This window comes from Legionella fairfieldensis ATCC 49588 (genome assembly GCF_000621525.1).
Lineage (GTDB): Bacteria > Pseudomonadota > Gammaproteobacteria > Legionellales > Legionellaceae > Tatlockia > Tatlockia fairfieldensis.
Window position 1 is genome coordinate 1 of sequence record NZ_JHYC01000016.1, and the last position, 57,671, is coordinate 57,671.

A 57,671-nucleotide genomic window follows, 5' to 3' on the forward strand; every position below is an offset into this window, starting at 1 on the left:
TCAAGGGTCTTGCCTTTGGCGATAAGGGCTATATCGGTAAAAAAATATTTGAAGAACTGATTAATGGTGGACTAAAACTAATCACTAGAAAACGTAAAAATATGAAGGATAAACTCGACTTATCCAGTTATGAAAAACAGTTGCTTAACCAGCGTGGTATCATTGAAACCGTGATTGGTCATTTAAAACATTGTTATCAAGTTTGGCATACACGCCATCGCTCCATTATAAATGCAATGACTCATTTAGTGGCTGCTTTAGCTGCTTATGCCATTGAGCCATTAAAGCTGTCTGCAATTAAATTGCTTGCAAATTGCGCATAGAAAAACCCATTACTGGGGTTTTATCCAATAAAGATTCGATATGATTGCGCAAATTTTCATCAGTCAACAGCTCAGCCGGATTCATACTATTTTCATCCGCAATAGTATCCAGCAAAGATTTATTTTCATCATAACCAATTGGTGTATCTACCGAGGCAACTTTGTCATTAAGACCCAGTAATTTCTCAACATCTTCGAGCGGCTTATCCACCATTTCAGCAATTTCTTCGGCGGAGGGTTCATGATCCAGTTTTTGAGTTAATTGCCGTGCAGCACGTAAATAGACATTTAATTCTTTCACGACGTGAATAGGTAAACGGATTGTTCGTGTTTGATTCATAATGGCCCGTTCAATGGTTTGCCTAATCCACCACGTGGCATAGGTTGAAAAACGAAATCCTCTATCAGGATCAAATTTTTCCACAGATTTCATCAGACCAAGATTACCCTCTTCAATAAGATCGAGAAGAGGTAAACCACGATTCAGATAACGACGCGATATTTTAACAACCAGTCGTAAATTGGATTCAATCATTTTTTTGCGCGCCGCTGCATCGCCTTTGAGTGCAAGCCGTGCGTAATGAACTTCTTCCTCTACAGAAAGTAACGGTGAAAAACCTATTTCACTTAAATAGATTTGGGTGGCATCCATAATTTTGGCAGCCTGTCTGCCTTTTTGAAAACTCGGAAAGGCTTCTTCATCACTGAAATCAGGTTCAATATCCTCTTCAAGAATCATATCCTCAGAAAGTAAAGAATCATCAGAAGGTGCTTCCCACTTTTCATCGAGTCCTTCATCTTCTTTTATTGAATCGTTATCTGCCTGCATTATGTCACCTATTGTGTTTATATTTTCCTATTAGAAAAAACACCCACATCATTTTTTAAGGTATCATAGTACAAAAACTATCCATTCATTAGAGCTAGCCTTTCTGTAAATAATTCAAAGGACTTACGGGTTTTCCAGCTTTTCTAATTTCGAAATGCACGCCCCAAAAATGTCTGTCTATAATCCCTATTTCGGCAATAACCTGTCCTGCTTTAACTCGCTGCCCTTCTTTCACCCTATTGCGTGAATTATTTCCGTAAGCAGTTAAAAGTTGATTATCATGTTTAATGATAATCAAATTACCATACCCAGAAAGCCCACTTCCTGCATAGGCAACAATCCCATGGGATGCTGCGCGGATCAAGTCTCCTTTTTTACCAGCAATATCTATGCCTTTTTTTCCCTGTTGTGGAATAAATTGCGTCGCTATACGTCCATGTATAGGCCAAAGCCAATTTTGTTTATGCGTTCTTACAAACTTTGCCGTACTACTGGATTGCTTAGGATAATGAGATCCTTTTATGGGTTTTATACTGGACTTGACTCTAACAGGTTTATAGCCCCCCGAATCTGCTTTCACTTTTAACATCTGACCAACCCGTAAAGTATAAGGACTATACAAATGATTGATGGCGGCAAGTTGTCGAAAATCCTGATCATAACGGAAAGCAACCGCGTAAAGCGTTTCCCCCCGACGCACTGTATGGACTGTTTGATAAGGGTTGCGAGGTTGCCATTTCAGCTCGACTACAGGGGCCAAGCCGGCACTGTTGTCACAGCCAGCTAATAATATAAACAACAACACTATGCACAGTTTGTACCTATTCAATTTCTCAGTCCAAGCGCTTTAGAAAATTAAGATTCATTATTCAATGACCTGTTACTATGTCATGCACTCCAATTAATTTCATCAGCCCAGGCAGAGAGTTGTTCAAATACCCTGTAATGAGTCATATCAAGTTGTAAAGGAGTAATTGACACATAATTTTGACCGATGGCATAAAAATCAGTACCTGGACCAGCATCGGCTTCAGGACCGGGAGGCGAAATCCAATAAATTGCTTTCCCACGGGGATCATATTCTTTAATAATAGGTTCCGCGCTATGACGCGTGCCTAATCGTGTTACCTGAATTCCTTTAATCTGACTTAAAGGCAGATCAGGAATATTTACGTTAAGAATAGTCTGCGAAGGGAGAAAATTAGCACGCATCTTAAGTACCAATTCTTTTGCAACTGTTGCTGCAGTATCATAATGCTGAATATTATCGCCAACCATGGAAAACGCAATGGCAGGCAGGCCCAGATACCTGCCTTCCATCGCCGCAGCTACTGTGCCCGAATAAAGAATGTCATCGCCGAGATTACCTCCTTCGTTAATTCCGGAAACAACAATATCAACTGCAGGATTCAAGAAGCCCGTTAAGGCTAAATGCACACAATCGGTTGGCGTACCCTCTATGCTATAGTAGCCATTATCTAATTGTCTGGCCCGCAACGGTCTGGTTAAAGTCAGTGAATTGCTTGCACCACTGCGATTTCGGTCAGGGGCAACAACTACAACATCAGCAATAGCAGACATCTCGTTAGCAAGAGCACGTATGCCAGGCGAGTGTACCCCATCATCATTACTTACTAAAATTCTCATTATTAACTCTCGGGTGATTCCAGCCATCTTACAACTGCCAAATGCTCAGCTAATTGTTGTTCATTTTTCTCGATAGTTGTTTTAAGCTCAGATTGATTATTATCAGCTTGTAGAGCAATGCGTTGTTTTGCAAGATTTTCCTGTAAAGACAATATCTTTTTGCCGAACCCCTGGGGATTCATCTGCAACTGGAAAGCAAGCTCATTGATTTGCAGAGCAATATCGGCAAGTGTTTCACAACTCACACCAGAGGGTTGCCTTGCAGGACAATCCCCAAGTGCCTTTTGCAAAGCCTGGGGATGCCCGCGGTAATATTGCTCATCGTGAGTCGAACAGGCTGTCACCATTGTCAATATCCCGGCAATAAATAAGTATCTCATCCTCACTCTCTTGATGTTATTACAAAGCCATAAATACTATCATTTGTAAACGACTAATGCCACGCAGGTTTTGCTAACAAATAAAAATTAAACACTTATTTTTATTTGCTGATTTTTTTATTGCCATGTCTTCTTTTTGAAGAATTACTACGATCATTGCCGCGCGTTTGCTTTATTGGTCGACGAGCATCCAGCGATCGGGAAAGTGTCTTTTTAATTGCAGCGGTTGCAGGATTACAACCAGCAGGTACACTATGAACAGGCTCAAAATCATCAACTTCAATTCGCTCAATACGACGTTTAATCAACTTTTCTATGTCCTGTAACTGTCTGAATTCATCAGCACAAACCAGAGAAATAGCATGGCCTGAAGCTCCTGCCCGGCCTGTTCGACCTATGCGATGTACATAATCTTCAGCAACCTGTGGCAGATCAAAATTAATGACCAACGGAAGCTCTTCAATATCTATTCCTCTGGCAGCAATATCTGTTGCCACTAAAATCTGTACCTTGCCTGCTTTAAAGTCATTTAATGCTTTAATACGTTGAGATTGACTTTTATTGCCATGAATTGCTAAAGATGGAATATTATCCTGTGCCAATAGTTTAACAAGCTTGTTTGCACCATGTTTGGTGCGTGAAAAAACCAGGGCTTGATGCCAATTTTTTTCCCGGATTAAATGACTAAGTAAAGCAGTTTTACGTGCTTTATCTACTGGATGAACGGTTTGAACAACCTTCGTAGCGGCAGTATTACGAGGAGCCACATCGATTTCTACCGGATTGGTCAACAAATTTCTGGCAAGGTTGCGAACTTCATCAGAAAAAGTTGCTGAGAACAATAAATTCTGCCGTGCATGCGGTAGTAGTGTAATAATTCGCCTGATGTCATGAATAAATCCCATATCCAGCATGCGATCAGCTTCATCCAGGATGAATATTTCAGTTTGTTCGAAGCGAATTGCATGCTGTCTGTACAAATCAAGAAGTCGTCCCGGCGTAGCTACGAGAATTTCCACGCCCGCGCGTAACTTCATCATTTGGGGGTTAATTTTAACGCCTCCAAAGACCACAGCGGAACGAAGCGTCAGGTACTTGCCATATTGTACTACACTTTCATGGACTTGAGCGGCCAGTTCTCGTGTTGGTGTGATAATCAGCGCCAGAACACAATTTGCTTTTGCGCGGGGTCTTTGTGCCAAACGATGTAACACCGGTAAAGTAAAACCGGCTGTTTTTCCTGTCCCGGTTTGGGCAGAAGCCAATAAATCATCGCCTTTTAATACAACAGGAATGGCCTGTGCCTGAATAGGCGAAGGCGTTTCATACCCTTGCTCCTCAATAGCACGCAATAAAGGCTCTGCCAAATGCAGATCTGTAAAAGTCATCATTTTTTCCTCATTCCTCATTCATTGAGAGTTAAGCTCAATTTGGCTTGTACATCTCACCATGAAGAATGACTCCATTATGACGATGCGCTATATAATAGTGGTCTGTTAAAATTGCCACTCGTCCATTTTAACACAATTCTTGTAACATGATGACTGTTGGACAGTCCTTTATTCTATACGCCTGCATTGAATAAATGCCGCCAATTAGCTATTGTTATGACTACCAAATTTGTCAGAAGTAACATTATGCTGGATTTTAAAGTAATTCGTGATGAGCAGACAGGCGAGCTTTATGTAGAAACATCAATTTGCGGGAAACCCTTATTGACCATCCCTCAGTTGAATAAAAGTACCGCTTTTACTCATGAAGAAAGGCGTTCTTTCGGTTTATTGGGTAAGTTACCTTATCGGGTAGAAACATTGGACGAACAGGTAAAACGCGCCTATTTACAATATTCAAGCTATACTACTCGCTTACAGCAAAATATTTATCTCAATAATCTGCATGATAAAAATCAAATTCTGTTTTATAAATTAGTCAGTCGCCATCTGGGAGAGATGTTACCTACCATTTACACACCGATTGTGGGAACAGCAGTAAAACGCTTTAGTCATGAATATCGTCAACCCCGTGGTCTTTATATTGCCCATTCAGATAAGAATCATCTCGAAGAAATTATTAATAATCGCTCTAACCCGGAAATTGATCTGATAGTCGTTACTGATGGCGAGGGGGTTTTAGGTATTGGGGATCAAGGAATTGGCGGTATGGATATTCCTGTTGCCAAACTCATGGTTTACAGTCTTTGTGGTGGTATAAATCCCATACGTACCTTACCTGTATTCCTTGACGTGGGTACAAACAATCAAGCATTACTTAATGATCCTTTATATTTAGGTTGCGCTCACCCGCGCATTACTACAGAACACTATGATGCGTTCATTCTTGGTTTTGTCAACGCGGTCCATAAGCACTTTCCTAATGCTTTTTTACACTGGGAAGATTTTGGCCGGGGCAATGCCAGAAGAATTCTGGATAAGTTTCAAAACGAATTATGTACCTTTAATGATGATATTCAAGGCACAGGGGCAGTCACACTGGCTGCTTTACTGGCGGCCTGTGAAGTGACAGGGATTAATCTTGAGGATCATCGTATTGTTGTTTTTGGTGCAGGATCTGCGGGTACGGGAATAAGCGATCAAATTGTTGATGCCATGGTGAGGCGTGGATTGGATGTGAAAGAGGCTTACAAACGTTTCTGGTTGATTGATAGACAAGGGCTTCTAACCCATGCCGATTTAGAACTCACAGAGGCTCAAAAACCCTACGCTCGCGACATGGAAGAAATTAAAAACTGGATGACTCATAATCGACAACACCCCACCCTGACTGATACAGTGCGCCATGTGAAACCCACGATTCTCATTGGCTGCTCAGCACAGCCGGGCGCCTTTTCTCAAGACATTATTGAAATTATGAGTTCAACTTGTGAGCGCCCTATTATTTTCCCATTGTCCAATCCCGATGAAAAATGCGAAGCACAGCCCGAAAACATCTTATATTGGAGTCAAGGCAAAGCTCTGATTGCTACGGGGACTGCTTTTCCCGCCGTGGAATATCAAAACCGTTTAGTCCAAATCGCACAATGCAATAATGCGCTTGTCTTTCCTGGTATTGGTCTGGGTGTATTAACTGTACAAGCCTCTCGATTATCAACTCGCATGATTTGGGCAGCAGCACTCGCCTTAAGTGAATACTCACCCAGCAAAAAAGACAGTTTTTTACCGCTCCTTCCTTCGCTGGATGATGCACAAACGGTTGCTAAACACATTGCAATTGCTGTAGCACAAACAGCAATCGAAGAAGGATTAGCTCAAAAAAATAAAGAAGCCGATTTGGAAAAGTTAATTCAGGATAATTTTTGGGAACCTCGCTATTTACCTTTTCGCAAAAAAGATTAATAAAACGCCCGGTCTGTAACGTTTCTTCAGCCTGGGCCAGAATAGATTGATTTTCCAGCAGCGAAAACACAGTAGAAAGGTTAACAGACCCTAAGCAAATACGATTTATTCAGTTATAATATTCTCTTATTTTTCAAAAGGAGCAGAAATGCGTAATTTATTTTTATGTTTATTCATTGGATTCCTGAGCTTCGGTTTGGTAGTTAATGACGCTTCGGCCAAACGTTTTGGTGGAGGTAGAAGTTTTGGTGTGCAGCGCTCAAAAAGTAGTCTTTTCTCATCTCGTCCTTCACCCAATGCAACCCATTGGAAACAACAAGCAAATAATAAACGTAAATGGGGTGGAATTTTAGGCGGTTTATTAGCAGGTAGCTTATTAACGAGTTTGTTTATGGGGCACGGCTTGGGCAGTGGTTTACTATCCTGGTTAATTATAGGCTCGCTGGTCTTCTTTCTGATCAACTTTTTCCGAAAACGAATGCAACCAGGATTTCAGACGGCATCAACCAATCATTTCCGCCAAAACCAGGCTAATTTCTACACATCCCAGACCGTTAGTAGTAATAGCCCATCAGCCTACCCTGCCGGATTTATTCCAGATGCCTTTTTAAGAGAGGCCAAAGTGAAGTTTATTCGCCTGCAAGCCGCTTATGATCAAAAAAACCTGCAGGATTTACAGGATTTCACTGCGCCAGAGGTGTTTGCAGAAATTAAAATGCAAATTGATGAGCGAGGTAATGGATTAAATAAAACAGAAGTAATTAACCTGAATGCCCAACTGCTTGATGTTTCCAAACAGGCTGATTCAATGATTGCAAGTGTGCGTTTTACAGGCTCCATTAAAGAAGACGATCATCCAATCACTTCATTAGATGAAATATGGCATTTTCGTCAATTTTATAATAATGATGACTGGGTTGTCGGTGGTATTCAACAAGAAGTATTTGAACCTTTATAGTTTTGTATGAATCCTGTTGGGCTATCAGTTACAACAGGATTAATCCTTCTTGTCATTCCCTGTCTGCTCCATTCCCCTGTGTGCCGGACAAAAAACTTCCATTGTTTAAATAAAAATCACTGGTAAGTATCCGTATCAGTTACTATAATTGTATAAAAAATAAACATTTATTAGGCTCAATTAAGACGGTTAAACGGGATTGGAATGAAGCGTCTGATCATCTATCTGATAATCGCTTTTATGCCCGCCACCTTATTGGCGGAGAAAAAAACGCTTACTATAAGTCATTATGGCAGCGCTCTTTGCAATTATCCCCAATATCAATGTATTAAAGTATCAAGAGGCCAAAATTGGGAAAAACTGTTTCCCGATCCCTATCAACGTGACCTGGTTCAACGTCTGAATCGCACTTATAACCGTTTGCAATCAGGCAAAATAATTGCTATACCACGTCATATAGAAGCAATAAATTTGCTTGATTTATCCCCCTTTCAACTCAAAATTTCTCCATCAACCGAGAAACAAATCATTGTGGATCAGGATAAATTAGCCTGGGCTGCTTATGATGAGCAGGGACAATTAGTGAAATGGGGACCTATCTCATCAGGACAAGACAAATGCTCCGACAGTAATCGCTCCTGCCTGACTTTAACAGGGATATTTCGTGTATTCAGCAAAGAAAATGAGCATTGTGTATCAAATGCTTTTCCCGAGGGTATAGGAGGAGCCAAAATGCCTTTTTGCATGTTTTTTCATAAAGGATTTGCTTTGCATGGTTCTGACGATATTCCAGGTCATAGAGCAAGCCACGGCTGTGTTCGTTTATTTGTTCAAGATGCAAAATGGTTAAATGAAAACTTCGTTCAAACGTCAAACAAAAAAAATAATTTTTTAGGTACGCTGGTCATCGTAAAACCTTTATTGGCAAAAGGGATCGTATCTATTAATAATTCAGAAGATTCAGAAGAGATAAACTAACCAAAATCATTAAAATATTCTTTATTCAAAGAGTATCACATTGCCGACTTTCATCGGCAACGCGCATCCATGCCTATTTTTTTGTCCGGTACAAAGTAAAATATCAAAAAGAAAAAGTATGTTAATTCACTTGAAGCCTTTATAATTAATCAAATTGATTAAAATTAACTCTTTTAATTCTGTTTTTGTCATTAGTTTTATTAAAATAACGTATTCATTTCTTACTTAGACTAAAAATAGTGTACAATGCAAAAGTCGCTTAGATAGGTTTGTATTATACAAAACGTATCCAGGTTACAATGAAACTCAATTATCAGGAATAGACAACTATGTCAGAGAAAATACGCGGTAAAGTAAAATGGTTTAACGAAACTAAAGGTTTTGGTTTTATTGAAAGCAACAACAAAGATTATTTTGTTCACTTCAGTGCTATTCAAGGCAGTGGTTTTAAAACCCTTCCTGAAGGTGCGGCTGTACTATTTAAGGCGGGTCAAGGCCAGAAAGGTCCTCAGGCGGAAGAAGTAGAAGTCGTTTAATTTTATCGTTATCGTGCTATAACAGCACGATAACTTTGTAAGTGTTCACACAATGGTATCAATTTAAGACCAGTCTTCATTATCTACGTCCCAGCTTGTCCGTGAACGCAGGCGTTTTTCTTAAGTTGACGCCATTGTGTGAGCGCTTAGCGCTTTAATCAGGGCGGTAAATCAGAGGGTCCAAAGGATCTAGTGTTATAGTTTTAGGCTGTTGTCTAAGGATTTTGACTGCTTCTCTGGCGTCAGGCTGACCTGCCGCTGCAGCCCTGTTAATCCAGAACCAGGCTTTCTTGCGATCCTCAATAACCCCCTCTCCATAATAATACATATACCCTATCGCATACTGGGCATCGGGTTGTCCTTTTTCAGCTTCAGGTTTTAAATGAATAAAGGCTTGTCGATAGTTTTGTCCATGAAAACAGGCTATTCCTTCGTTTAAATTAGCTTTGTTGACGCAAGCTACTTCAGTAAATAATAAACTACACAATAACAGCAGTCGAAAAACAAAATGCATAAAGTTAATCCTCTAGTAAAGGCTTTGCCGGAGCATCAAACGTTAATTTATTGTCGGGTAAACTTAAACTCTCAAGAACACCATGATGTAATACGATGATGCTCTTTTTTGTAATGCGCTTGATTATTGCCCCACTGGGTAAAGCATCACCTATAAAATAAGAATGCTCTTCACCCCCATCTAAACGGATAATAACCTGCGAATCCTTCTCGTTATCAGCAAACATAATACCCATCACTTGTGCATTAAGCATTGATTGTTTAATGCCGGTTGTTGACAAATTAGTAGGAATGTAACTGCCAAATAACGGTGTCTTAAAAAGAGCAGATTGAGTATTTATTAAGGCCGCTTGCTCGGTAACAGGCTTGGGTTTCACCGTACTTTTTACTTGCTCACCTGTATGGAAACCATGAATTTCCCATAAAAAAGCAAAAAAAGCGAATATAATAACAAGCACTGCAATTAGTTTTTTAGGATCCGGCATATCCAGTACGAAAAATTTGGTTGATTTCATGCCATATATTTTTCAAGCGTAGAAGACTGACTTAAGGATAATACAAAAAAGAACGAAAAGTCTGCTTTGGATCATATTTTTCTTTCAAATTGCACCAGTTGGCATACAAGGGGCCAAAATGATTTGACCAATAATCGTTCTTTAAGTTGCATCCTAAATAACCGGATAAATAACGTTTACCGCCTTGCTTTAAAAATTTTCTGTCCAGATCATCGATGACTTGCAAACAACCCGGTAAAAAGACAGGATTAACACCCGGATTTAAAATCATTAGCTCAAAAACATCGTCTACCTCAGGCAGCATTAAAAAACCGGTTTGTTGTTTATTTGCCACAGGTACAATTTGAAGCATGGTTGCATAATGAAGTGGCAATTCGGTTAACAATTCATCCAGATTATCCGTAAGCATGTGGGCTGTCATAAAGCATTCATACCACGGATGAAATAATTCCCATTGACCGGTAAGTTTCATTATTTCAAAACGAGAATCATGGCGGTGTAAATAAGAATAAATAGATTCTTCCTGTTCGTGAATCAACTTCCAGGGATGTATATGTTTAATGGTTGAAATTGCAGGGGCTTTATTTTCATACTCTACCGAAGCATGAATGACAAACAACCACTGAGCAAAAGGAATACGCTTGTCTCCTGCTAACTTTGATCCTTGAAAAGAAGGGGTACAGAATGCCTCAATATAATCAACCTGTTCTTTAATTTCTCCAATGTCATGAAACCACTGTTCTCTATCATGATAAACAAGAAAAAAAGTTTTTACCCGTTTAAAACAAGGACGCAATTTAATACGAGCTTTAGTTATAACCGCAAACAGCCCCTGTCCTGACAGACAAGCGGTGAATAAAGGCGAGTCCGCCTCCACAACCTTCAACTCACCATTGGCAAGGACTACTTCTAACGCATCAACATGGGCTGAAACACTCCCTGCCTTGAAAGAAGAAGCACCCATTCCTGCTGCAGAAAGCACACCTCCTATGGATAAATTACAGTTATAAGGTAACACGCAGGGAATTTGGGATGTTTTTAAAGAAATATCCAATAAGGCAGACCAACTTGCATTCGCTTCTACCCAAATGGAGCTGCTTTCTTTATCAAGAACGTTATTTATTTTCTCCAAATGCAATGTCAATCCGCTATTAACAGCCAGGGATTGACCTCCTTGACTTAAACCCTTTCCTCTAATTGTAACAGGAAGATTATTTTGATTAGCGTAGTGAAGAACTGACTGTATTTTCTCTACAGAAGAAGGAACACAAACGCCGCGGGGCGTAGACTGCACTATTTTACCAAAATCCTGCGCATATCCTGCAAGCAAATGCTCATCATAGAGCAATGCTTGCCCTGATTCCTTTTCACATTGCCTCATCCGATTCAAATCCCACTGCATCCGAGGAATTTGCTGCATGGGTTGAACTCCTTTTCATTGCCTGCTCTAATCGGCGATTACATGCAAGAACCAAACCACTAAACATCTTGTCAAATGCCTCGTAACATCGATCTATCATTTTTAATGCATCACGGCGAACATTGACAGGGGCTTCTATTGCTAATAATTTACTTTCCATCTCATCTTCAAACAAGGCATGCGCCATTTCCACATCCAGATGTTTACTGGAAAAATAGCGTAAATTTTTGTCTTCGCCTGTTTTTTTGACCTGTTTTGCTACTTTTTCGAAAAACACATGTCCTGACGACTCCAATGTGAGTAATAAAGCAATGTTGACCAGTTCATTATCAATTTTATAAATTTCAGCCATTATTGCATAGGCTGCATCACGTGTAGTCTGTGATTCTTTACTATAAAGCCATGCTATATCATCCCTGCTGCAAGAAGATTTTGCCCCACATAAACTACCTATGTATTTTTTATCATGAAGAAACCATTTTTCATGGCCTGCATCTTCAAGACGATGATGGCGTGCCACTTTTTTTAAATAAGGATCACTGACCCTTTCTTCATTTAAGCGCAAAATGTCCTGAAAGGTCATTGCCCAGAAAGTTAACTCAGGAATAAAATAACTGATTTCTTCCAGACTGTTTAATCGTGTAAGTAAGTCAAAAAAAGGGTGATTCACGAACTCCTGTTGTTTGGAGTCAATATAAGCTTGAATAGTTTTCATAATCGTCGCCTCCAAGGCATGAAATTGATAGGATATAAGGATATTTATTAACCATATCAGTTAAAATAATAGCTTACTTCCCGTTTTGTAGTACAAAACCTTGCCATTAAAGTCCAATATATTTACAAACAAGCTTAAATCATAAAGAAATACAACCAGTCTACCTCTTTAATGCAGGATACCGAGCCGCTATTTTATTCTCATAGATATCTACTAACCGTGCTACATCGTCCCAATTAACCGCTTCCATGCTCCTTACTTTTGAACAAATCTGATTTAATAATTGGCTTTGCAACAGACCATGTTCTTTTGCAATTACATAGGGTGTATTCGTAAACATCACCAATACATGTTTGGAAATGTAACGCTCTGGATAACGATGCATTAATTCCTGTTCTACCTGCTTTCTCAGATTAAAATCAGAATCCTGAATGTTACTTTGAATTTCATGGTAATTGTCCATAGACATTTCAGCTACTGCGTCTGTATTGATTTTACGAGAAACAGAAAAAGCCGGCATAACTTGCTTCCAGTCATCGTTATATTGATCCAGTAATTCATTAAGAATACGACAATCTTCAAAAGAGCTGTTCATTCCCTGTCCAAAGAAAGGCACGATACCATGCGCTGCATCTCCTATAAGCAAACATCGATCAGCAAAATACCAGGGTGAACACGTCACTGTACTTAAATTACCTCGTGGATGATGCATAAATTCATTAATCAGATCAGGCATCGCTTTATAAGCATCAGGAAAAGCTGCACTAAAAAATGAATGAATAGATGCTTCTTTAGTTAATTCTGCAAAGCTGTTTTTACCTTCATTGGGAAGAAATAAAGTACCTGTAATGGAGTTATCACGATTGGGGTTTCCTAATAACATAAAAGAATCCCTAGGCCACAGATGTAAATGTTCCGGTCTAAATGTCTGGGAATGACTCTTGCTAATCGATAGTTCTTTATAACCGTGGGGAAGAAATTGCCGTGAATAACTGACTATTCTGGCATTAGCAAGCGCCTCACGCACATAAGAATTAGCACCGTCAGCGCCGACTAATAATTGATAGGTTTTAGTTATTAAACTTCCCTTTTCGTGCTCGAACTGCAAGGTTTCCTTATACACATCCAAAGCTACCAATTTCATATTAAAATGTAATTGAATGCGAGGATTTTTCTCTGCTTCGTCAAGTAATAATTTATTTAACTCACTACGCAAAATCGCATTGATATATTCGTCCTTATGACGCCCAAATGCCTGATATTTTATTTCGCCATTGTGTTGATGAATCGCTCGCGCACGCATGGGGACCATAATTTTCTCAACTTTGGACATCAGATTTATCCCGGCCAAAGCGGTAATTCCACGACAGGATAAAGCAAGATTAATGGAACGGCCTTTATCCGATTGCTCCATTCTCTCATCGGGTCTAGCTTCAAATAGCTCTACATTGTAGCCTCGTCTAGCCATGTATAGGGATAGCAAAGTTCCAGCCAATCCAGCGCCGATAATGGTCATGTTTTTCATTATTCTCTCTACTCCTACTCTAGGGGGCTTGCTTGGCTTTCTGGCTTCAAATTGCGCTAGTTTGCTCAAATTTCAGCTGCGAAAAACCAAAGGAGAAACGCCCTGCTACATAGACCAACTATTCAATTACTCCTAACAGGAATGAGAAACATACTGCAAAAAATATACCTGATGCATTAAATTATAAAACTCCAAGACCACCTCAGATAAATCAGGGCAAACACCATCACGAACTCTAGAGCAATAAAATAGCTCCCATTGTCAAAGAGGCATAATTTGTCTATAATTAACTCTGTTTGTTCTTAAAATATAAACCTATCATGGAAAATGAAATTAATGTATTAAGAGAGTATTATAATCAATTAGGATTGTTTAAAAAATTATTTTTCCCTGGAAAATTTGCAGAAAAATTAAAAAGCCTGACAGAGACAAATGTTCATGACTCCCAAAAAGTCATGAGTCTATGTGAATCATTGTTTAACGACACAAACAAGTTCTCTCGTTGGTTGTTTTCTGGTCTTGGCGCGTTTTCTCAATCACCCAAGGTTAATGCCTACCAAAAATTGCTTACGATAACCACAATAACCCCTGAACAAAAAGAAAATATTTTTAATAAAATAGTTATTCACCCTGACCCTTTAATATTTGTAGATCATCTTATACAGACCAATTTTGAAGAGATAAAAGAACAACAGGCGTCTCTTTATTCACTACAAGAGTCGAACTCTTCTATTGAAAATAAAAGCTTCAGCAATCAATTGCCAAAGACAGAAGATATTTTTACACAAAAAAATTTATTTCCATCGGACTCCCTTAATATTTTAGAAAGCAACCCCATTACCATCAACCTCGAAAAAGAGCGAGAACAAGAAACAGTTATGGCAAATACAGCTCCTCCCGCGCTTCATAGTTCTCAATGTTTTCAAGATATTCTTCGTTTATGGGGTAATGGGGAATCTGAGGAGGGGAAAAAACAAATAAACAATATAATTAGCAAACTAAATGTCTCTCAATTTTCTCAACTTTGTCATAAAGTACTTGGATGGGGACAGAAGAGTTTATTAAAATTCCTTCTTAAAACTCAACATGCAACACAACTTCCCTTTCTAGAAAAAAAGTTTTTTATCGACATAATTGATGCAAGCTTACTCTATGCTCAAATAGATTCATTTCAGATGCTTGAAAAAAATTATCCTGAATTAATCGACGAAACAGTTTGGGCAAGAAAATTAAGGGAGCATCCAAATCGGTTAAAAATTCAAACTATCATGAAAGGCTTTTATTCTTCTGAAGGGACAACACCTATCCTTAAATCAATACACATTCAATTAATTTTAGCTGCGAAACACCAACATAAACAATCATTAATCGCTGTATTTGAAGACAATAACATAGATTCATTCTGCCAGAAACTCTCAACGCTAATAACTCAAAATAATTTGTCTTTGCAACTTCCATTTACTTATTATAATAATAGCGATAATCATTGTATTTCAGGTATTATTAATATTGTTGAAAATACAATTGAAGTGGGAATTATTGAACCAACCGGGGTTGAGGAGATTATCTCTGAGAATGTTTTAACTACTAATGATTTTATTTTTAAAATAAAATCATTTTTACCTCAAGCAGCTATTTATTGTAGCGTTGAGCGCATTCAGCATGATAAATACTCATGTACTCTTATGGCAGTTGATAATGCGTTGCACCTGCGTAATGCAGACTCTTACATTGCACCAAGCCATCGTAATTTCTTTGATTATTTAAAACAAAATGTCTTGAGTACTCATACTTTTGACAGAACTGGAACTGAAATTGAAATTAAATTGACTACTTTACCTCTAAGGTTTCTACGTATGATGCAAAGCCTTATCAGCAAATCTCCCAAAGATAATAATTTGTCCTTTTTTACACATTCTGGTATGGACACCAGAATTGCAATGCATAAAAATTCCTTAGAATTAAGTTATCCAATTAATAAGCGAGGAGAAACAGTCCAGCAATCACTTAATAAACATATTGTAACAGATTCATTAAACACAACATTTAATAAAAGAATTAACAAACGTATAGAAGCCAAATTAAAAAAATACAGGGAGCTAGCGCTTGATTTTTTATTATCTCACGATATGAATTACGTTCTGGCTGCAACTCAGGAGTTCACTCCAGATAAAGTTTTTGAAAAAATCGAACAACAGGTTAATGCGCAACAAGAAATTTTGGCTCATTCAGAACTATCGGTGTCGCAAAAAATTTTATAAGTGATAAAGGGGGCATTAATCAGGCCATCCTCACAACTTGTTCGCAAGAATTGTAGCATGAGGGGCAAGATTACAAAATTACACACACCCAGTCAATTCCCTATAGTTTATTACTCCCGAGAGAAAAGTTTTTAAAATAATCACTTAATCTTTCTCCAGTGTCAGGTGGTTTAAAATAATAACCTTGTGCATAATCACAGTCATAATTAATCATAAATTCTTTTTGTAGCTCGGTTTCGACCCCTTCTGCCAATATCTCCAAATTTAAGCAATGACCAAGATTAATAATGGCTTTCACAATGGCCGCATCACTTTCTTTATTCACTAATTCATTAATAAATGATTTATCTATCTTTAATTTATTCACGGGAAACTGTTTTAAATAGGATAAACTGGAATAGCCCGTACCAAAATCGTCAATAACCAGTTTAATTCCCATTTCTTTTAATTGATTCATGGTCTTGACTGTATGAGAAATATCATCCACTAACAAACTTTCGGTTAACTCCAATTCCAAAAAGTTTGCCGCTAAACCAGTCTTGCCCAGTATTTCACTCACCATGCCGGAGAGATTTTTTTGATGAAACTGCCGCCCCGAAATATTAACCGCTACATATAAATCATCAAATCCTTCTTTATGCCAGCGCACCGCTTGAAAACAGGCTTCCTCTAACACCCATTTTCCTATATCAATAATCAAACCATTTTCTTCCGCCAGAGTAATAAACTCCACCGGAGATACTTCACCCAGCAAATGACTTTTCCAGCGTACCAAGGCTTCAACACCGACTATTTTTTTCTGCTTTAAACTAATAAGCGGTTGATAAACAAGATAAAATTCATTGTTAGTCAAGGCATCACGGAGGGCATTATCCAATTGCATGTGGTTAATGACACGTCTGTTCATTTCCTCTTCAAAAATCCTGTAATTGTTACGTCCATTATCTTTGGCATGATACATGGACAAATCAGCATTTTTCATTAAAGACTCATAATCAAGTCCATCTTTTGGATAATAGCTAATTCCAATACTCCCGGTGATCTTTAAGCTATGTTGATTAACTCGGAAAGGTTTATCAATAAGTTCCAATATGTTCTGTGCTACCTGTTGTGCCTGTTGTTCTGCACTTATTTCAGGTAAAAGGATCACAAATTCATCTCCACCCAATCTTGCCACGGTGTCAAAATCATTGGTTGCAATCAATAAACGATTGGAAACCGCCTGGAGTAACTTATCGCCAATACTATGTCCCAAGGTGTCATTAATCATTTTAAAGCGATCCAGATCTAAAAACAAAAAAGCCAGAAGCGTGTTTTTTTTCTTCGCCTGTAAAATAGCCTGCTCCACACGGTCTATTAATAATACACGATTGGGAAGCTCTGTGAGTGAATCATGCGTTGCCTGCCGGAGTAATTGCTTTTCCATCTCTCGACGCTGCGTTATATCATTGAGGATACAAACGTAATGTTTTACCTGTCCGAAATAATCAGTAACAGGAGCAACGCTTAGCTCACACCAGAACATTTCGCCATTTCGTCGATAACTCTCAATTTCTACAACCTCCTCTCTTTGTTCCCTGATAGCAAGTTTTATACGTTGCTGATTAACCTGATCGGTTTTCGGACCCTGCAAATACATTAGACTTTGGCCAATTGTTTGTTTTTCGCTGTAACCTGTAATGCGTTCGTACGCTTTATTGATATAAATAATAGGCTGTTGCGACCGGGTAATATCAATAATTGCAACACCATGCGTACTTGCTTCGATTGCCCGCTCACGGATACGCAACTCATCATCAGACATCATTCGCCTTGTTACGTCACGAAAACTATAAACCCGACCAACAATTTCCGACCCCACCCGTTGGGGTTGTGTAAACCGCTCAAAAATACGTCCATCTTTAAAATGAAGTAGTGGTAATTCCCCTTGCCACTCCGGATTTTCATACAGATACTCTACATCAGCAATCACTGCTTCAGGATTAGTAATTTGCTCTAAAATATATTCAAAACTAATACGTTCAGTACCTGATTCCAGCATATAAGAAGGAATCCGCCACATTTCAACAAATTTCTGATTCCAATCTACAACTTGACCCTGGCCGTTGACCATCATAATGCCATCCGCAGTAGATTCTAATGTAGCGCGTAGCAGAGATAGCGACTTTTCCACTTCGACGTTCTTTTTGCTTATTTTATCTTTTATTTTTATATTATTAGAAAGTGGGGCCGCATTTAAACGGCGAAACTCTGGTTGATTGTGATACCATTTTTCCAACAAAGAAGATAACTCCGGTGTAAAAGATAAAATACCCAATTCGTCACAAACATTCGTTAAGGAAGGTTCTTTACCCTGCTGTTTCACTGTTTCTGCGGCAAAAGCAACTTTTTTATAATCGATTTCTTGCCTGTTCATGCATTCCTCATCTAAAATACCCTATTTTTGTTCTTATTCTATTAAAATTTTCCTGATTTATAATTATCAGCACGACAAGTTCTGTGAATTTTACTTTGTACCGGACAAAAAATTCAACGCGTACCAAATTGCCGCCAAGTTGGCACTTTTAATTAGCCGTAAATTTATCAATAAAATAAACAAGTTAAAAAAAATCATATTGTATATAAAGCAATCATTATGTCTTGCAGCTAAAATCTGATGAATCAGTTTTATTAGTTTTGGTCTAAAATTAAATAGGGCATTTAGTTAAAAATGATATTTAATTATGGAAAAATATAAAAAACAATTTATAAAATTTATTTCAGAATCTGATTTTCCCTGTATTGGAGCTAAAGCAGCAATAAAGAAAAAGTGCCTCAAAATAATTATTGGAGAGGACATGCGCTTCGCAAAGGACGATTTGCTCATTCTAAAAGAAGTCTATCAATTTATAGCTCGATGGAAAAAAAAGAAAACTGTTTATCAGACCTTAAGCATCATTTTTAAAGGTCCTCTTAATTTACAGGAAATTGAATTTGAATCATTATTATGGCAGAGGTTGCAAAACTTACATAATTTAGATAGTAAACGATTTTCCTGGGATGCTCATGTAAGTTCTGATACCACTCGCCCTGAGTTTAGTTTTAGTTTGGGAGGCGCTGCTTTCTTTATTGTAGGCTTGCATAATAATAGCTCCAGAAAAGCCAGAGCATTTTCTTATCCTGCCTTAATTTTTAATTTGCATGAGCAATTTGAAATTCTTCGTAAAAAAGGTTTATACACTCGTTTAAGAGATAAAATTCGCGAGCGAGACAAGTCGTATTCCGGTTCCGTTAATCCTATGCTGAGCGATTTTGGCTCCAACTCCGAAGCCCTTCAATACAGTGGCAGGCGGGTAAGCGGTAATTTTAATATTCCTTTTAAAATCAACAAAGATACCTGATTAAACCATCCATTCAAAGCCGACTTCCCTTGTTAAACCTTATGACTATTCAGCACGTTGGCGAACTTCATCTCACAAATAATGATCTAACACTTTACAAAAATCATCAAATTGACAGAAAATACTCAGCAAAATATCCATTAGATAGAAGGAAATAGTGTGGATCAGAAACATTTTGATACTCGATCGATTCATGCAGGACAACAGTGTGATCCAGCAACAGGGGCTGTCATGACGCCTATTTACGCAACATCGACCTACCGCCAGAAAGAACCGGGCGTCCATCAGGGTTACGAATATTCTCGCACACATAACCCCACTCGCACAGCTTATGAAAATTGTATTGCAAGCCTTGAATCCGGCCAACGTGGTTTTGCGTTCGCTTCAGGGATGGCGGCGATTAATAGCGTGATTGATATCCTTGACGCAGGCGATCATGTCATTGCCACGGACGATTTGTATGGGGGGACGTTTCGCTTGTTTGACAAAGTTAAAACCAGAACTTCAAATTTATCTTTTTCCTTTGTCGATATGGCCAATCCTCTTGATATCGAGGCAGCCATTCGCCCCACAACTCGAATGATCTGGGTGGAAACACCATCAAATCCCATGTTAAAACTGGCCCATTTACAAAAAATTGCTGATTTGGGTAAACAGTATAATTTACTTACTGTTGCAGATAATACCTTTGCGACCCCCTGGATTCAACGCCCGATTGAATCAGGTTTTGATATTGTTTTGCATTCAGCGACTAAATATTTAAATGGGCATTCGGACGTAGTAAGTGGCGTCGTCGTGGTAGGAAATAATCCTGAATTAACTGAAAAAATAGCTTTTTTACATAACTCATGTGGAGGAATTGCCGGTCCTTTTGACAGTTTTCTTTTACTGCGCAGTTTGAAAACCTTATCCTTACGCATGCAACGCCACTGTGAAAATGCAACCAATCTGGCACATTGGTTAGAAAAACATCCTAAAATCAGCAAAGTTGTCTATCCAGGACTTATCAGCCACCCTCAACATAAACTGGCAAAAAATCAAATGCGTGATTTTGGTGGTATGATTTCCATGGTTCTCAACGGCGACCTGAGTAGCGCCAAACGTTTTTTATCCCGTTGTGAATTATTCACTCTTGCAGAAAGTTTAGGCGGGGTAGAAAGTCTTATTGAACACCCTGCTATAATGACACATGCTTCTATTCCCTCAGAAACCCGTAAAACATTAGGAATAGTAGACGGTTTTATTCGACTTTCCGTTGGCATTGAACACATTGATGATCTGATTGCCGACTTAAATTACGCACTTGACTAAGAAGGAGTACTCATGCATCCAAATAAAAAAACAGGAGGACAATTATACGGTGTTGCTGCTTTGATTGTATTAACTGCCAAAACTATTCTCTGTTTTGTTCCTATTCTTTTCATAGGATTGTTAAAATTAATTCCTAATTTACGTTGGAAAACATTTTGCACCAGGCTGGTTGATATCATAGCAACAATTTGGAATGATAATAATAATCGCTACATTACACGCAACAAACTGGCAAAATGGGAAATAACCGGTCTTGATAATCTGGACCGCAAAAACTGGTATCTGGTCGTTGCCAATCACCAAAGCTGGCTCGATGTCATTGTCTTACAACATCTTTTTAATCGTAAAATACCTGCTTTAAAGTTTTTTATTAAAGATTCACTGAAATGGATTCCCCTTTTAGGATTTTCCTGGTGGGCAATGGGTTGTCCTTTTATGAAGCGCTATTCCAAAGCCTATCTCGCTAAAAAACCGCATAAAAAAGGCAAGGATTTACAGGCAACACGCAAAGCAATTAAATTATTTCAACACATGCCCGCAGCAATAATAAATTTTGTGGAAGGTACCCGCTATAGTCCTCAGAAAAATAGAGAACAGAAATCACCTTATCAACATTTACTAAAACCAAAAGCTGGCGGTATCAGTTTTGTTATCAGCGCAATGGGTCAACAGTTTAATAGTCTGCTTGATGTCACCATTATTTATCCCGATCAGCAATATTCACTATGGGATTTTCTATGCCGACGCATGGAAACCATCAAAATTCATATCCGCCATTTACCTATTCCCCCACAATTTACCAATCCTTCTCTCGCTGAAGATGATCAAATACAGGCAGAGTTCAGAACCTGGCTTAATAATAATTGGCATGAAAAAGATAATTTAATGGCTCATCTGAAAGCTTAAGCAGATAAACCGCTTTGTTGATAATAATGCAAATACCATTCAACAAAGCGAGACACTCCCTCTTGAAAGTGAATTTTAGGCCGATATCCTAAATCATCCTGTATTTGTTGCGTGTCAGCATGAGTTGATAACACATCTCCGGCCTGAACAGGGAAAAACTCTTTAATCGCCTTTTTACCTGTGGCCCGCTCTATCGCGTCAATATAATCCAGTAAATTAACGGGATCACCACAACCTATATTATAAATTTTATAAGGGGCATTACTACTTGCCGGATCAGGATCATAACCGGACCAATCCGGACTAGCCTGGGCCTGATTGTCGATTACTAAAGAAAGACCAACAATAATATCATCAATATAGGTAAAATCGCGTTGCATTTTTCCATGGTTATAAACTTTAATCGGATTACCCGCAAGAATATCGCGTGTAAACGAGAAAAAAGCCATGTCGGGCCTACCCCATGGGCCGTAGACTGTAAAAAATCGCAAACCTGTAGTAGGTAACTGATACAAATGCGAATAGGAGTGAGCGATTAATTCATTAGCCTTTTTAGTCGCTGCATAAATAGTCAAAGGATGATTTGTTCCCTGACTTTCCTGATAAGGTTGTGTGTTGTTGGCACCATAAACAGAGCTCGTTGAAGCATAAATCAGATGCTCAATCTGATGATGGCGACAGGCTTCGATAATGGTGGTAAAACCCACTATATTAGCTTGCGTGTAAGCATGGGGATGAGTTAACGAATAACGAACTCCTGCCTGGGCAGCCAGATTGACCACTCGTTGAGGTTGATGCTTATTGAAAATATCGTTTATCTTACTGGCATCAGTGATATCCGCTTCATAAAACTGAAAATTGGGATATGCATCTAACTGTTTAAGTCGGGCATGTTTTAAGCTGACTTCATAATAGTCATTCAGATTATCAACACCAATAACCAAATCACCCCGCTCCAAACGAAATTTAGCCAAATGAAAGCCAATAAATCCCGCTGCACCTGTAATAAGTAAACGCATCTTCCAAACCCCACCAGAGCGCAAATCATCAATTATATCTGCTCTCCACTATCTCTCAATATTCATCGAAAGAAACAGGATAACTCATTCAATTTAAAAAAACTCTTAAAAAAATAAAGAATTATGTTATAACAGGTTTTTTGCTTAAAGGGACTCAAGCATGACTAAATATCGCCCTCATATTGATGGACTAAGGGCAATTGCCATACTGTTTGTTTTATTTTTTCATGGTGGTTTAAAATTCTTTCCTTCCGGTTTTATTGGTGTTGATATTTTTTTTGTTATTTCAGGATTTTTAATTACAGGGATTATTTATAATTCTTTACAAAACGAGCAGTTTTCTTTTATAGATTTTTATAATCGCAGATTATGGCGGTTACAACCTGTATTTATCTGTCTGATTTTTGTTACTACATGTCTCAGCTTAATTTACTATTTACCTCATGATTTGATCCAATATGGTCGCAGCGCTCGTAAAACCATTCTTTTTTCCTCGAATGTTTTTTTTGGGCGATTAGTAACTGACTACTTTTCTCCTGCCAGCAATCAGTTAGCTTTATTACATACATGGTCTCTCTCTATTGAGTGGCAATGCTATTTGCTCCTGCCGCTTGCTATTTATGGACTTCATCGTCTCTTTGGCCGACCTTATCTTGGCAAAATTACCGGTTTACTTACACTGATTACGTTTGGAATTGCTTTATATTTTTCTTCTCATGATCCAGCAAAAAGTTATTATCAACTTTCATGTCGTATTTTTGAATTTTTAATTGGCTCTTGTGTTGCACTCGGCAATTATCGCTTTTCTCTTAATAAACAATTTATTAATTTAATAAGCCTTTTTGCGTTTATGGCTTTATTTTATATAGCTACTCGTAGTGACATTAATCAGGGTTTCCCTAATTGGTATGCTCTTATTTTGTGTATTGCTACAGCCTTAATCATTGCCATCGGAGAGCATTATCCTCAATCTGTGTTAACTCGCCTGCTTGCTATTAAACCTTTGGTCTTCATCGGTTTACTTTCTTATTCTTTATATATTTGGCATTGGCCTCTTCTGGCTTTTATTCGCTATGAAAATATTAAAGAAACGAATTGGGTTTTATTAATAACATTCTGTTTTATTTTTATTTTATCTTATCTTTCCTGGCGTTGTATTGAAAAACCTGCCCGCAAACTTGGCAAAGTCAATTTAGGGTATACATTCGTTTGTTTATTGATGCTCCCTGCTTTAATCATTAATCTCAGTGTGCATTATGTCAAAAAATATGAAGGTCTGCCGCAACGCTTTCAAGAATTAGTGACTATCAGCAATCAATTAGCTTTGTATAACAATAAAAAAAGATCAGTATGTCTCCAACAGAAAATTATAGAAGTAGATAGCGATTGCCTTCTTGGACAAAAAAATCCAAATAGTAAAACCGGCTTTATGATAGGGGATTCTTTTTCAAATCATTCCTGGGGATTTATGGATACCTTGGCCCGACAGGCAAATCTGTCAATTCTTGCTCATTCAACCACTGCCTGCCTTGCCTTGCCAGGAATAGCCCAATACGACTGGTACGCTAAAAATGATATTTATCGAGAGTGTTATGAACAAACCAAACGTTATTACAAGATGATTAAAACAAATCATTATGATTTCGTCATTTTAGGGCAACATTGGAAAGGTTATTTAGTTGATAAAATTATTAATCATCGCAATGATGAACGTTCTATTGAATTAACTCAAAAACGAATTGAAAAAGCCTTGGATAAGGCTTTGCAAATTATTATCGCTTCAGGAGCAAGGCCGGTGTTATTAAAAGCAACTGCTTTCGCGAATGACAATATTTATGAATGTTTTTATACTCATATAAAGCGCCACCAGAAATACGACTCTGCGCAGTGTAGCTTCAATTTAGAAGCTGATGAAAGTCAGTGGATTAATGATTTATTTTCAAGAATGAAAAATAAATATTCCCAATTAATTATTATTGATCCCAAGAAAGTCCAATGCCCGAAAGGTCATTGCTCAGCAGATATTAATGGAATTCCTGTGTTTCGAGATCCTGGACATCTGACTGATTATGCCTCCTATCAATTGGGCAAGATTTATTTACAGCATTACAAGAATCCACTAATCGCATAGAATGGGATACCTGAGTGTAGTTTACAATTTTTTTACCTATTCTGCTTTGAGAGGTAACTTTTCCTATTGTCTCTTCATAGGAATGGGTATACTAGAGTAACTTTGCTGCCACAAAAAATATTATGAATTCATTACAAACAATTATTGATCATGGTTTTGAACAACGACAACATTTAACACCAGAAATAGCCCCCAAAGATCTGCTTACCGCAGTCGAAGAAGTTATGTCCGGTTTGGATCAGGGCACTTACCGTGTCGCCGAAAAAATGAATGGTGAATGGGTTGTTCATCAATGGATAAAAAAAGCAGTACTCCTTTCTTTTCGATTAAATCCCAATCAAACTATGGATGCCGGGTTTTGTCGGTTTTATGACAAAGTCCCTCTTAAATTTGCCAATTATAGCGCAGAAGAGTTCAGTAAAACCGGGGTTCGTGTCGTTCCGCATGCCATAATTCGCCGCGGCGCTTTTGTTGGCAAGAACACTATTCTCATGCCTTCTTACGTTAATGTAGGGGCCTATGTGGATGAAGGGGTGATGGTTGATACCTGGGCCACCGTGGGTTCTTGTGCTCAAATAGGAAAAAATGTTCACCTCTCGGGAGGCGTTGGTATTGGCGGTGTTTTGGAACCTCTTCAGGCTAGTCCGACTATTATAGAAGACAACTGTTTTATTGGTGCCAGATCGGAAGTTGTTGAGGGCGTGATTGTTGAACGTGATTCTGTATTATCCATGGGGGTTTTTCTGGGGCAAAGTACTAAAATTTATAATCGCTTGACAGGGACCATCAGTTATGGACGTATACCAGCAGGTTCTGTCGTTGTTGCAGGCTCTCTTCCAAGTGACGACGGTACCCATAGTTTGTATTGTGCAGTCATTGTAAAACAGGTGGATGAAAAAACACGCGCTAAAGTGAGCATCAATGAATTATTACGCGATGTAAAATAATGATCGACATTAAAAACATCCTTGCAAAATTAGTGAGCTTTGCATCAGTTACACCGTATGATGCCGGCTGTCAGGAATACATGATTGATTTTTTTAAACAGTGTGGATTTGATTGCCAGCGTTTTAATAATCCTCCGGTTTCCAATTTTTTTGCCCGTTTGGGTGATAAAACACCTCTGCTGGTATTTGCAGGCCACAGTGATGTGGTACCTGCCGGAGATTATAATCGATGGGAAACCGATCCTTTTGTTCTGGAAGAAAAAGCAGGGATGCTCTATGGTCGAGGCTGTGCCGATATGAAAGGCAGTCTTGCAGCCATGATGCTCATGGCCGCAAATTTTGCACGCGATTATCCAAATTTCCAGGGAAGCCTGGGTTTTCTTATCACCAGTGGTGAAGAAGGTGACGACTTTGCACTAGGTACTCCTTATGTGATGGCAGAGCTTCATCGGCAAGGCATTCACCCTGATTTTTGTATCGTTGGTGAACCATCCAGTAGTCAACGACTGGGCGATGTCATAAAAATTGGCCGCCGCGGCTCATTAACTGGCAAATTGACCTTACAAGGAAAACAAGGCCATGTCGCTTATCCTCATTTGGCAGAAAATCCTGTTCATACTATAAGCCCCGCATTAACGGAATTAATAATCACTCAATGGGATCAAGGTAATCAGCATTTTCCTCCTACATCCTTGCAAATCACCCATATTCATGCCGGAGGACAAGCAAATAACATTATTCCGGGGGAGTTAACCATGCATTTTAATTTCCGCTTTTGCACAGAACAAACAGCCGATATTTTAAAAACTGCCGTCATGACCTGTTTTAAACGGCATGACTTGCAGCCTGTCATTGAATGGCAATTAAACGGTGAACCTTTTTTAACCTCTCAAGGGCATTTACTGGAAGCCTGTTTAAAAGCTATAAAAACAATAACCGATCAACACCCTGAATTATCAACCAGTGGCGGAACCTCTGATGGTCGATTTATTGCACCTTATGGTGTAGAAGTGATTGAGTTAGGCCCTATAAACACTACAATTCATCAAGTTAATGAATGTGTTTCTTTAAATGACTTGCAAACATTAAGTAAACTTTATTATTCAATAAGTGAGCAGTTACTTATACAGAAAGTAGCCTGTGTTTCTGATAGGCCACAATAGATCACCTAATAGCGTCAACTTACATGCGAATCAAGAGCAATATGTAATTAAGAGTATATAATGTCAATGTCTTTTCCGACTCTATGGTAGAGGCAAGCATGTCCCTCTCCTCTACCCAGTTAGTAACTATAGTTCGCTCTCGCATACTGCAACCTGTTCTGGTACAACCAGAGCGTTATCTTGTTTTACTTTTTCATCCACTACTTTTGCTACACAAGAATCAGACCAGACGTTTAAAGCGGTTTCAAGCATATCAATCAAACTATAAAAAGGTAAGATAATACCGAGTAACGTGATAGGCACATTCATACTTGCCAATAAACTGGCGCTTAGGAAAAAACAGCCCATCGGGACACCAGCATTACCAATTGCCGCAATGGTAGCAATCACTACCCATAACATCATCGTCGCTAAGGATACCTCAATACCATGATTCTGCATGAGATAAATTACCGTAGTAAAAATAAAAGCAGCGCAACCATTCATATTAAGACTAGTGCAAAGAGGCAAGACAAAGCGGCTAATTTCAGGTTTAACGTGAAGATTCTTTTCTACTGTTTCCATTGTAACGGGTAAAGTACCCACTGAAGATTTTGAAAAGAACGCGACTGACAAAGCCGGAAGCATGCCTTTGAAGGCAATAAATGGTTTGATCCCTTGTGATTTCAACCATAAGGGTAAAATGATCAATCCTTGAATGAGATTGGCGAGGACAATTATTAGCAAATACTCCCCAATTCCTTTAATAGCTATTCCTTCACGCAATTGCACCACGGTGGTAGTAATAAAACCATATAATCCTAAAGGAATAATTGCGATTACCCAATGGGTTATTACCATAAACAAACCGTGTGCCCCGCGAAAAAACTGTACAATAGTCTGCCGTGCTTCCTGTTCAGGAATAAAACGAATTGCAATACCAATAATTATCCCCATTAATAGAACCCCCATAACCTGATGTTCTATAAAAGGGGTAAAAATAGTGGCAGGAATAAGATTGGCAACATACTGAAAATAACCGGATTGATTGGTTTGAGCTACTATATTACTCGGCTTTATCATAGCCACCATACCTGGATGAATTAACAGATACAAGAAACAACTAATGGCAGCAGCAACCAAGGTTGTACCAAATGTATAACACATTGCCCGCCGCCAAATAATACGCATCCCCCCATCTGCCCGGTAATTAGACAAAGTTACGATTATTGATAAAGCGATAATTGGCAGACTAATGCATTTGAACATTCTGATAAACACCTCAGAAATAAATAAGCCCAGTGTTTTTAATACAAAAATATCAGAATAACCACTTAAAACACCAAGAAAAATCATGAGGGTATATAAAAAAGGGGTAGTAAACAACGTTGTTTTACGGCGATTATGTTGGGCGCACATAGAAAATACCTTATAAATAAATCAATGAAAATTCAGCAAATGAAAGAGAAAAGAGTATTAGCAACAACAATGAAAAATCAGGGAAGTGAATAACAGACGCGTAGAACGAATAAAGAAATGATGTGAAGCAGAATTTTTCATAATTTAATCTGGTAAATTCTTATACAAAGAGAATACATTTTAACATATCCTCCGGTTACGTCAAGGAATTATTAATGTTCGGTTCATGATAAAACCAATTGCGCTTGTTTTAAACGGGAAATCCGTTGATAAGATTGCTCAACAAGGCTTTCATCAATTCGCCGAGCATGAATCAATTGCTCTATCGTATCAATAACTTCTGGCGCTGTAATTTCACCTAATTGGTTAGCAAAAATCAACATATTTGCCCCGGCATTGATGGTTAGACTTAACGCGTCTTCCAGGGAGTAATGGTTAGCGATTGCTTGCATTTGTAGATCATCACTAATAATTACACCCTCAAAACCTAATTTGTGTCGTAATAACCCCGTCAGTATGCGATAAGATAACGTCGCTGGTAGACCGTCAGGATCTAACTTACGATTAATCACATGAGCAGTCATAATCATAGCTGGCAGATTTTTATTCCTTAAAAGTATTGAATAAGGTTCAAGCTCGCTCGTATTAAACGTTTCGGTAACGTCTACAAATCCATGATGCGTATCACCAATAGCACTGCCATGGCCTGGAAAATGTTTGTAAGAACAGGTAATCCCTTGCGCTGCAAATATTTCAACAAACCGTTTCGCCACGTGGGCCGTATGACGGGCATCTGGTGAAAAACTCCGCCCCAATCGTCCAATAATCCCCTGCTTTTCATTTAAGTTAAGATCCACAACAGGTGCAAAATTAAGATTAAAACCAAGCGACTTGAACGTTTCTGCCATTTTTTCAAGCTCCGCTTCCAAAGATGTTTCAGAAAGAATAGCCAATTCACAAGGTTTAATGGTTTTCATACATCCATCAATTTGGCTTAATCTATCGACCGCCCCACCTTCATAATCAAGGGCAATAAAAAGGGGTAAATCGCTTTTTTCACTGGATAAATCTGCATAATAATGAAGCTGACCAGTCAGTTGTTTAATTTGCCGTTGATTAACCAGATTTTTGCCGTGACAATTTTTAACCAAATCATAATCAAATAACAGCACACCACCAAGACCATCGCCTCTTAACCAATTGGTTAATGAATGATGCTCATCAATTAAAGTTCCTGAAAATCCCATAACAAGCATTTGGCCGATTTTCTGTCTTAAAGTCATCAATTTTTAATCTCAACCTATTTATCAACAATTCTTGCAGGTACATCAAAATTATACATTAAACCAAAAGCCACTTGTGCTGTATTGGGGGTAATTTTAGTGGATTTATAAACCATTCCCACCGGTTCATAAACATGGCTTTTTAAACTACCGTAATTAATTTGGCTATAATCCATCATAAAAGTAAATTGGGGTGTTAAATCGTATCGAATACCCCCACCATAACGAATCCCACTGCGATTTTTACGCATACTGTGAATGGTTGGATCAGAATCATCAATGTTTATTCGTCCATTAGCATAACCTATTCGGCCATAAATTAGAGTTGAATCTGCAAGGAAATAACCCGGTAATAGCCCTGCTCCTTCGCTACTTTTGACAGTAAATGAGGTTTTTGAAAAATGCAGATGAGTATATTCATCGTTAACTAAACGATATTCCACCGTACTAAAATTGCCATTGATTTCACCGGCCAGATAAAGTCGATTGTAATAGAGACTATAACCGGCGAATAAAGAACCAAAACCCCCAGTACCTGAAAAATGCTGTTTATCGACCACATTAAAATTACCTGTTGCAAAAATAGTCGCTCGCGTCACATGCGCCTTTTGACTAAAGCTCGCACCTTCGGGTCCTCCGCTTACCCCGACATAAAAACCGGAAAAACAGGGTGTTGCCAATAAAAAAAGCGATAACATTAAACTTGTCGTCCGTAACATTATTAAGCCGTGAAGGATTACTGGTAGTTGATTGTATTAGAGATTATTTATCAGTTCAATGAATTATAGTCAATCGTGATTATAACGCCCTATTGGTTAGTTTCAAGAATCTGTAAACCCACCTGAAATATTACCTGCTTTTAAAAAAATTTTTCGATAAAGCCATCCGTTCATTATTGCGGTTTAACAGGAGGAATTGAGGTAAAATCGCACTGACAATTTCCAGTAGCGTCAGGGGGGAAAGGAATGCCTGCAAAAGCAGCCGCATAACAGACAGGAAGCTCCCAGGCGGTATCTTTCGTACTTATTTCAGTAGGTAATAACCAATAACGCAAGGCCATATAGGTTTTTCCCTCCTCTCTTTGCCAAAAAACAGGTTTGAAAGATGCCTGATACATTAATTTTTGTCCTGGTTGACAAACAAATGGCTCCCTGACCCAGGATTTACCTTTAGGCACAATCGCTGTCACTACAAGTTCGTTACTATTTGCATCCATCACTTCAACAGTAACCTCATAATTGGTCCAGCAACTATCTTTCGCTAATGTAATGTAGCAAGGAAAAGCCCATCCAGAAACAGTGACTGATGCGCAAAAAAGAAAAATAAGCCGTCTTAAAATCATGTGAAATCCATTATGACTCGTAGTATATGCTTTAATTATAAACGTCCATTTCAATTTTGCACGCTTTGATAATAAGAGCAGGATTGATTTTTTGAACATATAGGTATATTCTCCCTCGTTTGGAGAGATGGCCGAGCGGTCGAAGGCGCACGCCTGGAAAGTGTGTATACGGCAACGTATCGAGGGTTCGAATCCCTCTCTCTCCGCCAACGCTCCAATTCCCATGGGAGCACCAGGAATTACTTTACATCCTCTACGTTGTTAATCTGGTACATTTGGACAAATAAGCACTTTTTTACATTAACTGGTGTAATGTGCAATATTTCAGAAATTAAGTATAGATAAATTATAAAATTACTCTACAATTTGTCAGCCTTTATCTTAATTAGAGATTAAACAATTAGTGATAAACCATACAGAAAAACATAATGTACCAATTAACGATGGTGACTACAGACGCGGCTTGAAAGATAGACACGTGCAGCTCATTGCTTTAGGCGGCATTATTGGCTCGGGTTATTTTTTGGGAACTGGCGCTGTAATCAATGACGTTGGTCCAGCAGTTTTCATTGCTTACCTGCTAGGGGGATTAATTATTTATTTAACCATGTTATGCATGGGAGAATTAGCAGTTGCCATTCCTATCTCGGGTTCATTTATTACCTATACTGCAGATTTTATTTCGCCTGTAATCGCTTGTGGTGTGGGATGGTCTTACTGGATTAGCTGGGTTGCCTACATTCCTGCAGAATGCATTGCCGGGGGGATTATTATGCAGCATTTTACAGGTATTAATGGTTATATCTGGGCTGTAGGTTTTGGTTTATTGATTACCTATATCAATATTGCCAAAGTGGGAACTTTTGGCGAGATTGAATTCTGGCTTGCTATCATTAAAATTCTTGCATTAATGGGATTTGTTGTTCTTTCCGTGTTTATCTTTTTTGGCCTGATTCATGGGGAACAACCGGCGGGTATCATTGGCGGTCGTTTCATTTTTGACCAGGGTGGATTATTCCCTAATGGAAAAATGGCTTTATTAACAGCAATGGTTCTTCTTCTTGTGAATTATCAAGGATCGGAAATTATTGGACTTGCTGCAGGTGAATCAATAAACCCGGCTCGTATAATTCCCCGGGCTATTCGTACTGTCACTTTTAGAATTCTTTTCATCTATATCATTCCGGTATTTTGTCTGGTATTAATTTTTCCCTGGCAAAAGGCCGGGCTTGCCAATTCGGTTTTTGCTGATGCGTTAAACTTTTATGGCTTGCATTGGGCAGGCACCGTTACCAGTTTTGTTACACTTACAGCTACTTTATCCTGTTCAAACTCAGGCGTGTACGGTATCGTTCGCTCATTAAATGCGCTCGCTCGTAATGGAATGGCACCTCATAGATTAGGTAAACTTAATCATAACGCCGTGCCAAAAAACGCAGGTATAGTGACGCTGATCTCTATTTGGATACTTCTTGCTGCAAGTTATTTTTTTGGACAGTCCATGCTATACATTGCCTTGTTGCTTGTATCGGGCTTTACCGGAGCAATTGCCTGGATTTCTCTTTGCTGGGCGCAAATTAACTTTAGAAAACGTTTATATAAAGCGGGTTATACAACCGATGACTTAAGTTATAGAACACCGGGATCACCCTATACTGGCCTTGCAGCGATCAGTCTTATGATTATTTGCCTGATTTTTCTTGCATTCAACAAAAACCCGGTTTACGGACTCGCATTTATTATAGGCTTAATAAGTTTTACAATACCTATTCTAATCTACAAATTTGTTGGATTTACCAAATACAAAGGCGCCACAATGGAGATAAACAAAAGTTTACAATTCAAAGATATTTTTCCTGATCGCAAGTAATTTAAAATGTCCTTAACACATAAACTTCTTTTATTGAGTTTGTAACCCTTCGCACTTTGCTATAAGCAAGCCTCCCTGAAGAAAGCGCCAGTCATGCCTTGCGGAGCGTTAGTAAGTGTTCACGGGATATGCAAATTTTCTCTTCCAGACTTTGTTCCATGACTCGTCTTTCCCGCGCAAGCGCTGGAAAGACATTGACGTGATATACTTCGAACACCTACGATCTTTAACACTAGTGCTTCCTCTCGTTCTTCATGCACCAATAACAATGTCTTATTAAGATCCTTATGGATGCCGACTTTCGGCGGCAATTTGGTACTCTTTGAATTGTTTGTCGGGTACAAAGGAGTTAAATTCTGGCACTAATTGCTTTAATAAAATATAAAGCTCTTTATCATGATGAAGAGTACAAGCGGTATTTAATAAATGAATTATTTGGGTTAACTCCTTCCAATCCAATTGACGGAATCGTGCTTTAAATAATTTTTCATGCTCAGTAGGTACTAATTGTTCTGAATCGTGAAAAAGCTCCTCAAATAGTTTTTCACCCGGTCTTAGACCAATGTACTCTATAGAAATATCTTTACCAGGTTCCTTGCCAGCCAACCGGATCATTTGCTCGGCAAGATAACGAATTTTAACAGGCTCGCCCATGTCCAATACAAAAATCTCTCCGCCCTGACCATTGACCATTGCCTGTAAAATAAGCTGACAAGATTCTGGTATGGTCATGAAATAACGTTCAATATCAGGGTGAGTAACCGTAAGTGGGCCACCGGCCTGCAACTGTTTTTGAAATAAAGGCACCACGCTTCCGGCGGAGCCAAGTACATTGCCAAAACGTACTGTAATAAACTGAGTTTTCACCCGGCCATTCAGATTTTGACAATAGATTTCTGCAACACGTTTTGTCGTTCCCATCACATTCGTTGGATTAACTGCTTTGTCAGTAGAAATTAAAATAAATTTTTCTGCACCCACTACTACACTTGCTTCAGCAATAATCTGGGTACCCAAGACATTATTCTGGATTGCCTCACGCACTCGATTTTCAAGCAGAGGAACATGTTTATAAGCTGCAGCATGAAATACAATTTGCGGATTAAACCGATGAAAGACAAAATCCACCGCAACGCTATCTGTTATGGAAATTAAACCTAATTCAAGAGATACTTGAGGAAATTTAGCTCGCAACTCATGCTCAATTTTATATAAATTGAATTCCGAATTATCAATAATAAGCAGTTTATCAGGCTTCAAAGCAACAATCTGGCGACAGAGTTCTGAACCAATAGACCCCCCACCGCCCGTGACTACTACTCGTTTGTTTTGAATAGCCAGAGCAATTTTATCCCATTGTAAATGGACTTGATCCCGCCCTAACAAATCTTCAATATTCACATCTCTCAGTGCATTGACTTCAACGCGCCCGGCAGCTAACGCCGAAATACCCGGTAAAGTGCGAAAGGGAACATTACAACTTTCACAAAGCGCAACAAGATGGCGCATTAAAGCGGAGCGCGCTGAAGGGATAGCAATAAAAATTAAATCAATCTGATAACGCTTCACCAGCTCAGGTAAATCATCAGTAGTTCCCAAAACGCCGACGCCATGGACTTCCAAGCCTCTTTTACTTGCATTATCATCAACCAGACCTACTGGCAGATAAGCCTGAATACGTTTCAAATCCCGCACCAGACTCTCCCCGGCACGCCCTGCTCCAATAATTAATACGCGTTTGATTTCACCAGGTTTACCTCCCCGGCTACGCTTGTCCCAAATTGAACGCATTAATAATCTGCCGCTGCATAAAAAAGTGATTAGTATAATGGCGTACAAAGGTAAGACGGAACGGGGAATATGTTGTAATAAAGAGGTTAAATAAAGTATGGGAATAGTGAAAAGCACCGCGCCTGACACTGCTTTAATAATTCTTGTTACATCTTTTAACGATGAAAAACGCCAAAGGCCGCGATACACCCGGAAGTAATAATAACAAGTCACCTGGACGATTGCTAAAATAGTAAAAGCAGACAGCGAATAAATTGTAACAAGGTGGCTTGGAAAAGGTTGCATATTAAAACGTAACCAATAACCACAATACCAGGCAACAGGAACTGCTCCGGCATCAAAAGTAATAACGGGTAATTTTTTAAAGAATTTCAGGAAAAAAGCACTAATATTCTGCATCATTGTAATAAAAATCCTTTAGTGGATCCTGTTAATTTTTCCAATGGAACATATACTACTACAATTTCCATTTAACCAGGATATAAATTTCATCGGGAAGATAGCTAAAAGAATCGCTATTCGTTAAAATTTATATTATTTTGTGCAAAAATGGACTGTAATTTAATATTCTCTTAATCTCATTTCAATAAAATAAAACTTCTTTAACCATTGTTACACACCCAATGCAACCTCTTGTGGAAATTAAAAATATAGAAGAAGCTCGCTCCATCCGTGATGCTTATATTGAAAAAAATAATGATACCTATAAAAAAATCGCTGCAAAACAACAAAACCAAAAGCAAAAATATTATGAAGCAATCACTAACCAGGTACCAATAAATTTAGAATTACTCACTGATAAGCAAAAGAAAATATTAAAAAAAGTGATTTCCAGAATGGAATCTCACAGACTAAAAAAAATGGAGAAAGATACATTAATACCCATTAATCCAAACTCTCACCATAGTGATAGCGTAACTACTTTTTTAAATGGAAATAAAACAATCGCCAAAAATCTAAATCGTAATAAGCGAGAAAAATTATTAAATGCTTATCGAAATCAAGATTGGGATAATGAAATATTTAATGATCGACTATTCATACAAACTGCCATGGCTCTTTTTGAAAATGGCAAAATTGAATACAATGAATTTGAAACCTTACTGGAAAGATATCATTCAACTAAACCGCTAAAAAATCTTTATGATGATCCAGATTTTACTTATCAGCCTGAAACATACGCTATTTTAGACAAAAAAGGGGAATTTACGCAGGAAGCCAGAACTTTCTTAATTCCAAATTTAACCGAGTTTATGTATCAGGATTTTAATCCAACAATTCTCGTTAATCTCAAACTGTTAACTCAGGCGTTTTGTGAAAAATATCCTTCTGAAAATTGTTTTTTCAGAGTTCAACTTCATAAAGAAGAATTAAATAAGGATCGTGTAGCTACCACAATGCGAGACTTCAAAGCTACTCTTTATGAGAGATCTGATACAATCAAGATCATTGTATCTCATACTGTTCGTGACATCCTCCGTCTCTCAAATTTTCATCTGGAAGACATTGTTCCTACCCATTCTATGGCCGGAATTGTAACAATCTCTGATGTAGGGCGTGCGGTAGCGCTGGGTTTCCGACCCAAAGCTACCGTGTATCCCGGAGCGAACACCAATCAAGATGTTCATGGTGTAATTGAAATATCTGACTCCTCCCGTGGCGATCATGATAATTATCATGCTGATCTTTTAACAAAACAAGGCAAGACGATTCGCGCTGTTTTACGCAGGTTAGTCAACCTGTCCCGTCAAGAGTTATTAAGACACATTCCAACTTTTGAAGGTAAACCAAATGAAAGCTTGTTTTCCAAATCAACCTGGTGGCTGATAGATGGCGAGCTGACTATTTTCAATAAATTTGGATATCAACGCCCAGGAAGTCCCGAAGAGATAGCCAAGAGTTTCTGCAAAGCATTTGATAGAGAGGAACGAATTAATTTATTGTTTTCAATAAAGCATAATCAATCAACGAATCAAATCACGGACTTAGGTATCGTCTGCTTTATCGATATGGTAAAAAATTTGTCTGAATGGCATAAAATAGGATTTTATCCTGAGTTCATGCTTGATAAATACCAATCAAATTTTGGAATTGCCCAAAAATTAGCCTCTCACTGGAAAAATGAGCCAATTTATAATATTTTAATTTTTCGCGCTTTTATAACGGGGGGAGAACAACAATTTCCCCTATTAAAAAAAATAATCGATGATAATTATGAGTATTTAAAAACTGAACTTGAAATTAAACGTAATAATCAAATTTTAGGGGGGTTTTTAGGAGTCATTGATAAAAAAATTTCGGATTTCCTGGAGTATACTTTCTTTTTTACTTTACTGCGAAGCGTAGGCTTTGATTATGAAACGATTCATTATAATATTAAATTAAATACTCACTTTGATTTTATATATGGATTGTTAACCATTAGTGCTTATGCCTCTCAATTTGAATTCATTAAAAAGAACATTTTAAATTTACTTAAGCCTGCTTTAAAAGACTTTATTGAAGAGAATAAACCATTAACAATAAAGATAATGACTACAGTAAATAACCGTTTACTTCAATTTCTTAATGATTATAAAAAACCCAAAAATAAAGACAAACTAGCCAGTGAAACCGAGATGGCTTTAAAAAATGCTTCTCAATTAATTGAAAACAATATTAGAAACTATCGTAATAATTCCAACATGAAAAATGGCTTTTTTCCTGATTCAACTAAAAAAAACCAGCATATCAACTTTGACAAAAAGCTGTATTTTTCACAATATAAAACCAGTTTCTCCTGAAATATTATTTCAATAAAGCAATTAATGTTAGAATTGTAAAACACAGTAAATTAAGACGAGATAAATTATCGCTTAAAAAAAGAGCAACAGGATCATCATTATCGCTGATACGCGTTGTTAACCATCCGAAACGCCATAGACCAATGGCAGCGAAAGGCAACGTTAATATAAAATAAAAAGATTGTTTATGTACATACATAGTGTATAAAAAGTAAGCTGAAAAGCAACAGATGGCAGTAATAATTATCAAGTTATCAAGCAAATGAGAGGAGTATCTGGCAAGAACCACTCTCGTTGTTTGTTGCAGATCAAGCTGTTTTTCCAGTCGCCGCTTGCATAATGCAATGAATAAACTAATTAGTGTGGCTGTTACCGTTAACCACCATGAAATGGGTAAACCTATACCCAAAGTACCAGCCAACACACGCAACATAAACCCGCTTGCTATACAAAGCACATCAAAAACAGGTAAATTTTTAAACAAATGATTGTAAGCGAGGTTAATTAATAAATAAAGACCCAGTAATGCTGCAAGCGTAGCTGAAACAGACCAGGCAAGGCTTAATCCCCCAATCAATAAGATAGCAAGCATGGCAAGCGCCAACTCAAGAGAAACTTCACCTGTCACAAGAGGCCGATAACATTTCCTTGGATGGAGCCTATCTTCTTCCCTGTCTTGTAAATCGTTATAAATATAAACAGCACTGGCAATTAAACAAAAAGAAAAAGCGGCCAGAAGTGCTTTCGGCAGATAATTAAATAAACCAGAATAAAAAACGCCTAATAAAACAAAAGCGGCCTTCGACCAATGAGAAAATCGCAGTAACAGGAAAAACTGTTTAATACTGGCCATACTAATTGCTTAACCTTGAACGCCTATCAAGTTTCTAACTATATCATCAGTTTTTCAATAGGTTAACGAAGATTATTAAATTTCTAAATTATATTTTCCAAGCTGTTTTATTAACTATAAATTATTAACCACAGCGATTAATTCTCTGATCACGCTGGTCGCATAACTACCAGATGTTAATCTAAATGTTAAAATTAAGTGTTCTTCGCACCACTTCCACACCAGATTCTCAACGTTCAATACAAGAGGACGATAACTTCGTTCCAAACCATGCTGTTCAAGCGCATTGCACCAGGGTTTATAGAACGACAAAATTTTTTCCTGTAAAGCCAAAGCCTCCTTAGTGGCTCGCTCTCCACCTTGCCCCCACAAAGGAGCAGCGGGTGACACATCAAAATCAGTTATTCTTTTTTGAACGAGGTGATCTGGTTGTTCAATCGAAAAAATACTATTCGTTCCTGCGAGCTGTATCACCTCGCCTGTTAAAGCCCTGTTCCAGTTTTTTTCTTTAACCCGTTCAGACAGAATTTGATTGAATAAAAATGCTCTGGCTGCAGAATAATAAATACCCCGTAAAAATCGATTTTTTACTTTAGCGCCTTTTAAAAGAACCTGTTCTGCTCTGATAAGATTTTGCCCTTCATAACCAAAACGCTGAGACCCAAAATAATTAGGTACACCCGTTTCCTTAATTTGTCGAAGACGATATTCAATATCCTGTCTATCATTAATTTCGCGAAGAACAAGGTTAAAATCATTAGCAACAAGCGCTCCTTTTTTTAATTTTTTCAGGTGGCGTTTACTTTCAATGACCCGCCATCCCTGACCTTGCAAGTGGCCTGAACTGGCAATTTCTTCCCCTGGACAATGCACAGAAAGCCACTGTGTGGTAAGAGCCTGTCTATCTTTTAATCCTGCATAAGAAATTGTTTTTTCAGGCTTGTTCAAAGCCCTGGCTAATGCCTTTACCAGCTCTTCTGTATTTAAATTTTCTTTTTCTATACGCAAATAAAGGTGTTCTCCCTCACCTGTTAATTCAAAACCCAGGATCTCATCCACTTTGAAATCTTCAGGTAAAGTTTTAATTTTCCCTGTCGTTGATGGTATGCCGTAAGCAAAAAAAAGTTCACTAAAATCACTCATAACGTATTATTTAAACCGGGTTAAAACTATCAATAAAATAATGTTCAAGATCATATTTAACAGCCAAATGATTCCCCAGTGCTTGTATTCCTTGCCGTTCTGTAGCATGGTGACCACAGGCATAATAATGAATACCCAGTTCTTTAGCCTGATAATAAGTACGTTCAGATATTTCACCACTTAAATAAGCATCCGCCCCTAAAGCATGCGCCTCTACAATAAAATCCTGTGCGGCACCACTACACCAGGCTAAACGTTGTATAGGTTTATCGTGACCTTGAATATGTAATGGCTTTCTACCCAGTTTTCTTTCTATTTCCGCAGCAAACACATCAGGCGTTCGGTGCTTTACCAAGGTAGCCGTCCACAATAAATTTATCGTTTTGCCTATTGGATGTGTCTTAATATTGTTTAAATCAAAAAACAATGCAAAACAGGCGTTATTACCCAATTCAAGATGGCAATCAAGAGGTAAATGATAAGCAAAAAGAGAGATATTATAGTGGATTAACCTGGCAATACGTTTTGCCTTCATCCCCACGATAACAGGTGCTTCACCTCGCCAAAAATAGCCATGATGAACCAATAAAGCATTGGCCTGTAAATTGGCAGCTTGCTCAATCACATCTAAAGAAGCAGTTACCGCTGTACAAATTCGGCTGACAGAATGGCTGCCTTCAACCTGCACGCCATTAGGTGCGTAATCATCAAAACTGGCACAAGCCAGAAAGTCGTGCAGATAAGATGCCAGCTCATCTCGCAAGATCACCGTGCAGGAATCCTTTTAATATCGGCACCTAACATGGAGAGTTTTTCTTCTATGCGCTCATAACCTCGATCGACATGATAGACTCGCTCAATAATGGTATCACCTTCGGCAGCCAAGCCGGCCAGAATAAGACTTGCTGAAGCCCGCAAATCCGTCGCCATAACGGGTGCACCTGTCAGTTTTGGGACACCTGTAATCATAGCGGTGTTACCATTGAGTTGAATTTGTGCTCCCATGCGTTGCAGTTCCTGAACATGCATAAAACGATTTTCAAAGATATTTTCAATAACGGAGGAATTTCCATCCGCAATAGTATTTAAAGCCATGAACTGGGCTTGCATATCAGTAGGAAACGCCGGATAAGGCGCTGTTGATATATTAACGGCCTGCGGACGCAAACCATGCATATTTAACGTAACCCAATCTTCGCCTAAAGCCAGCTCGGCACCCGCCTCTTCAAACTTGCAAAGCATGGATAACAAGTTATCCGGTTTCACCCGTCGTACAGTGACTTTGCCGCGAGTTAAAGCGCCGGCTGTAAGGTAAGTACCCGCTTCAATACGATCGGGCATCACGGCATAATTCCCTCCCGCCAATGATTCAACACCTTCCACCTCAATAGTGGGAGTACCCGCACCAGATATTTTAGCGCCCATTTGAGTCAGAAAATTGGCTAAATCCACCACTTCAGGCTCTCGTGCCGCATTTTTAATAATTGTTTTTCCTTCAGCAAGAACAGCAGCCATCAATATATTTTCAGTTCCCGTTACTGTAACGGTATCAAAAACCAAAGGTTTACCTTTGAGGCGGCCTTTTTTACATCGTGCTTTAATAAAGCCATTTTTTACAGAAATATCTGCACCCATTGTTTTAAGCGCTTTCAAATGCAAATCAACCGGGCGCGTACCAATTGCACAACCACCTGGCAAAGAAACATCCGCCTGACCAAACCTCGCCAGCAACGGCCCTAATACCAGAATAGAAGCACGCATCGTTTTAACCAATTCATAAGGAGCAACAAACTCATTGACATGAGAAGCGTCCACCTGGACATTCATTTTTTCATCTACCGTCAATTGAGCGCCTAATTGCCCGAGAAGCTCCATCATGGTGGTTACATCTTTAAGATGGGGAACATTGGCAATCGTTACATTATCAGTAGCCAATAGTGTTGCTGCCATAATAGGTAACGCCGCATTTTTTGCTCCTGATATGACCACTTCTCCATTGAGCACCTTGCCACCATTAATGATTAACTTATCCATGATTCTTCTCCCACTCTTCCTTTGTCCAGGTCTTCATACTTAATGCATGGAGACTGCCAGTCGTAATGAAATTTTTTAATTTCGCATAAACCCATTGTTGCCTCGCTACCTTTGATTTGCCCAGAAAAATATCTGAAACAATAGTTAACTGATAGTGATAGCCATCTCCTTTTACCTGAACAAATTCCACTTCCCCCGACTCAACAAGATGTTGCTCTAACTCTTCATTACTAATCATACATACCCAACCATTAACTTATCTCCAGGATTTCACTCACGCCACAAAACTCAGCTAAAGCCTGGATACTTTTTGATATACCAATAATTTTGCAGATTTTTTTTCGCTCCCTGCAAAGCCTTTTGGCTTCAATCAACAAAGCCAGACCGGCACTATCACAATGATTTATTTCACTTAAATCAAGATGCAATATTTTATCTTTAGTACTGGAACAATACCTCAATAACCGTTCACAATCCGATTGAACTGTCTCAAAAGTCATCTGCTTTGATAGTTTAAAAGAAGATTTTTGCACTTTAAGCTGCCTTTTTACCATGCTGATTCATTTGTTTTATTAAATCCTGCATGCTGGCACCTCGTAAAGCTTCGGCAAATTGCGACCGGAAACTTTGCAGTAAACTGACCCCTTCTACACTTAAATCATAGATTTTCCACTTTCCGCCATTAAACACCAGACTATAATTCAAAGGAATATTTTTACCATTGGAGCGAACAATAATACTGTTTACCCGAATGAATCTGCTTTCCAGAGATCCTCTGACAGGCATAAACTTGATGGTTTCATCAGTATATTCCGCCAGGGGAGAGGCATAAGTACGAATAACCAATTGAGTAAAAGCCTGAGAAAACTGCTGCTTTTCACTGGCAGATGCCTGATTCCACGCCTGACGTCCAAGGACTGAGCGCGACATTCCACTTACATCCACATTAGGCAATAAATAATGCTGAACAGCCTGATAAATTATGTTACGATTTGATTTTAAATGAGCTTTATTTTCTTTAAGAGTCGTAATAATTTGATGCGCTGTACTTTCAAGCATGGGAACAGGCGATGGTTGCGCCCACAATAATTGAGTCAGCAACATAGTGGCTAGAAAAATTATTGTTTTTATTTTATTCATCATTCACCCTATTTTTTAATGTTAAATAAAAGTTGGCCAATTAAATTCTCAAGAATCACAGCCTCTTGTGTCTTGGCAATCACATCGCCTTCACGCAAATAAGGATGATTGGTTGCCGCTCCGTCCTCAAAACCGGGCACAATACTAATGTAATTAGAACCAATCAAACCCTCTGTTAATATACGCGCTGAAGAATCTTCATAAGGTATTGGCTTATCATTGCGTAACAACATGGTTACTTTAGCATTTAATTGTTCCGGCTGTAATTCAATGCGTGTGACCTCTCCAATTTTTACTCCCGCTACAGTTACCGGCGCTCTTACTTTAAGACCGCCTATATCCGTGAACTCTGCCGTCACATGATAATTTCTGCTTGAAGCAAAAGTAGTGATTCCGCTTACTTTCATTACTAAAACGAGTAAAGCAAGCAAACCCAGCAACATAAAAAGCCCTACGCTTATATCCACATAACGTTGCCTGTTATTCATCTACCAACCTCCAATCATCACTGCTGTCAAAAGAAAATCCAGTCCAAGCACCGCTAACGACGAATAAACGACAGTCCGTGTTGTTGCCTGACTGATACCTTCCGCTGTAGCAATACAACTGAAACCTTGAAATACAGCTATCCATGCTACGACAAAAGCAAACACCACACTCTTGATAATCCCGCTTAAAATATCAGCGCGAAAATTAACCGCTGCCTGCATATTCGACCAAAAACTGCCGGCATCAACACCCAGCCATTGCACCCCTACGAAGTACCCCCCATAAATAGCAACAGCAGAAAAAATCAGCGCGAGAGCAGGCAGGCTAATAATACCGGCAAGAAAACGCGGGTAAATAATACGCCCCAATGGGTCTACACCCATCATATCCATGCTGGCCAACTGTTCTGTCGCTTTCATGAGTCCTATTTCGGCCGTTAAAGCAGAACCCGCACGCCCCGCAAAAAGCAATGCACTAATTACAGGCCCTAATTCTCTCGCAATACTTAACGCTAAAAGCTGGCCTAACTGACTACCTGCCCCGAATTTTTGTAAGGTATTATAACCTTGTAATCCAATTACCATGCCAACAAACAAGGCTGATACCATAATAATGAGGCAAGACAAAACACCTACGAAATAAAGTTGTCTTCGTAAAGCCGGCCAAAGTCGCATGAAATCAGGGCGTCTGAAAAAAACACCCAGTAAAAATACACCAGAATTTCCTACATTCTGCAAAGAATTGATACTGCTACGCCCCAGGCGTGCCATTGTATTAAGCATCAAGCAACTCCTCTGTGTAGGGACGCGCCGGATAATGAAAAGGAACCGCCCCATCAGCCTCCCCATGCATAAACTGTTTAACCTGCGGTTGCATTGATGCTTTTAATTCAAGAGGTGTGCCATGTCCGATGATATGACCATTCGCAATAAGATAAACGTAATCTGCAATGGAACAGGTTTCTTCAACATCATGAGAAACGATAATGGTTGTGGTGTTAAGTAACTGGTTTAATCGCTTGATTAAACGAACCAGAACCCCCATGGAAATAGGATCTTGTCCTGTAAAAGGCTCATCATACATCATTAACTCAGGATCAAGAGCAATAGTTCTTGCCAAAGCCACCCGTCTTGCCATACCGCCGGAAAGCTCATCAGGCATTAGCTGTGCAGCCCCGCGAAGCCCCACTGCTTCCAGTTTCATCAATACAATATCACGCAGCATGGCCTCATTTAAATTAGTATGTTCTCGCAGAGGAAAGGCAACGTTTTCAAATACGGATAAATGAGTGAACAAGGCAGAACTTTGAAAAAGGAGTCCCATCTTACGCCGCGCTACATATAAAGCTTTTCGTGATAACTGATGAATATTCACATTGTTAACCAGCACTTCACCGGTTTCCGGTTGTAGTTGCGCGCCGATCAGGCGTAATAACGTTGTTTTTCCACTGCCACTGGGACCCATAATTGCCGTAATTTTCCCTCGCTTGACCACCATATTAATACCATTAAAAATACGGCGAGCGCCACGGCTAAACATGAGATTGGTGATTTGTACCAGATTATCCTGCATATAATTTATTCCGGATATCAGCAAGATAATAATTATACCGGATGTAAATTATTTTGCGAATTAATCCGATGGAAATTGGTCATCACCCATCAAAGTGTCTTATTACCAGACGTTAAGAATTATTTTACAACATCTTTTTTATTATCTTTTGAATTAATTGAACCCCACGGTTACTCTATAAAGAAAAAAGTTACTATGTTAAAATTCACAAATTCTTCTCCTAAAATATATTCAAACTTTTGAAAACGATAATTTATTCTTTTCATCCAGCCATTACCAGACTTGACGCTTGCTATCGAAACATGGAGATTCTATGAGCACGAATTTTTGCAAATCAGGTCTCAATGTGATTGAAATCGAAGCACAGGCAGTCTTTGAGTTAGCGCAACGTATCGATGAGCGTTTTGAGATAGCATGCGAACTGTTACTTGCCTGTAAAGGCCGTGTTGTAGTTACTGGCATGGGGAAGTCTGGCCATATCGGTCATAAAATTGCCGCAACCTTTTCAAGCACTGGCACTCCCGCTTTTTTCATGCATCCTGGCGAAGCAAGTCATGGTGATTTAGGGATGATCACCCGGCAGGATGTAGTATTGGCTATTTCCAATTCAGGTTTCACCAACGAACTTCTGACTTTGCTTCCTCTGTTAAAACGGTTAGAAATACCATTAATCACGTTGACCGGTAATAAGGAATCTACCTTAGCTAAAGCAGCTAATGTAAACCTGGATGTCAGTATTCATCAGGAAGCCTGTCCTCTGGGACTTGCTCCCACGACAAGTACCACCGTATCGTTGGTGATGGGAGATGCTTTGGCCGTTGCCCTCCTGCAGGCAAGAGGTTTTAGCATCGAAGATTTTGCCTTGTCCCATCCTGGAGGTACGCTTGGCAAACGACTTTTTCTCTGTATTGACGAGCTATGCCACAAAGATAATGAGCTACCCCTGATTCATGAAAATGCAACGGTTAGCGAAGCGCTGATTGAAGTTACCGCAAAGAAACTGGGAATGACTTGCGTGATCGATGCCCACGGCCACCTTTCAGGTGTTTATACTGATGGCGACATAAGACGTACTTTAACACAAAACTTTGATATTCATACAACGCCCTTAATCAAGGTCATGAGCAAAAATTGTAAAACCATTCGCCAAGGCTTACTGGCAGCAGAAGCCTTAACCATTATGCAACAATACAGTATTACTTCGCTGGTCGTTGTTGACGAGCAGAATAAACCCACAGCCGTAGTGCACCTGCATGATTTGCTTCGTGCCGGTATTTTTTGAAATAGAGAGAAAACAATGAACGAACTGTTGGAAAAAGCTAAAAATATCAAATGTCTGATTTGCGATGTGGATGGTGTCCTGACAGACGGTTGTCTTTATATTGATAACCAGGGAAATGAATTAAAAACCTTTCATGTCCAAGATGGGATGGGCTTAAAATTACTAATGGCCGCTGGTATTGAGGTCGCAATAATCACCACCTCACAAAATGCTGTTATTGATCATCGTATGAAACAATTAGGTATTCAACATTATTTCAAAGGACAAATTGATAAACGTGAAGCTTTCGCGCAACTTAAAATGCGCCTGAATTTGAAAGACCAGGAATTTGCTTATATTGGTGACGACCTGCCCGATTTGGCTATCATCCAACAAGTAGGCTTAAGCGTTGCGGTAGCTAATGCAGTCAATCAGGTGAAAGAGTTTGCCAGTTGGCAAACTGAACAACACGGAGGCCGGGGGGCAGTTCGTGAAGTATGTGAGTTAATCCTTAACGCACAACAAAAACAGGAACTTGCTCTTTCCCGGTATCTTGCCTCATGAATGCGGTCAAACAGGCTATCTGGTTTTTTTGTGCGTTGGTGGCACTGTCATGTTCTGCCTTGTACTTTGCAAGTTCAGTTCCAGGCACTAAACTTGATGATAAAACACTTTCCATGTCAGCAGACACCATTGTGACTAACCTGACAGTGCGGCGTTTTGATTTAGCTGGGAAGGTCGTTAACTATTTACAATCTCCGGAAATGCAACATATTCCTCACAATAATACCCATTTTTTTAAGTCTCCTCAGATTGCGGTATCACAGGGCGATCAGCCCGCCTGGGAAATTAGCGCAGCGCAGGCACAAGCACTCAATGGCGGGGAAGAAATTATTTTTATACATGATGTTATTATTCATCAAAGTAGAAGTAACCATACTCAGGAAAGTACACTTAAAACAGAAAAATTGAGCTATTTCCCCAAAGATAAACTAGCCAGTACTCAGTCAGCAGTCCAGCTTGAGCAACCAGGTACTATTGTGCATTCACAGGGAATGAAAGCCTATCTTGCGGATAAACGAGTCCAGTTAACTCAGGCTCGTGCCACTTATAAGCCTGACAATGCCTAGACCTCCAGTTCAAATTCTCATTTTGTTTTTAATTGCTTTTGCAACGAGCAATATGAGTTACGCTATGCCTGATGATCGAAAAAAAATTATTGAATTGTCGGCTGACACTGTTGATCTCAATCAGCAAATCCATCACGGTGAGTATGTTGGAAATGTTCAATTCGATCAAGGAACGACTCACTTACGCGCGGCACAAGCAATTACAGAAGGCAATCAACAAAATAAACTGGTTCTTGCGGTAGCTAAAGGCAGTCGTAAAGAACAGGCTCATTATTGGGAACAGACGGCCATTGATAAACCTCTGGTGCACGCTTATGCAGATCTTATTCGCTATTATCCCGACCGACATCTTATTGAATTAATCGGGAATGCCCGCGTAGTCCAGGGGGAGAATTCCTTTTCAGCACCCAAAATCAGTTTCGACACGCTAAAAAAACATGTTATCTCTACAAGCGATGGAAAAAAACGAACACTTATTATCATTCATCCAGGAAAACAAACATGAGTGAGCTGTTAGCACAACATTTAAAAAAATCATTTAAAGCACGTACCGTAGTGAATGATGTAAGTATGGCCATTCGCCGTGGTGAGTGCGTAGGTCTGTTAGGTCCTAATGGAGCAGGAAAAACAACCTGCTTTTATATGATTGTAGGCTTGCAATCCTGTGATGAAGGCAGGATTATTCTTGACGGTAAGGATGTCACCAAAGCGCCCATGCATCAGCGCGCCCGCCTTGGCATTGGTTATTTACCGCAAGAAGCGTCCGTATTTCGTAAAATGAGCGTAGCGGATAATATTTTAGCTATTTTACAATTACGCAAGGATCTGGATGAAAGAGGCCGTCAGGAAAAATTAGACGCCTTAATGCAGGAATTTCACATCAGCCATTTACAGAACAATTTAGGCATGAGTTTATCCGGTGGGGAGCGTCGCCGTGTAGAAATTGCTCGTGCTTTAGCCATTGAACCCGTTTTTATTTTATTAGATGAACCTTTTGCGGGCGTAGACCCTATTTCTGTATTAGATATTAAACGAATCATTTCTCATTTGTGTGATAAAAATATTGGTGTGCTGATTACGGATCATAATGTGCGTGAGACTCTGGATATCTGTGAACGTGCTTATATTGTGAGTCAAGGTAAGATTCTTTGTGAAGGGACACCAGATGAAATTCTTGCTAACCAACAGGTTCGTGCTGTTTACTTAGGTGAGGAGTTTTCTTTGTAATGTTGTTATTAATCGACAATTATGATTCCTTTACTTACAATCTGGTGCAATATTTTCAATGTTTAAAGCAAAACGTCTTCGTTTTTGAGAATGATCGTATTAATATTTCCGATATTGAGCGTTTGTCACCGCAGTACCTCGTCATTTCCCCCGGTCCTAAAGGTCCGGAGGAAGCAGGGATTTCATTACCATTAATCAGGTATTTTTACCGCAAGCTTCCTATATTAGGAATTTGTCTGGGACATCAATGTCTAGCCCACGCTTTCGGTGCCTCTATCATTCAGGCTCCAGAAATAATTCATGGAAAAACGTCCTCTATAACACATAACAAGCGAGGTCTTTTTCATGACCTGCCTAATTGCTTTCAGGCTGCACGTTATCATTCATTAGCGGTAGATAGTAAAACCCTGCCTTCCTGTTTTGCTATTGATGCGTGGGCAGATACAACCATTATGGCCATTTCTCATCGTCAATACCCTCTTTATGGCCTGCAATTTCACCCAGAATCAGTTTTGAGTGAACATGGCCTTACCCTTTTAAATAACTTCTTACATTATGAAAATTAATAAACTTTTGGAACAATTAGTTGCTGGCGACCTGTGATAATTAACACAAATTGTGTTAATTATGATTAAAAATCAGCATATTAATTCTAATGCGCATGAAAGCGAAACAGTGGAAGAGCTGACGGTCACAGCCTTATGAGTGATGGATGAATCTTATTCGAATCGCCATCTTCCCGCTTAATGTTCTCAATTATTTGTTTTACTGTGCTAAATTTAGCATAATGGCTTTTCCTTTTTCTATTGCTGAGAGTTTATGACGCAAGACATAATAACAATCGATTTTTTACAACAGTTGGTAAAAAAAGCTGAACAGAACCAGGATGGGGACACGGCTAATTATATTCCGGAGTTAGCGAATGTTAATAAAGAGTTAACCGCTATTGCAGTTCGTTCTCTTGATGGTGAAACAGTTTTATACACCAATATGCCTTTAGCCCCGGTCACTTTACAAAGTACGGCTAAAATGATTCCCCTAATTGCTCTCCTGGAAGAGTTTGGCGCTCAAAAACTTTTTGAATGGGTGAAAGTGGAACCTTCTGGTGATGATTTCGACTCGATTACCCGTCTGGAACAGTTTGGCCCTAAACCATCCAATCCCATGCTGAATGCCGGAGCTATTACCTTATGTTCACATATACCAGGTGTAGGAGAGCAACAATTTATATGGTTAGATCATTGGGTACAAAAACTTTTTAATCAACGCCTTAATATAAATCATTTGGTCCTTGCTTCTGAAAAAAGAACCGGTGATCGGAATCGCTCTCTCGCCTATTTATTAAAAAGCCGTAATAAATTAGGTACAGGTGTCAATGAGACCCTCGATTTATATTTTACTCTTTGTTCCTATGAAGCTGTTTTGGATCAAATGCTTTATTTACCCACTCTACTGGCCAATGCAGGAAAAGATCCCGTGAGTGGCGAGCAGATCATTTCTCTTGAAACATGTAAAATTACCCTGGCTATTATGGCCACCTGTGGTTTATATGATGAAACAGGTACCCATATGGTTAAAACAGGTATGCCCGCCAAGAGTGGTGTTTCAGGATATACGATGGCTGTTGCACCACGTAAGGCCGGTATTGCTGTCTTAAGCCCGCGAGTGAATGCAAAAGGCAACAGTATTCGCGGTGAAATAATGTTAGAAGATTTATCCAATATCACAGGCTGGCACTTTGCTATTTCCTAGCTTACATTTCTTGAGATTTTATGGATAAAAAACGGGCAATCTCGCTTCGTGCGTAGGCATCCAATTAAGGCTGTAATTCCTACGTACCGCGGCTTGTCCACGTTAAAGCTAAAGAAAATGTTAATTCGTTTTTATTTGGGAGCAGGCTCTGGTCTGTCAACAGGTTCTGGCTCAGGGACATTATCAGGAATAGGCTCTGGCGGTTCAGGTAACGGCGGGTCTTCTAAAGGAGGGTTAGGAATTTCCCCTGCTTGTCTCAAAAAAAAGATTTTTTTAGACATAAGAACTCCTGAAAATAATTTCTTACTTAAATATAGTCTATTTATTAAATAAAATTAAAGGGTGGCGTCAACCAAAGGTCCATTTTCATTATCTACATCTACGTCCCCGCGGCTTATCCTTGAGAGATGGTCACAAAAAGTGACGATAAGCATCTGTATTATTTTGAGTCATTCCCGTGAAAACGGGAATCCATCCTCAACTTGCCTCGTCCCTTCGCTTGAGAGAAGATCCCAACTTTCGCGGGATGACATCAATATTGCGTTATTAAATTAATTAAGAAATTCAACGGCGTTTAAGTATTGTCCTTGTCCCCATTTTAAATGTAATTCTTGTAGAACCTGCCATTGTTTCTCATTTTCTACTTGTGTAGCAATAAGTTGTATATCCAGTATTTTTGCCATTTCACTAAAATAATGGATAAAAAATTGTTTATTTTGATTCTCTATTACATCATGAATTAAACTTCCGTGTAATTTTAAATAACTAATGGGTAATTCACTCAGATAGTGCATGGGAGAAAAATGAATACCGACTTGATCAATACCTACCTTAATCTCTAAACTCTGTAAAATTTTTACAAATAATGTCACCTTGGTGAAATAATTTAAAACCAGTTCTTCTTTAAGTTCAATATAAAGATTTTTTCTTAAAGAAAGCGGCAAATTTTCAAGCTTTGTAACGTAATCGGCCTGATATTCAGAGTTCAACACCGTTTCATCCGCTACATTTAAAGCAAGCATATCGCGGCTTAAATGACCATTGACAGTGATTTTAGCCAAAACAAATTGATCAATCAGATAGGCTATACCTGATTTTTCGGCAATAGGCATAAAATAACCCGCACTAATTTGTTGATCCTCCAAATTAATACGAGCAAAAATTTCCTTGTGATAATAGTCTTTTTTTCCAATAATTAGTTGGGAACATAACGAAAGTTTAAGTTCAGACAACGCAGTGATAATAAGATCCCCGGTAACACTCAGACGATGCATACCATGAATGTTTGCACTATAAGCTATCCTGTCTGGCGCCTGTTTTGCCTTTTTTAGTAATTCATCCAATTCGTTGAAAAGATTCTCTTGCATCTGGTGTAACTGATAAGGAGCTACTGCCAAAAACACTTTACATATACTATTGTTATAAAATAACCCCTGAAGGAGTTGATTAAACGTTTCTATCCTCTTAATAAATAAATCGGTATTATTTTCCCTGATAAGTAAGGCAAAATTATTTTCACTTATTCTTGCCAGACTTATAATCTCCTTAGTTGACCAAAAATTAACACACACTTTGGCTACGTTGTCGACAACATTATCGCCTTGCTGCAATCCTTGCTTCTTATTTAAACTTTCCAGCTCATCGATGATAATCAGGATCATAAAGCCTGGAGTGAACTCTTCTTTGTTATTAAGTAATGATGTTAGTTGCTGCAGAAAATAACGACGGTTACCAAGGCCAGTCAGATTATCCTGAAAAGCCTGCAAACGTAGCGTTTCAATTTGCTGAGCTTGTTCCTCAAATAACCCCTTGATTCGACCTACCATTTGGTTCATGGCAAAGGTCACATGCTTTAACTCAGGTGTTTTAGGGAAAATAGTTTCTATAGGAAATTTGCGTTCACAGATAGCTAAAGCCTGCTCTGCAATTCGCTTTATAGGTCTCAACAACCATTGAATAAATATATAAGCGCTGGCAAGCGACAATAGCGCAAATAATAAATACCAAAAAATCAATAAGAGTACATTGCGCCACAAGGATTTATAAGCATAATTATTGTCACTTGTAACAAAAATTTCGCCTAATTGTTTATCATTTTTTATTACAGGTAAAGAACTTCGAGCTGCGGGCCAGCGAATTAAATGAATAAACCAGCGAGGCACTTTGGAACGCTGTACGGGTAAATGACGCGAAGCTAATACAACACCGGAAGTATTTTTTAATTCCACGCTGGAAAAATACCCCCGATCAAATATATTATCAACAATGGTCAAAACCATCGTATTATTCTCGGAGATACCAATCTGGTTTAGCAGCAAACCGAGCGTGGTTGCCATATCTTTTGCATTGTTATTGGTTTGTTGAATAAAATAATTCCGTTCATTATTCAAGCTGATAAGATAAATACCAACAAAAATTACCATCTGTAAACCAAGAACACTATAGGCTATTTTTTTGGTAAGGGTCATGAATACCTATCCTTTTAATTTCTTGAATAATCAATGTTGCAGCACCCTACGGAAGAGACTTGATTCAGAACCTCCGGTTCTCAAGACTGCAGGCGCTGCTATTATAGGCATAATTTAGTAGAGACTGTATTATATCCTTGCCATTAATGAATTTTAAGTTCTTATATTATGCAAAATGACCCAACTGTGATTACTGTTACTCAACTTAATCGTCAAATCCGTTCCTGGTTGGAAATGGAAATTGGTGAAATTAAAGTAACGGGGGAGTTATCCAATTTTTCCAAACCCACTTCTGGTCATTTTTATTTTACCTTAAAAGATCATTCGGCTCAGCTACGCTGTGTTTATTTTCGCAATTATCATGATAAAAAAAACCATGCTTTTCAAGATGGCCAGCAGGTTATTGCCAGTGGTCGATTAAGTCTGTACGAAGCGAAAGGCGAATATCAACTTATTGTACATAACCTGCGTGAAGCCGGATTAGGTGAACTCTATCATCAATTTGAACAACTCAAAATAAAACTTCAGGCACAAGGTCTGTTTGAGCAGGCCAGAAAAAAGAAAATACCTCGTTTTCCCGTTGTCATTGGCATCATCACCTCTACAAATGGCGCCGCACTACGCGATATTTTAACGACTCTGGCAAGACGTTTTCCCTTGGCAGCAATAAAAATATATACCAGTGAAGTGCAGGGAAAAGAGGCATCAAAACAGTTAATTAAAGCATTAAATAAAGCCAATGAGGAACGCCTCGCCGATGTCTTGATTCTATCTCGTGGTGGAGGCAGTCTTGAAGATTTGTGGGCATTTAATGATGAACAGCTTGCATTCACCATTAGTAGAAGTACCATTCCTGTCGTTTCCGGGATAGGGCATGAAACCGATTTCACTATTGCTGACTTTGTTGCTGATTTAAGGGCTGCAACACCGACTGCGGCAGCAGAAGCCGTCACTCCCAATCAATTGGATTTACTAAGTATTTTGCTGACTTTGGAAGAACGAATACTAAGAGCTATTCATCATTTTTCTAAACATCAAAAACTGCGATTATTACATCATCGTGCTAAACTGTTGTCACCGGCACAATTAATTAGCAGACATTGGCAGGCTCTCGATTATTTAGAAAAACAACTTCAATATAATATGTATCACCTTATTCAGAAAAAACAAGCAAAACTGAATCATCAGCTATCACAACTCAATGCAAAAAATCCAAAACTATTGTTTCAACAACATCAAACAAAATTACAATATTTTGAACAACAACTCATACAAGTCATGCAGATAAAATTTAATAAATCAAAAGAAGTTTTTACTATAAAATTAGCAACTTTACATGCTGTTAGTCCTTTAGCTACTCTGGATCGAGGCTATGCTCTTGCGACCTTTAACAAAACTATTCTTTTTAATAGCCATCAAGTCAGACCAGGAGATAATATCGAGGTCCGTTTAGCAAAAGGTAATCTTCAGTGTACAATTATTACCGTAAAAAATTCAGGTTAATTACTAATGATAATAGAACAATTGAACACGAGCATGGAACTTATAAATAGCCAGACACGGGCGAATTTGAATATTCTGGCTATTGTTTTACTTATTCCCTGGTCTGTCTACTTTTTGAATCAATTTTTAGGCAATCGACTCTTTTATCTAGGAATTATTCCAAGACGGGTATACGGTCTTTTTGGTATATTCTTAGCCCCTGTTTTGCATGCTAATTTTAACCATCTTTTTTTCAACTCCATTCCTTTAATTGTTTTAAGTAATTTTATTTTAATTAATGGTCTATCTTATTTTTTGTGGGTTACTGTTATCATTACCATTCTTAGCGGCATGTTAATCTGGTGTTTTGCAAAACCCGGCATTCATATTGGCGCAAGTGCATTAATTACAGGCTATTGGGCTCTTTTAATAAGTGACATTTTTCAACAAGGTACACTCACTGCAATTATTCTGGGCGTTCTTAGCGTTTATTATTTTGCCGGCATTTTTTTAGGAATTTTCCCCGGGAAAAAAGGTGTATCATGGGAGGGACATTTATTTGGTTTGCTGGCCGGTTTTGTTACAAGTTATTTTTCCACAATTTTTTTACAGTAATTCAAGGGCCTTATGAAAATAATGCTATTAAAAAATGAAATACAACGATTATATACTATTAAAAATGATAAAGAGACTACTGAAGAAAAATTAAATCGGGAAAAACAGAAATTAAACTATCTGAAAAAAATGGTTTCCTGTTTACTTGATAAAAAAGCGAATAAAAAAGCCATTGGTAAGGAAAAAAATGAACGATTTAATTTTTTAAAGAGGATTTGTTATTATTTTTTCCTTACATTTAGAATCCTGGAATTTGGAATAGGGAATTTTTGCTTCTGGAGAGATTTTCTCTTGCTGATTTTTAGTTTACAAACACCTTTTTTACTAATAGGTAGTATTGCATTGTCAATGTTGAGTAGTCTATTTCTTTATGCATTTGAATCATCCCAATTTAAACTCGTTTTAGGATTATCTGGCAATCCTGGTAAACATCAATCTCTTTTTTTAATTTATACTAAACAAATCAATGCAGTAGAAAAAATAAACAGATTATTATTTGATATAAAAGCTATTGATTTCATTCCCAAAAACCACTATGAGGAATATATAAAGTTAGCTTATCTTATAAATAAAGATATAGAGGAAAAACAGAAAAAGATTGGTGAATTTCATGAAACTTCAGGGAAAAAAATCTTTAGATGGGCAGCTACTCTTTTTTATATCTCCTTATCTCTTGCCTGCACTTACTTTATGGGCGTTGCTCTTTTAACTCTGGTTTCTGTTTCATTAACAAATCCGATTGGCCTGTTATTAATTGGCTTAATGATTTTAGCCACTATAGGTTCCAGACTTTCTGTTCAGGGACGAGGTATATTTCAATTAATCAACCCCCATCATTTACAATTTAATGCGTTGAAAAAGAAATTAAACAAGTTTGAAGTAAAGAATGAAGTAGATTTTCAAATGGCCAGCCAAATTCATATTGGCCTGGAATTTGCCCATACTCATGCTGACCCGGCGAGATCTCAAAAGGATCGGATGCAAAAGAAACCCTATTCTACTAAACAACTCAATTTTTTTCCTGATGCCTCCCCCAGAGTTAATCCTCCGAAGAGCACTTCTTTACCCTTTTCTTTTTAAATCCGGAGAGCATATCCTGACTCAACCTGACATTACTTTGGCGCTTTTTGCTTTTATAGTATACTTTGCCCCTCTGACGTTTAGCGGTTACTTATGCCATGGCAATATCAATAGTTCACCATCCTGAAGTTAACTCAAAACAAACCTGGGGACAGCTTTATGGCTGTAGTCTTTCCCTGGCACTCGCTGAATATTGTCAGAAAACGACCGGAATTAAATTATTAGTCGCCCCAGACAATTTAACAGCAGGTCAACTTCTTGCTGAACTCCAGTTTTTCCTCGGGGAAAAAAATACTCAGGAATTGTTGTTTTTCCCCGATTGGGAAACCTTGCCCTATGATCAATTTTCACCCCATCAGGACATTATTTCCGAACGTCTATCCACATTAAGTCGTTTGCAACACAGTACTCAAGCTATTGTAATCAGCTCAATCAGCACCCTGATGCATCGCCTTTGTCCACCACAATTCTTGCATCATCATGCATTAATACTAAAAGAAAACCAGACTTTACATCGAGAACAATTCCGGCATCACTTGCAAGAAGCCGGTTATCATTGTGTGAATAAAGTACTGGAACATGGGGAATTTGCAATCCGAGGAGCGATTATTGATGTCTTTCCAATGGGAAGCACCACCCCTTTTCGCATCGAGTTATTTGACGATGTCATTGACAGTTTGCGTCAATTTGATACTGAAACACAACGTACTGTAGCAAAAATTGCAGAGATTCGTGTGTTACCCGCTCGTGAATTTCCTTTAAACGAACAAAGTACTCTCCTTTTCCGCCGTGCCTTTAGAGAACAATTTTCCGGGAATCCCAGCCAATGTCCCATTTATGAAGCAGTAAGCGATGGCCAATACCCTTCGGGAATTGAGTACTATCTCCCCCTGTTTTTTGAGCAAACAGCCACTTTTTTTAATTATTTACCTGCCGAAGCCAGTATTTGCCTTATCGAATCGGCTCAACAGGCGGAACAATTCTGGCAAGAGGTAACTACCCGTTTTGAACAACGCCATTATGATATTTCTCGCCCTATTCTTAAACCGAATACCTGTTTTTTAACACCGACTGAATTGTTCACAGAGGTAAATAAATATCAGCAAATTCGCTGTTATCATGATTTTATTGAGAAAAAAGGCGCCGTATTCAATTTCAATACACAAAAGGCACCTGCGCTACCCATAGAGCGGCAAAGTAATAGACCGCTTGCCAAACTGGCAGACTACATGAGTGATACAAAAAAGCGTTTTCTTTTAATTGCAGAAAGCGCAGGCCGGCGTGAAGTTTTATTAGATTTACTCAAGCAGAGTGAAATCAGTGCCAAAATTCAGGGCGGCTGGCAAGATTTTCTTACTGATAACGCGCCGATTAATATCACTACAGGTCCCCTTATCGAGGGTACTGAAATAAGTGAGCAAGGGATTGCCATCATTGTTGAATCTCAATTATTTGGTGAACAAGCAGTCCCGCAACGCCGTAGTAGCCAAAAATCAGTCGATCCTGATTTAATTATCCGTGATCTTGCAGAACTTCGGATCGGAGCCCCCGTTGTCCATTTACAATTCGGCGTAGGACGCTATCAAGGTTTAAAAACGATTGAAAGCGATGGTACTGCCAATGAATTTCTCGTACTGGCTTATGCTGGTGATGATAAAATCTATGTGCCTGTTACTTCTTTACATTTTATTAGCCGCTATACTGGTCTGGACAGTGAGCACGCCCCTTTACATAAATTGGGTAGTGATCAATGGCAGAAAGAAAAGAAAAAAGCCGCTGAAAAAATACATGATATAGCAATTGAGCTTTTAGATATTTACGCCAAACGAGAAGCCAAACCTGGTCATATCTATGCATTTCATCGTGAAGATTACCAACGTTTTGCCGGTGGTTTTCCCTTTGTTGAAACGACTGATCAGCTGCGGGCAATCGAGCAAATTATTCAGGATCTCCAATCATCACGCCCGATGGACCGACTGATTTGTGGGGATGTTGGTTTTGGAAAAACGGAAGTTGCCATGCGTGCTGCGTTCCTGGCTGTACAGAATGGCAAACAGGTTTGCATTCTTGTGCCAACCACTTTGCTCGCAGGCCAACATTTTGAAAATTTTCGCGATCGATTCGCTCAATTCCCTATCAACATTGAAC

Annotated in this window: 53 protein-coding genes, 1 tRNA gene and 1 pseudogene (1 of these 55 running past the window's edge); 26 read left to right on the top strand and 29 right to left on the bottom strand. The window is 38.7% G+C overall.

Annotated elements, in window-relative coordinates; translation table 11 throughout:
* On the top strand, positions 1 to 323 hold a 323-nt coding region (locus T345_RS0105360; RefSeq protein WP_028388437.1), incomplete at its 5' end, for a transposase.
* 19 nt (positions 324 to 342) lie between these two features.
* Here the strand turns inward: T345_RS0105360 and T345_RS13655 are convergent.
* The 5 genes and pseudogenes from T345_RS13655 to T345_RS0105385 form a co-directional block, all read right to left on the bottom strand.
* Positions 343 to 1,152: pseudogene (locus T345_RS13655) on the bottom strand (sigma-70 family RNA polymerase sigma factor); the annotation flags it as partial.
* Positions 1,153 to 1,246: 94 nt separating this feature from the next.
* The gene (locus T345_RS0105370; RefSeq protein WP_242604542.1) at positions 1,247 to 1,957 is read right to left on the bottom strand and encodes a peptidoglycan DD-metalloendopeptidase family protein; all 711 of its coding nucleotides are present in this window, start codon (positions 1,955 to 1,957) and stop codon (positions 1,247 to 1,249) included.
* 83 nt (positions 1,958 to 2,040) lie between these two features.
* Entirely contained in the window at positions 2,041 to 2,799 is a 759-nt protein-coding gene (gene surE, locus T345_RS0105375) for a 5'/3'-nucleotidase SurE (RefSeq protein ID WP_028388439.1), read from the bottom strand.
* A gap of 2 nt (positions 2,800 to 2,801) precedes the next feature.
* The gene (locus tag T345_RS0105380; RefSeq protein ID WP_028388440.1) at positions 2,802 to 3,179 is read right to left on the bottom strand and encodes a hypothetical protein; all 378 of its coding nucleotides are present in this window, start codon (positions 3,177 to 3,179) and stop codon (positions 2,802 to 2,804) included.
* Between the two features lie 101 nt (positions 3,180 to 3,280).
* A complete protein-coding gene (locus T345_RS0105385; protein ID WP_028388441.1) occupies positions 3,281 to 4,567 on the bottom strand; it encodes a DEAD/DEAH box helicase in 1,287 nt (428 codons plus the stop codon).
* A 249-nt stretch (positions 4,568 to 4,816) separates the two neighbouring features.
* Here T345_RS0105385 and T345_RS0105390 point away from each other — a divergent pair, with 249 nt between their 5' ends.
* From T345_RS0105390 to T345_RS0105405, 4 genes are all read left to right on the top strand, one after another.
* A complete protein-coding gene (locus T345_RS0105390; RefSeq protein WP_028388442.1) occupies positions 4,817 to 6,532 on the top strand; it encodes an NAD-dependent malic enzyme in 1,716 nt (571 codons plus the stop codon).
* A 148-nt stretch (positions 6,533 to 6,680) separates the two neighbouring features.
* Positions 6,681 to 7,490 (top strand): Tim44 domain-containing protein, encoded by an 810-nt coding sequence (locus T345_RS0105395; RefSeq protein WP_028388443.1) that lies wholly within the window; start codon positions 6,681 to 6,683, stop codon positions 7,488 to 7,490.
* A gap of 240 nt (positions 7,491 to 7,730) precedes the next feature.
* Positions 7,731 to 8,468, top strand: coding sequence for a L,D-transpeptidase (locus T345_RS0105400; RefSeq protein WP_242604546.1), 738 nt, complete (start codon positions 7,731 to 7,733; stop codon positions 8,466 to 8,468).
* A gap of 329 nt (positions 8,469 to 8,797) precedes the next feature.
* Entirely contained in the window at positions 8,798 to 9,004 is a 207-nt protein-coding gene (locus T345_RS0105405; RefSeq protein WP_028388445.1) for a cold-shock protein, read from the top strand.
* A 154-nt stretch (positions 9,005 to 9,158) separates the two neighbouring features.
* Here the strand turns inward: T345_RS0105405 and T345_RS13660 are convergent, their stop codons facing one another.
* From T345_RS13660 to T345_RS0105430, 5 genes are all read right to left on the bottom strand, one after another.
* Complete coding sequence (locus tag T345_RS13660) at positions 9,159 to 9,518, bottom strand: tetratricopeptide repeat protein (protein WP_051555149.1); 360 nt, start codon at positions 9,516 to 9,518, stop codon at positions 9,159 to 9,161.
* Between the two features lie 4 nt (positions 9,519 to 9,522).
* Positions 9,523 to 10,032: a type II secretion system protein N gene (locus T345_RS13665; RefSeq protein WP_035918238.1), complete on the bottom strand. Its 510-nt coding sequence runs from the start codon at positions 10,030 to 10,032 to the stop codon at positions 9,523 to 9,525.
* 31 nt (positions 10,033 to 10,063) lie between these two features.
* Entirely contained in the window at positions 10,064 to 11,452 is a 1,389-nt protein-coding gene (locus T345_RS0105420) for an FAD-binding oxidoreductase (protein WP_035918241.1), read from the bottom strand.
* Positions 11,400 to 12,167, bottom strand: coding sequence for a hypothetical protein (locus T345_RS0105425; RefSeq protein WP_028388447.1), 768 nt, complete (start codon positions 12,165 to 12,167; stop codon positions 11,400 to 11,402). Before T345_RS0105425 ends, T345_RS0105420 begins: the two co-directional genes overlap by 53 nt.
* A gap of 160 nt (positions 12,168 to 12,327) precedes the next feature.
* A complete protein-coding gene (locus T345_RS0105430) occupies positions 12,328 to 13,692 on the bottom strand; it encodes an FAD-dependent oxidoreductase (RefSeq protein WP_028388448.1) in 1,365 nt (454 codons plus the stop codon).
* Positions 13,693 to 14,012: 320 nt separating this feature from the next.
* Between T345_RS0105430 and T345_RS0105435 the strand changes: the two genes are divergently transcribed.
* Positions 14,013 to 15,953 carry a hypothetical protein gene (locus tag T345_RS0105435; RefSeq protein WP_131777694.1) on the top strand — a complete coding sequence of 647 codons (1,941 nt, stop codon included), beginning with the start codon at positions 14,013 to 14,015 and terminating at the stop codon, positions 15,951 to 15,953.
* A 100-nt stretch (positions 15,954 to 16,053) separates the two neighbouring features.
* Here the strand turns inward: T345_RS0105435 and T345_RS0105440 are convergent, their stop codons facing one another.
* Complete coding sequence (locus tag T345_RS0105440) at positions 16,054 to 18,369, bottom strand: EAL domain-containing protein (protein ID WP_028388450.1); 2,316 nt, start codon at positions 18,367 to 18,369, stop codon at positions 16,054 to 16,056.
* 307 nt (positions 18,370 to 18,676) lie between these two features.
* Here T345_RS0105440 and gntA point away from each other — a divergent pair, with 307 nt between their 5' ends.
* The 3 genes from gntA to T345_RS0105460 all read left to right on the top strand — a co-directional run bounded on the left by gntA (position 18,677) and on the right by T345_RS0105460 (position 21,550).
* Positions 18,677 to 19,333: a guanitoxin biosynthesis heme-dependent pre-guanitoxin N-hydroxylase GntA gene (gene gntA / locus T345_RS0105450; protein ID WP_035918244.1), complete on the top strand. Its 657-nt coding sequence runs from the start codon at positions 18,677 to 18,679 to the stop codon at positions 19,331 to 19,333.
* Between the two features lie 159 nt (positions 19,334 to 19,492).
* Complete coding sequence (locus T345_RS0105455; protein WP_028388453.1) at positions 19,493 to 20,644, top strand: trans-sulfuration enzyme family protein; 1,152 nt, start codon at positions 19,493 to 19,495, stop codon at positions 20,642 to 20,644.
* 12 nt (positions 20,645 to 20,656) lie between these two features.
* Complete coding sequence (locus T345_RS0105460) at positions 20,657 to 21,550, top strand: 1-acylglycerol-3-phosphate O-acyltransferase, YihG family (RefSeq protein ID WP_028388454.1); 894 nt, start codon at positions 20,657 to 20,659, stop codon at positions 21,548 to 21,550.
* Here the strand turns inward: T345_RS0105460 and T345_RS0105465 are convergent.
* Positions 21,547 to 22,569, bottom strand: coding sequence for an NAD-dependent epimerase (locus T345_RS0105465; protein WP_028388455.1), 1,023 nt, complete (start codon positions 22,567 to 22,569; stop codon positions 21,547 to 21,549). The genes T345_RS0105460 and T345_RS0105465 overlap by 4 nt on opposite strands.
* A 160-nt stretch (positions 22,570 to 22,729) precedes the next feature.
* Between T345_RS0105465 and T345_RS0105470 the strand changes: the two genes are divergently transcribed.
* The 3 genes from T345_RS0105470 to dapE all read left to right on the top strand — a co-directional run bounded on the left by T345_RS0105470 (position 22,730) and on the right by dapE (position 26,810).
* Positions 22,730 to 24,700, top strand: coding sequence for an acyltransferase family protein (locus tag T345_RS0105470; RefSeq protein WP_028388456.1), 1,971 nt, complete (start codon positions 22,730 to 22,732; stop codon positions 24,698 to 24,700).
* A 122-nt stretch (positions 24,701 to 24,822) separates the two neighbouring features.
* The gene (gene dapD, locus T345_RS0105475) at positions 24,823 to 25,647 is read left to right on the top strand and encodes a 2,3,4,5-tetrahydropyridine-2,6-dicarboxylate N-succinyltransferase (protein ID WP_028388457.1); all 825 of its coding nucleotides are present in this window, start codon (positions 24,823 to 24,825) and stop codon (positions 25,645 to 25,647) included.
* On the top strand, positions 25,647 to 26,810 hold the full coding sequence (gene dapE / locus T345_RS0105480) for a succinyl-diaminopimelate desuccinylase (RefSeq protein ID WP_028388458.1): 1,164 nt from the start codon (positions 25,647 to 25,649) through the stop codon (positions 26,808 to 26,810). The genes dapD and dapE overlap by 1 nt, the downstream gene beginning before the upstream one ends.
* Positions 26,811 to 26,936: 126 nt before the next feature.
* On the opposite strand, the gene T345_RS0105485 is transcribed toward dapE, so the two are convergent.
* From T345_RS0105485 to T345_RS0105500, 4 genes are all read right to left on the bottom strand, one after another.
* Positions 26,937 to 28,208 carry a dicarboxylate/amino acid:cation symporter gene (locus T345_RS0105485; RefSeq protein WP_028388459.1) on the bottom strand — a complete coding sequence of 424 codons (1,272 nt, stop codon included), beginning with the start codon at positions 28,206 to 28,208 and terminating at the stop codon, positions 26,937 to 26,939.
* Positions 28,209 to 28,432: 224 nt separating this feature from the next.
* On the bottom strand, positions 28,433 to 29,494 hold the full coding sequence (locus T345_RS0105490; RefSeq protein WP_028388460.1) for a glycoside hydrolase family 3 protein: 1,062 nt from the start codon (positions 29,492 to 29,494) through the stop codon (positions 28,433 to 28,435).
* A gap of 14 nt (positions 29,495 to 29,508) precedes the next feature.
* The gene (locus tag T345_RS0105495) at positions 29,509 to 30,210 is read right to left on the bottom strand and encodes an outer membrane protein (RefSeq protein WP_028388461.1); all 702 of its coding nucleotides are present in this window, start codon (positions 30,208 to 30,210) and stop codon (positions 29,509 to 29,511) included.
* A 173-nt stretch (positions 30,211 to 30,383) separates the two neighbouring features.
* Positions 30,384 to 30,833 (bottom strand): hypothetical protein, encoded by a 450-nt coding sequence (locus tag T345_RS0105500; RefSeq protein WP_028388462.1) that lies wholly within the window; start codon positions 30,831 to 30,833, stop codon positions 30,384 to 30,386.
* A 121-nt stretch (positions 30,834 to 30,954) separates the two neighbouring features.
* On the opposite strand from T345_RS0105500, the gene T345_RS0105505 reads away from it, so the two are divergent.
* Both T345_RS0105505 and T345_RS0105510 read left to right on the top strand, forming a co-directional pair.
* Positions 30,955 to 31,042, top strand: a tRNA-Ser gene (locus T345_RS0105505).
* Between the two features lie 194 nt (positions 31,043 to 31,236).
* Positions 31,237 to 32,703, top strand: coding sequence for an amino acid permease (locus T345_RS0105510; protein ID WP_028388463.1), 1,467 nt, complete (start codon positions 31,237 to 31,239; stop codon positions 32,701 to 32,703).
* A gap of 285 nt (positions 32,704 to 32,988) precedes the next feature.
* Here T345_RS0105510 and T345_RS13670 read toward each other — a convergent pair whose 3' ends face one another.
* Complete coding sequence (locus T345_RS13670; RefSeq protein WP_051555150.1) at positions 32,989 to 34,896, bottom strand: nucleoside-diphosphate sugar epimerase/dehydratase; 1,908 nt, start codon at positions 34,894 to 34,896, stop codon at positions 32,989 to 32,991.
* A gap of 221 nt (positions 34,897 to 35,117) precedes the next feature.
* Between T345_RS13670 and T345_RS0105520 the strand changes: the two genes are divergently transcribed.
* A complete protein-coding gene (locus T345_RS0105520; protein ID WP_028388464.1) occupies positions 35,118 to 37,277 on the top strand; it encodes a hypothetical protein in 2,160 nt (719 codons plus the stop codon).
* Between the two features lie 4 nt (positions 37,278 to 37,281).
* Here the strand turns inward: T345_RS0105520 and T345_RS0105525 are convergent, their stop codons facing one another.
* The 10 genes from T345_RS0105525 to T345_RS0105570 all read right to left on the bottom strand — a co-directional run bounded on the left by T345_RS0105525 (position 37,282) and on the right by T345_RS0105570 (position 44,508).
* The gene (locus T345_RS0105525) at positions 37,282 to 38,130 is read right to left on the bottom strand and encodes a decaprenyl-phosphate phosphoribosyltransferase (protein WP_051555151.1); all 849 of its coding nucleotides are present in this window, start codon (positions 38,128 to 38,130) and stop codon (positions 37,282 to 37,284) included.
* A 114-nt stretch (positions 38,131 to 38,244) separates the two neighbouring features.
* Positions 38,245 to 39,273: a tRNA pseudouridine(13) synthase TruD gene (truD, locus tag T345_RS0105530; RefSeq protein ID WP_028388466.1), complete on the bottom strand. Its 1,029-nt coding sequence runs from the start codon at positions 39,271 to 39,273 to the stop codon at positions 38,245 to 38,247.
* Positions 39,274 to 39,283: 10 nt separating this feature from the next.
* Positions 39,284 to 40,042 (bottom strand): Nif3-like dinuclear metal center hexameric protein, encoded by a 759-nt coding sequence (locus tag T345_RS0105535; RefSeq protein WP_028388467.1) that lies wholly within the window; start codon positions 40,040 to 40,042, stop codon positions 39,284 to 39,286.
* Positions 40,039 to 41,307 carry a UDP-N-acetylglucosamine 1-carboxyvinyltransferase gene (gene murA / locus T345_RS0105540; protein ID WP_028388468.1) on the bottom strand — a complete coding sequence of 423 codons (1,269 nt, stop codon included), beginning with the start codon at positions 41,305 to 41,307 and terminating at the stop codon, positions 40,039 to 40,041. Before murA ends, T345_RS0105535 begins: the two co-directional genes overlap by 4 nt.
* On the bottom strand, positions 41,300 to 41,545 hold the full coding sequence (locus T345_RS0105545; protein WP_028388469.1) for a BolA family protein: 246 nt from the start codon (positions 41,543 to 41,545) through the stop codon (positions 41,300 to 41,302). Before T345_RS0105545 ends, murA begins: the two co-directional genes overlap by 8 nt.
* 13 nt (positions 41,546 to 41,558) lie before the next feature.
* On the bottom strand, positions 41,559 to 41,861 hold the full coding sequence (locus tag T345_RS0105550; protein WP_051555152.1) for an STAS domain-containing protein: 303 nt from the start codon (positions 41,859 to 41,861) through the stop codon (positions 41,559 to 41,561).
* Positions 41,842 to 42,447: an MlaC/ttg2D family ABC transporter substrate-binding protein gene (locus T345_RS0105555; RefSeq protein ID WP_028388471.1), complete on the bottom strand. Its 606-nt coding sequence runs from the start codon at positions 42,445 to 42,447 to the stop codon at positions 41,842 to 41,844. Before T345_RS0105555 ends, T345_RS0105550 begins: the two co-directional genes overlap by 20 nt.
* A gap of 8 nt (positions 42,448 to 42,455) precedes the next feature.
* Entirely contained in the window at positions 42,456 to 42,935 is a 480-nt protein-coding gene (mlaD, locus tag T345_RS0105560; protein WP_035918249.1) for an outer membrane lipid asymmetry maintenance protein MlaD, read from the bottom strand.
* Entirely contained in the window at positions 42,936 to 43,718 is a 783-nt protein-coding gene (gene mlaE, locus T345_RS0105565; RefSeq protein ID WP_028388473.1) for a lipid asymmetry maintenance ABC transporter permease subunit MlaE, read from the bottom strand. It lies immediately after the preceding gene.
* On the bottom strand, positions 43,711 to 44,508 hold the full coding sequence (locus T345_RS0105570) for an ATP-binding cassette domain-containing protein (protein ID WP_028388474.1): 798 nt from the start codon (positions 44,506 to 44,508) through the stop codon (positions 43,711 to 43,713). Before T345_RS0105570 ends, mlaE begins: the two co-directional genes overlap by 8 nt.
* A 313-nt stretch (positions 44,509 to 44,821) precedes the next feature.
* Here T345_RS0105570 and T345_RS0105575 point away from each other — a divergent pair, with 313 nt between their 5' ends.
* The 7 genes from T345_RS0105575 to glsA all read left to right on the top strand — a co-directional run bounded on the left by T345_RS0105575 (position 44,822) and on the right by glsA (position 49,878).
* Positions 44,822 to 45,790, top strand: coding sequence for a KpsF/GutQ family sugar-phosphate isomerase (locus tag T345_RS0105575; RefSeq protein WP_028388475.1), 969 nt, complete (start codon positions 44,822 to 44,824; stop codon positions 45,788 to 45,790).
* A gap of 15 nt (positions 45,791 to 45,805) precedes the next feature.
* On the top strand, positions 45,806 to 46,333 hold the full coding sequence (locus tag T345_RS0105580; protein WP_028388476.1) for a KdsC family phosphatase: 528 nt from the start codon (positions 45,806 to 45,808) through the stop codon (positions 46,331 to 46,333).
* Complete coding sequence (gene lptC / locus T345_RS0105585) at positions 46,330 to 46,899, top strand: LPS export ABC transporter periplasmic protein LptC (RefSeq protein WP_028388477.1); 570 nt, start codon at positions 46,330 to 46,332, stop codon at positions 46,897 to 46,899. Before T345_RS0105580 ends, lptC begins: the two co-directional genes overlap by 4 nt.
* A gap of 52 nt (positions 46,900 to 46,951) precedes the next feature.
* Entirely contained in the window at positions 46,952 to 47,404 is a 453-nt protein-coding gene (gene lptA, locus T345_RS0105590; RefSeq protein WP_242604541.1) for a lipopolysaccharide transport periplasmic protein LptA, read from the top strand.
* Positions 47,401 to 48,126 (top strand): LPS export ABC transporter ATP-binding protein, encoded by a 726-nt coding sequence (gene lptB, locus T345_RS0105595; protein ID WP_028388479.1) that lies wholly within the window; start codon positions 47,401 to 47,403, stop codon positions 48,124 to 48,126. The genes lptA and lptB overlap by 4 nt, the downstream gene beginning before the upstream one ends.
* A complete protein-coding gene (locus T345_RS0105600; protein ID WP_028388480.1) occupies positions 48,126 to 48,692 on the top strand; it encodes an anthranilate synthase component II in 567 nt (188 codons plus the stop codon). The genes lptB and T345_RS0105600 overlap by 1 nt, the downstream gene beginning before the upstream one ends.
* Before the next feature lie 253 nt (positions 48,693 to 48,945).
* The gene (glsA, locus tag T345_RS0105615) at positions 48,946 to 49,878 is read left to right on the top strand and encodes a glutaminase A (protein WP_028388481.1); all 933 of its coding nucleotides are present in this window, start codon (positions 48,946 to 48,948) and stop codon (positions 49,876 to 49,878) included.
* Positions 49,879 to 50,009: 131 nt separating this feature from the next.
* Here the strand turns inward: glsA and T345_RS14995 are convergent, their stop codons facing one another.
* Together T345_RS14995 and T345_RS0105625 are read right to left on the bottom strand one after the other, a co-directional pair.
* The gene (locus T345_RS14995) at positions 50,010 to 50,159 is read right to left on the bottom strand and encodes a hypothetical protein (RefSeq protein ID WP_156935624.1); all 150 of its coding nucleotides are present in this window, start codon (positions 50,157 to 50,159) and stop codon (positions 50,010 to 50,012) included.
* Positions 50,160 to 50,429: 270 nt separating this feature from the next.
* Entirely contained in the window at positions 50,430 to 52,346 is a 1,917-nt protein-coding gene (locus T345_RS0105625) for a bifunctional diguanylate cyclase/phosphodiesterase (RefSeq protein WP_028388482.1), read from the bottom strand.
* Between the two features lie 168 nt (positions 52,347 to 52,514).
* On the opposite strand from T345_RS0105625, the gene xseA reads away from it, so the two are divergent.
* The 4 genes from xseA to mfd all read left to right on the top strand — a co-directional run.
* A complete protein-coding gene (gene xseA / locus T345_RS0105630) occupies positions 52,515 to 53,849 on the top strand; it encodes an exodeoxyribonuclease VII large subunit (RefSeq protein WP_028388483.1) in 1,335 nt (444 codons plus the stop codon).
* A 9-nt stretch (positions 53,850 to 53,858) separates the two neighbouring features.
* Positions 53,859 to 54,443, top strand: coding sequence for a rhomboid family intramembrane serine protease (locus T345_RS0105635; RefSeq protein ID WP_028388484.1), 585 nt, complete (start codon positions 53,859 to 53,861; stop codon positions 54,441 to 54,443).
* A 12-nt stretch (positions 54,444 to 54,455) separates the two neighbouring features.
* On the top strand, positions 54,456 to 55,523 hold the full coding sequence (locus T345_RS0105640) for a hypothetical protein (RefSeq protein ID WP_131777692.1): 1,068 nt from the start codon (positions 54,456 to 54,458) through the stop codon (positions 55,521 to 55,523).
* A gap of 98 nt (positions 55,524 to 55,621) precedes the next feature.
* Positions 55,622 to 57,671: the 5' portion of a transcription-repair coupling factor gene (gene mfd, locus T345_RS0105645; RefSeq protein WP_035918257.1), read on the top strand. The gene runs 1,403 nt beyond the window's last position; 2,050 of the gene's 3,453 nt are visible here — the first part of the coding sequence; it begins with the start codon at positions 55,622 to 55,624; its stop codon lies off the right edge, out of view.

Excerpts from the sequence above, each read along its gene's own strand:
- surE (WP_028388439.1), bottom strand. The coding sequence starts at position 2,799 with ATGAGAATTTTAGTAAGTAATGATGATGGGGTACACTCGCCTGGCATA.
- T345_RS0105380 (WP_028388440.1), bottom strand. The coding sequence starts at position 3,179 with ATGAGATACTTATTTATTGCCGGGATATTGACAATGGTGACAGCCTGT.
- T345_RS0105385 (WP_028388441.1), bottom strand. The coding sequence starts at position 4,567 with ATGACTTTTACAGATCTGCATTTGGCAGAGCCTTTATTGCGTGCTATT.
- T345_RS0105390 (WP_028388442.1), top strand. The coding sequence starts at position 4,817 with ATGCTGGATTTTAAAGTAATTCGTGATGAGCAGACAGGCGAGCTTTAT.
- T345_RS0105395 (WP_028388443.1), top strand. The coding sequence starts at position 6,681 with ATGCGTAATTTATTTTTATGTTTATTCATTGGATTCCTGAGCTTCGGT.
- T345_RS0105400 (WP_242604546.1), top strand. The coding sequence starts at position 7,731 with ATGCCCGCCACCTTATTGGCGGAGAAAAAAACGCTTACTATAAGTCAT.
- T345_RS0105405 (WP_028388445.1), top strand. The coding sequence starts at position 8,798 with ATGTCAGAGAAAATACGCGGTAAAGTAAAATGGTTTAACGAAACTAAA.
- T345_RS13660 (WP_051555149.1), bottom strand. The coding sequence starts at position 9,518 with ATGCATTTTGTTTTTCGACTGCTGTTATTGTGTAGTTTATTATTTACT.
- T345_RS13665 (WP_035918238.1), bottom strand. The coding sequence starts at position 10,032 with ATGAAATCAACCAAATTTTTCGTACTGGATATGCCGGATCCTAAAAAA.
- T345_RS0105420 (WP_035918241.1), bottom strand. The coding sequence starts at position 11,452 with ATGCAGCAAATTCCTCGGATGCAGTGGGATTTGAATCGGATGAGGCAA.
- T345_RS0105425 (WP_028388447.1), bottom strand. The coding sequence starts at position 12,167 with ATGAAAACTATTCAAGCTTATATTGACTCCAAACAACAGGAGTTCGTG.
- T345_RS0105430 (WP_028388448.1), bottom strand. The coding sequence starts at position 13,692 with ATGAAAAACATGACCATTATCGGCGCTGGATTGGCTGGAACTTTGCTA.
- T345_RS0105435 (WP_131777694.1), top strand. The coding sequence starts at position 14,013 with ATGGAAAATGAAATTAATGTATTAAGAGAGTATTATAATCAATTAGGA.
- T345_RS0105440 (WP_028388450.1), bottom strand. The coding sequence starts at position 18,369 with ATGAACAGGCAAGAAATCGATTATAAAAAAGTTGCTTTTGCCGCAGAA.
- gntA (WP_035918244.1), top strand. The coding sequence starts at position 18,677 with ATGGAAAAATATAAAAAACAATTTATAAAATTTATTTCAGAATCTGAT.
- T345_RS0105460 (WP_028388454.1), top strand. The coding sequence starts at position 20,657 with ATGCATCCAAATAAAAAAACAGGAGGACAATTATACGGTGTTGCTGCT.
- T345_RS0105465 (WP_028388455.1), bottom strand. The coding sequence starts at position 22,569 with ATGCGTTTACTTATTACAGGTGCAGCGGGATTTATTGGCTTTCATTTG.
- T345_RS0105470 (WP_028388456.1), top strand. The coding sequence starts at position 22,730 with ATGACTAAATATCGCCCTCATATTGATGGACTAAGGGCAATTGCCATA.
- dapD (WP_028388457.1), top strand. The coding sequence starts at position 24,823 with ATGAATTCATTACAAACAATTATTGATCATGGTTTTGAACAACGACAA.
- dapE (WP_028388458.1), top strand. The coding sequence starts at position 25,647 with ATGATCGACATTAAAAACATCCTTGCAAAATTAGTGAGCTTTGCATCA.
- T345_RS0105485 (WP_028388459.1), bottom strand. The coding sequence starts at position 28,208 with ATGTGCGCCCAACATAATCGCCGTAAAACAACGTTGTTTACTACCCCT.
- T345_RS0105495 (WP_028388461.1), bottom strand. The coding sequence starts at position 30,210 with ATGTTACGGACGACAAGTTTAATGTTATCGCTTTTTTTATTGGCAACA.
- T345_RS0105500 (WP_028388462.1), bottom strand. The coding sequence starts at position 30,833 with ATGATTTTAAGACGGCTTATTTTTCTTTTTTGCGCATCAGTCACTGTT.
- T345_RS13670 (WP_051555150.1), bottom strand. The coding sequence starts at position 34,896 with ATGATGCAGAATATTAGTGCTTTTTTCCTGAAATTCTTTAAAAAATTA.
- T345_RS0105520 (WP_028388464.1), top strand. The coding sequence starts at position 35,118 with ATGCAACCTCTTGTGGAAATTAAAAATATAGAAGAAGCTCGCTCCATC.
- T345_RS0105525 (WP_051555151.1), bottom strand. The coding sequence starts at position 38,130 with ATGGCCAGTATTAAACAGTTTTTCCTGTTACTGCGATTTTCTCATTGG.
- truD (WP_028388466.1), bottom strand. The coding sequence starts at position 39,273 with ATGAGTGATTTTAGTGAACTTTTTTTTGCTTACGGCATACCATCAACG.
- murA (WP_028388468.1), bottom strand. The coding sequence starts at position 41,307 with ATGGATAAGTTAATCATTAATGGTGGCAAGGTGCTCAATGGAGAAGTG.
- T345_RS0105545 (WP_028388469.1), bottom strand. The coding sequence starts at position 41,545 with ATGATTAGTAATGAAGAGTTAGAGCAACATCTTGTTGAGTCGGGGGAA.
- T345_RS0105550 (WP_051555152.1), bottom strand. The coding sequence starts at position 41,861 with ATGGTAAAAAGGCAGCTTAAAGTGCAAAAATCTTCTTTTAAACTATCA.
- T345_RS0105555 (WP_028388471.1), bottom strand. The coding sequence starts at position 42,447 with ATGAATAAAATAAAAACAATAATTTTTCTAGCCACTATGTTGCTGACT.
- mlaD (WP_035918249.1), bottom strand. The coding sequence starts at position 42,935 with ATGAATAACAGGCAACGTTATGTGGATATAAGCGTAGGGCTTTTTATG.
- mlaE (WP_028388473.1), bottom strand. The coding sequence starts at position 43,718 with ATGCTTAATACAATGGCACGCCTGGGGCGTAGCAGTATCAATTCTTTG.
- T345_RS0105570 (WP_028388474.1), bottom strand. The coding sequence starts at position 44,508 with ATGCAGGATAATCTGGTACAAATCACCAATCTCATGTTTAGCCGTGGC.
- T345_RS0105575 (WP_028388475.1), top strand. The coding sequence starts at position 44,822 with ATGAGCACGAATTTTTGCAAATCAGGTCTCAATGTGATTGAAATCGAA.
- T345_RS0105580 (WP_028388476.1), top strand. The coding sequence starts at position 45,806 with ATGAACGAACTGTTGGAAAAAGCTAAAAATATCAAATGTCTGATTTGC.
- lptC (WP_028388477.1), top strand. The coding sequence starts at position 46,330 with ATGAATGCGGTCAAACAGGCTATCTGGTTTTTTTGTGCGTTGGTGGCA.
- lptA (WP_242604541.1), top strand. The coding sequence starts at position 46,952 with ATGAGTTACGCTATGCCTGATGATCGAAAAAAAATTATTGAATTGTCG.
- lptB (WP_028388479.1), top strand. The coding sequence starts at position 47,401 with ATGAGTGAGCTGTTAGCACAACATTTAAAAAAATCATTTAAAGCACGT.
- T345_RS0105600 (WP_028388480.1), top strand. The coding sequence starts at position 48,126 with ATGTTGTTATTAATCGACAATTATGATTCCTTTACTTACAATCTGGTG.
- glsA (WP_028388481.1), top strand. The coding sequence starts at position 48,946 with ATGACGCAAGACATAATAACAATCGATTTTTTACAACAGTTGGTAAAA.
- T345_RS14995 (WP_156935624.1), bottom strand. The coding sequence starts at position 50,159 with ATGTCTAAAAAAATCTTTTTTTTGAGACAAGCAGGGGAAATTCCTAAC.
- T345_RS0105625 (WP_028388482.1), bottom strand. The coding sequence starts at position 52,346 with ATGACCCTTACCAAAAAAATAGCCTATAGTGTTCTTGGTTTACAGATG.
- xseA (WP_028388483.1), top strand. The coding sequence starts at position 52,515 with ATGCAAAATGACCCAACTGTGATTACTGTTACTCAACTTAATCGTCAA.
- T345_RS0105640 (WP_131777692.1), top strand. The coding sequence starts at position 54,456 with ATGAAAATAATGCTATTAAAAAATGAAATACAACGATTATATACTATT.